General features: G+C 72.5%; 45 protein-coding genes and 1 pseudogene (1 of these 46 only partly in view). 34 read left to right on the top strand and 12 right to left on the bottom strand.

The window, feature by feature from the left end; translation table 11 throughout:
* Positions 1–132: 132 nt before the first annotated feature.
* From MUY22_RS43635 to MUY22_RS43625, 3 genes are all read left to right on the top strand, one after another.
* The gene (locus tag MUY22_RS43635; protein ID WP_247053466.1) at positions 133–768 is read left to right on the top strand and encodes a response regulator transcription factor; all 636 of its coding nucleotides are present in this window, start codon (positions 133–135) and stop codon (positions 766–768) included.
* A gap of 110 nt (positions 769–878) precedes the next feature.
* Positions 879–2,069 (top strand): lytic murein transglycosylase, encoded by a 1,191-nt coding sequence (locus tag MUY22_RS43630; protein WP_247053464.1) that lies wholly within the window; start codon positions 879–881, stop codon positions 2,067–2,069.
* Positions 2,070–2,403: 334 nt separating this feature from the next.
* Positions 2,404–4,698, top strand: a complete 2,295-nt coding sequence (locus tag MUY22_RS43625; RefSeq protein WP_247053462.1) for a LuxR C-terminal-related transcriptional regulator — start codon at positions 2,404–2,406, stop codon at positions 4,696–4,698.
* Between the two features lie 200 nt (positions 4,699–4,898).
* On the opposite strand, the gene MUY22_RS43620 is transcribed toward MUY22_RS43625, so the two are convergent.
* The 4 genes from MUY22_RS43620 to MUY22_RS43605 are packed head-to-tail and all read right to left on the bottom strand — an operon-like array spanning position 4,899 to position 12,855.
* Entirely contained in the window at positions 4,899–7,970 is a 3,072-nt protein-coding gene (locus tag MUY22_RS43620; protein ID WP_247053461.1) for a hypothetical protein, read from the bottom strand.
* A gap of 25 nt (positions 7,971–7,995) precedes the next feature.
* Positions 7,996–9,498, bottom strand: a complete 1,503-nt coding sequence (locus MUY22_RS43615; protein WP_247053459.1) for a hypothetical protein — start codon at positions 9,496–9,498, stop codon at positions 7,996–7,998.
* 25 nt (positions 9,499–9,523) lie between these two features.
* A complete protein-coding gene (locus tag MUY22_RS43610; RefSeq protein WP_247053456.1) occupies positions 9,524–12,217 on the bottom strand; it encodes a hypothetical protein in 2,694 nt (897 codons plus the stop codon).
* Complete coding sequence (locus MUY22_RS43605) at positions 12,214–12,855, bottom strand: DUF4255 domain-containing protein (protein ID WP_247053454.1); 642 nt, start codon at positions 12,853–12,855, stop codon at positions 12,214–12,216. Before MUY22_RS43605 ends, MUY22_RS43610 begins: the two co-directional genes overlap by 4 nt.
* A gap of 185 nt (positions 12,856–13,040) precedes the next feature.
* Between MUY22_RS43605 and MUY22_RS43600 the strand changes: the two genes are divergently transcribed.
* The 16 genes and pseudogenes from MUY22_RS43600 to MUY22_RS43525 all read left to right on the top strand — a co-directional run bounded on the left by MUY22_RS43600 (position 13,041) and on the right by MUY22_RS43525 (position 32,969).
* Positions 13,041–14,573: a phage tail sheath subtilisin-like domain-containing protein gene (locus MUY22_RS43600; protein ID WP_247053452.1), complete on the top strand. Its 1,533-nt coding sequence runs from the start codon at positions 13,041–13,043 to the stop codon at positions 14,571–14,573.
* Between the two features lie 28 nt (positions 14,574–14,601).
* Positions 14,602–15,093, top strand: a complete 492-nt coding sequence (locus MUY22_RS43595) for a phage tail protein (protein ID WP_247053449.1) — start codon at positions 14,602–14,604, stop codon at positions 15,091–15,093.
* Positions 15,090–15,497: a phage tail assembly protein gene (locus MUY22_RS43590; RefSeq protein WP_247053447.1), complete on the top strand. Its 408-nt coding sequence runs from the start codon at positions 15,090–15,092 to the stop codon at positions 15,495–15,497. Before MUY22_RS43595 ends, MUY22_RS43590 begins: the two co-directional genes overlap by 4 nt.
* Positions 15,494–15,685, top strand: a complete 192-nt coding sequence (locus tag MUY22_RS43585) for a DUF6760 family protein (protein WP_247053445.1) — start codon at positions 15,494–15,496, stop codon at positions 15,683–15,685. The genes MUY22_RS43590 and MUY22_RS43585 overlap by 4 nt, the downstream gene beginning before the upstream one ends.
* Positions 15,686–16,656: 971 nt before the next feature.
* Positions 16,657–20,679: a DUF4157 domain-containing protein gene (locus MUY22_RS43580; protein WP_247053443.1), complete on the top strand. Its 4,023-nt coding sequence runs from the start codon at positions 16,657–16,659 to the stop codon at positions 20,677–20,679.
* Between the two features lie 10 nt (positions 20,680–20,689).
* On the top strand, positions 20,690–21,187 hold the full coding sequence (locus MUY22_RS43575; protein WP_247053441.1) for a phage tail protein: 498 nt from the start codon (positions 20,690–20,692) through the stop codon (positions 21,185–21,187).
* A 43-nt stretch (positions 21,188–21,230) separates the two neighbouring features.
* Positions 21,231–21,764: a phage tail protein gene (locus MUY22_RS43570; protein WP_247053439.1), complete on the top strand. Its 534-nt coding sequence runs from the start codon at positions 21,231–21,233 to the stop codon at positions 21,762–21,764.
* A gap of 1 nt (position 21,765) precedes the next feature.
* Positions 21,766–22,602, top strand: a complete 837-nt coding sequence (locus tag MUY22_RS43565) for a LysM peptidoglycan-binding domain-containing protein (RefSeq protein ID WP_247053437.1) — start codon at positions 21,766–21,768, stop codon at positions 22,600–22,602.
* Positions 22,599–24,914, top strand: a complete 2,316-nt coding sequence (locus tag MUY22_RS43560; RefSeq protein ID WP_247053435.1) for a phage baseplate assembly protein V — start codon at positions 22,599–22,601, stop codon at positions 24,912–24,914. Before MUY22_RS43565 ends, MUY22_RS43560 begins: the two co-directional genes overlap by 4 nt.
* 12 nt (positions 24,915–24,926) lie before the next feature.
* The gene (locus MUY22_RS43555) at positions 24,927–25,331 is read left to right on the top strand and encodes a GPW/gp25 family protein (protein WP_247053433.1); all 405 of its coding nucleotides are present in this window, start codon (positions 24,927–24,929) and stop codon (positions 25,329–25,331) included.
* 2 nt (positions 25,332–25,333) lie between these two features.
* On the top strand, positions 25,334–27,286 hold the full coding sequence (locus MUY22_RS43550; RefSeq protein WP_247053431.1) for a putative baseplate assembly protein: 1,953 nt from the start codon (positions 25,334–25,336) through the stop codon (positions 27,284–27,286).
* Positions 27,286–27,825 carry a phage tail protein gene (locus MUY22_RS43545; protein WP_247053429.1) on the top strand — a complete coding sequence of 180 codons (540 nt, stop codon included), beginning with the start codon at positions 27,286–27,288 and terminating at the stop codon, positions 27,823–27,825. The genes MUY22_RS43550 and MUY22_RS43545 overlap by 1 nt, the downstream gene beginning before the upstream one ends.
* Positions 27,826–28,805: 980 nt before the next feature.
* Entirely contained in the window at positions 28,806–29,858 is a 1,053-nt protein-coding gene (locus tag MUY22_RS43540) for a discoidin domain-containing protein (protein WP_247053427.1), read from the top strand.
* A gap of 31 nt (positions 29,859–29,889) precedes the next feature.
* Positions 29,890–31,146: a hypothetical protein gene (locus tag MUY22_RS43535; RefSeq protein WP_247053425.1), complete on the top strand. Its 1,257-nt coding sequence runs from the start codon at positions 29,890–29,892 to the stop codon at positions 31,144–31,146.
* 925 nt (positions 31,147–32,071) lie between these two features.
* Positions 32,072–32,200 (top strand): annotated as a pseudogene (locus MUY22_RS43530) (alcohol dehydrogenase catalytic domain-containing protein); the annotation flags it as partial.
* A 211-nt stretch (positions 32,201–32,411) separates the two neighbouring features.
* Positions 32,412–32,969, top strand: a complete 558-nt coding sequence (locus tag MUY22_RS43525) for a zinc-binding dehydrogenase (protein ID WP_247053423.1) — start codon at positions 32,412–32,414, stop codon at positions 32,967–32,969.
* Between the two features lie 690 nt (positions 32,970–33,659).
* On the opposite strand, the gene MUY22_RS43520 is transcribed toward MUY22_RS43525, so the two are convergent.
* The gene (locus tag MUY22_RS43520) at positions 33,660–34,295 is read right to left on the bottom strand and encodes a TetR/AcrR family transcriptional regulator (RefSeq protein ID WP_247053421.1); all 636 of its coding nucleotides are present in this window, start codon (positions 34,293–34,295) and stop codon (positions 33,660–33,662) included.
* Between the two features lie 83 nt (positions 34,296–34,378).
* Here MUY22_RS43520 and MUY22_RS43515 point away from each other — a divergent pair, with 83 nt between their 5' ends.
* From MUY22_RS43515 to MUY22_RS43500, 4 genes are all read left to right on the top strand, one after another.
* A complete protein-coding gene (locus tag MUY22_RS43515) occupies positions 34,379–35,224 on the top strand; it encodes an NmrA family NAD(P)-binding protein (protein ID WP_247053419.1) in 846 nt (281 codons plus the stop codon).
* A complete protein-coding gene (locus MUY22_RS43510; protein ID WP_247053417.1) occupies positions 35,221–36,090 on the top strand; it encodes an SDR family oxidoreductase in 870 nt (289 codons plus the stop codon). Before MUY22_RS43515 ends, MUY22_RS43510 begins: the two co-directional genes overlap by 4 nt.
* A 28-nt stretch (positions 36,091–36,118) precedes the next feature.
* Entirely contained in the window at positions 36,119–36,640 is a 522-nt protein-coding gene (locus tag MUY22_RS43505) for a cupin domain-containing protein (protein WP_247053415.1), read from the top strand.
* 547 nt (positions 36,641–37,187) lie between these two features.
* Positions 37,188–38,435, top strand: coding sequence for an MFS transporter (locus MUY22_RS43500; RefSeq protein WP_247053413.1), 1,248 nt, complete (start codon positions 37,188–37,190; stop codon positions 38,433–38,435).
* On the opposite strand, the gene MUY22_RS43495 is transcribed toward MUY22_RS43500, so the two are convergent.
* The 3 genes from MUY22_RS43495 to MUY22_RS43485 are packed head-to-tail and all read right to left on the bottom strand — an operon-like array spanning position 38,355 to position 40,869.
* Positions 38,355–39,017 carry a TetR/AcrR family transcriptional regulator gene (locus tag MUY22_RS43495; RefSeq protein WP_247053410.1) on the bottom strand — a complete coding sequence of 221 codons (663 nt, stop codon included), beginning with the start codon at positions 39,015–39,017 and terminating at the stop codon, positions 38,355–38,357. The genes MUY22_RS43500 and MUY22_RS43495 overlap by 81 nt on opposite strands.
* A gap of 14 nt (positions 39,018–39,031) precedes the next feature.
* Positions 39,032–39,790, bottom strand: coding sequence for a DeoR/GlpR family DNA-binding transcription regulator (locus MUY22_RS43490; protein WP_247053408.1), 759 nt, complete (start codon positions 39,788–39,790; stop codon positions 39,032–39,034).
* The gene (locus tag MUY22_RS43485; RefSeq protein WP_247053406.1) at positions 39,787–40,869 is read right to left on the bottom strand and encodes a LacI family DNA-binding transcriptional regulator; all 1,083 of its coding nucleotides are present in this window, start codon (positions 40,867–40,869) and stop codon (positions 39,787–39,789) included. The genes MUY22_RS43490 and MUY22_RS43485 overlap by 4 nt, the downstream gene beginning before the upstream one ends.
* Positions 40,870–40,995: 126 nt before the next feature.
* On the opposite strand from MUY22_RS43485, the gene MUY22_RS43480 reads away from it, so the two are divergent.
* The 7 genes from MUY22_RS43480 (at position 40,996) to MUY22_RS43450 (ending at position 50,116) form a co-directional block, all read left to right on the top strand.
* Entirely contained in the window at positions 40,996–42,021 is a 1,026-nt protein-coding gene (locus MUY22_RS43480; protein ID WP_247053404.1) for a glycoside hydrolase family 3 N-terminal domain-containing protein, read from the top strand.
* Positions 42,006–43,595, top strand: a complete 1,590-nt coding sequence (locus MUY22_RS43475; protein ID WP_247053402.1) for a PucR family transcriptional regulator — start codon at positions 42,006–42,008, stop codon at positions 43,593–43,595. Before MUY22_RS43480 ends, MUY22_RS43475 begins: the two co-directional genes overlap by 16 nt.
* A gap of 126 nt (positions 43,596–43,721) precedes the next feature.
* On the top strand, positions 43,722–45,047 hold the full coding sequence (gene hisD / locus MUY22_RS43470; RefSeq protein WP_247053399.1) for a histidinol dehydrogenase: 1,326 nt from the start codon (positions 43,722–43,724) through the stop codon (positions 45,045–45,047).
* 101 nt (positions 45,048–45,148) lie between these two features.
* Positions 45,149–46,738: an APC family permease gene (locus MUY22_RS43465; protein ID WP_247053397.1), complete on the top strand. Its 1,590-nt coding sequence runs from the start codon at positions 45,149–45,151 to the stop codon at positions 46,736–46,738.
* Positions 46,735–47,403 carry a ThuA domain-containing protein gene (locus MUY22_RS43460; protein ID WP_247053395.1) on the top strand — a complete coding sequence of 223 codons (669 nt, stop codon included), beginning with the start codon at positions 46,735–46,737 and terminating at the stop codon, positions 47,401–47,403. Before MUY22_RS43465 ends, MUY22_RS43460 begins: the two co-directional genes overlap by 4 nt.
* A 22-nt stretch (positions 47,404–47,425) precedes the next feature.
* Positions 47,426–49,213 (top strand): thiamine pyrophosphate-binding protein, encoded by a 1,788-nt coding sequence (locus MUY22_RS43455; RefSeq protein ID WP_247053393.1) that lies wholly within the window; start codon positions 47,426–47,428, stop codon positions 49,211–49,213.
* Positions 49,214–49,225: 12 nt separating this feature from the next.
* Positions 49,226–50,116 carry an LLM class flavin-dependent oxidoreductase gene (locus MUY22_RS43450; protein WP_247053391.1) on the top strand — a complete coding sequence of 297 codons (891 nt, stop codon included), beginning with the start codon at positions 49,226–49,228 and terminating at the stop codon, positions 50,114–50,116.
* 54 nt (positions 50,117–50,170) lie between these two features.
* Here the strand turns inward: MUY22_RS43450 and MUY22_RS43445 are convergent, their stop codons facing one another.
* The 4 genes from MUY22_RS43445 to MUY22_RS43430 form a co-directional block, all read right to left on the bottom strand.
* Positions 50,171–51,715 carry an FAD-dependent oxidoreductase gene (locus MUY22_RS43445; protein ID WP_247053389.1) on the bottom strand — a complete coding sequence of 515 codons (1,545 nt, stop codon included), beginning with the start codon at positions 51,713–51,715 and terminating at the stop codon, positions 50,171–50,173.
* A gap of 27 nt (positions 51,716–51,742) precedes the next feature.
* Positions 51,743–53,332, bottom strand: a complete 1,590-nt coding sequence (locus MUY22_RS43440) for a GMC family oxidoreductase (RefSeq protein ID WP_247053387.1) — start codon at positions 53,330–53,332, stop codon at positions 51,743–51,745.
* Between the two features lie 29 nt (positions 53,333–53,361).
* A complete protein-coding gene (locus MUY22_RS43435; protein WP_247053385.1) occupies positions 53,362–53,763 on the bottom strand; it encodes a hypothetical protein in 402 nt (133 codons plus the stop codon).
* Between the two features lie 207 nt (positions 53,764–53,970).
* Positions 53,971–54,507, bottom strand: coding sequence for an ABATE domain-containing protein (locus tag MUY22_RS43430; RefSeq protein WP_247053383.1), 537 nt, complete (start codon positions 54,505–54,507; stop codon positions 53,971–53,973).
* A gap of 58 nt (positions 54,508–54,565) precedes the next feature.
* Here MUY22_RS43430 and pcp point away from each other — a divergent pair, with 58 nt between their 5' ends.
* The 4 genes in view from pcp to MUY22_RS43410 are tightly spaced (at most 20 nt apart) and all read left to right on the top strand, a layout consistent with a single transcriptional unit that may run on beyond the window.
* Positions 54,566–55,204 (top strand): pyroglutamyl-peptidase I, encoded by a 639-nt coding sequence (gene pcp, locus MUY22_RS43425; RefSeq protein WP_247053381.1) that lies wholly within the window; start codon positions 54,566–54,568, stop codon positions 55,202–55,204.
* A complete protein-coding gene (locus tag MUY22_RS43420) occupies positions 55,201–56,055 on the top strand; it encodes an alpha/beta fold hydrolase (RefSeq protein ID WP_247053379.1) in 855 nt (284 codons plus the stop codon). The genes pcp and MUY22_RS43420 overlap by 4 nt, the downstream gene beginning before the upstream one ends.
* A 20-nt stretch (positions 56,056–56,075) precedes the next feature.
* Positions 56,076–57,119 (top strand): low specificity L-threonine aldolase, encoded by a 1,044-nt coding sequence (locus MUY22_RS43415; protein WP_247053377.1) that lies wholly within the window; start codon positions 56,076–56,078, stop codon positions 57,117–57,119.
* A protein-coding gene (locus MUY22_RS43410; protein WP_247053375.1) for a cytochrome P450 crosses the window boundary here: on the top strand, positions 57,119–57,671 show its 5' portion. The gene runs 638 nt beyond the window's last position; 553 of the gene's 1,191 nt are visible here — the first part of the coding sequence; the start codon lies at positions 57,119–57,121; its stop codon lies off the right edge, out of view. Before MUY22_RS43415 ends, MUY22_RS43410 begins: the two co-directional genes overlap by 1 nt.

The following is a 57,671-nucleotide window of genomic DNA, read 5'->3' as shown; positions in this document are numbered from 1 at the left end:
AGATGTTTCGGGGTTTTCCCCGTGCCGGCCGCGGGGGTGCCGGTGCGAGAGTCGTACCCGTCGTCGGCCACGGCGGTGCGCGGGGGCACTCGGGGGCACTCGGGGGCACTGCCGGCGATCTGAGGGAGCGAGATGTCGGAGCGGATACCGGTGCAGGTCAAGGGGTTCGACCCCATTTTGGTTTCCGGGGTGACCAGCCAGCTGCGGCCCCGCCCGGAGGTGTCGCTGGTGGACCGGGAGGCGGGGGCGCCCGCGGGCACGGTGACGATCGTGGTGGGAGACGCGGTGACCGACGTCCTGCTCGCGGTGGTCCGGGAGACGAGCGGGACGGGCACCGGGCACGGCCGGGTGCTGCTGGTGCTGGCCGAGATCGACGACCCCGGGCTCATCTCGTGCATCGGTGCCGGCGCGGGCGGTGTGGTGTCGCGCGCGGAGGCCACGCCCGAACGGCTCGTCGCGGCCGTGTCGCAGGTCGCCGCGAGTGGCGGGGTGCTCTCGCCGCGCATGGTCGGCCGGTTGTTCGAGCAGGTGGCCCGGTTGCAGAACCAGGTGCTCGCGCCCCGCGGGATGGGACTGACGGGGCTGTCCGACCGGGAGACCGAGGTGCTGCGGCTGGTGGCGCAGGGCCTCGAGGTGAAGGAGATCGCGGAGAAGCTCTCCTATTCCGAGCGGACGATCAAGAAGATCACCCACGACGTGCTCAATCGCTTCCAGCTGCGCAATCGTGCGCACGCCATCGCGTTCGCCCTTCGGGGCGGCCTGATCTGACCCGCGGGGGCCGCCTGCGCGGGCCACGGGTGCACTCCTGCCACCGATCCCGACCACCGGCCGCCGGCCGGTGGTCCACTCGACGTGCCACCTCCTCGGAAGGACCGAAAATGCCCCAGGCGAGCAGGGCGTCACGAGTGCGTTTCCCGGCGGGCAGCACCCACCTGGCCGCCGTGCTGATCCTGGCGGCCACCGCGCTGAGCGCAGGCGCCGACCACACCACGCCGGCCCCGGACGCGCAGGTCGGGCACCACCCGGCGCCGGACGTGGCCACGCCGGAGCCCGGGGACACCGCCGCTCCCTACGGCGTGGACGGTGGCACCGTGCCGCAGTTCCCGCTGCCCGCGTTCGCCGGTGTTCCGCAGCCGCTGCCCGCCGGCCCGCTGCTCCCGGACGCGGCCGGGATGCCCGGCGGTTCCGCGGGCATCCCGGGCGTCGTCCTGGCGGCCTACCAGCGGGCGGCCGCGCGGCTCGCGGGGGACTCGCCGGGGTGCGGGCTGCCCGTCGCGCTCCTCGCCGCGATCGGCAAAGTGGAGTCCGGGCACGCCCGCGGCGGCCGGGTCGACGCCGGGGGCACCGCGCTGGCTCCGATCCTCGGCCCGGTGCTCGACGGCCGGAGCGGCACGGCGGCCATCGCCGACACCGACGGCGGGGCGCTGGACGGCGACGCCGGGTGGGACCGGGCCGTGGGCCCCATGCAGTTCATCCCGTCCACCTGGCGGCGCTGGGCCGCCGATGGCAACGGTGACGGCCGGGCCGACCCGGAGAACGTGTCCGACGCGGCCGAAGCGAGCGGGCGGTACCTCTGCGCGGGCGGGCGCGACCTGCGCACGCCGTCCGGGCTGGACGCGGCCATCCTCGGTTACAACCACTCGGCCGTCTACCTGCGGCAGGTCCGGTCCTGGATGCTGGTCTACCAGGGCGCGGGCTCGGTGATCCCGGACATCCGGTTCGCCGCCGCGGCCGCCGCCCCGCAGGGCGTGCCGGCGGCGCTGCCCCCGGTGGTGGCGCCGGAGACCGTGCCCGCGCCCCCGCCGCCGGGCGGGACACCGGCTCCGCCGTCGTCCGTGCCCACGCCGCCGCTCCCACCGTCGTCCGGCACCCAGCCGGTCCCTCCCGCACCACCCGCGCCCCCGTCGTCCACGGTGCCGTCCCCGGTGCCGGTGCTCGATCCGGTGACCGGACTGCTCACCTGCACCGTCACGACGGTGACCGGAGCCGTCGGCGGCCTGCTCGGGGGCCTGCTGGGCGGGGGAGCCGGCGGCCTGCCGGACGCCTGCCCGCCGGACGCAGGCAACTGACAGCTGAACGGAGTATCGGCGTCACCCGAACGCGTGCCGAACTGGCGTTCGGTCACACAAAGTTTACGCCGAATGGTCCGTCCTTGTTCGTCCTTTCGTCGTTATAACCAGCGTGCACGCAGACAATACGGACCGAGACGGGACCGGCCCCGCGATCCGGCAGGCCGATCACCAGCCCCAGCACGCAGCCCACTTCCACGCCATGAGCCGCGGCGCGCCCCGGGGGTGGGCGCCGGGCACCCGTGACCGGGATCGGCTCTCCCGGCCCGACTCTCCCGCACCCGCCCCGGAACCCGGAACGGGACCGGCGCAGCCCGGGAACCTGCCGACGGAGATGAGCAGCTTCATCGGCCGCCGCACCGAACTGACCGAGGTGGCGGAGCTGCTGTCGCGGACGCGGCTGCTCACCTTGGCCGGCGCCGGCGGAGTGGGCAAGACCCGGCTGGCGCTGCGGGTGGCGTCCTCGGTCCGCGACTTGTTCGCCGACGGCGTGTGGCTGCTCGAACTCGGCGATCTGGGGGTCGCCGAGCCGGTGGAGGACCAGCTCGCCGCTCTGTTCGGCATCGAACTCGACCGGCGTCACGGGCTCGGTCCCGGGCTGCGCCGGTTCCTCGGCGGCCGCAGCGTGCTGCTGGTGCTGGACAACTGCGAACACCTGCTCGACCAGTGCGCCAAGCTGGCCGGAGACCTGTTGCGGCACGGCGCCGGCGTCCGGGTGCTGTGCACCAGCCGGCAACCGTTGGGCATCCTGGGTGAGCACATCCACGAGGTCGCCCCGCTCGGCGTGCCGGCGACGGGGCACCCCGCGGATGTCACCGACCTCGTCCGGTACGACGCGCTCGCCCTGTTCGCGGCCCGGGCCGCCGCGATCCGGCCCGGGTTCGAGGTCACCGACGCCAACTACGAGACGGTCGCCCGGCTGTGCCAGCGCCTCGACGGCATCCCGCTCGCGATCGAACTGGCCGCCGCCCGGCTGGGGGCGCTGTCGGTGGAGCAGATCCTGCACCGCCTCGACGACCGGTTCCGCTTGCTCACCAAGGGAAACCGGCTCGCGCTGCCCCGCCAGCGCACGCTGCGGGCGCTGGTCGACTGGAGCTTCGCGCTGTGCTCGGAGGCCGAGCGGACGGTGTGGGGCCGGCTCTCGGTGTTCGCCGGCGGGTTCGACCTCGACGCCGCGGTGGCGGTGTGCGGCGAAGGGTTCGCCGTGGACGACGTGGACGACCTGGTGACCGGCCTGGTCGAGAAGTCGGTCGTGGTCCGCGCGGACACCGAGGACGGCCAGGTGCGCTACCGGCTGCTGGAGACCATCCGGCACTACGGCCAGGACCGGCTGGCCGAAAGCGGCACGCGGGCCGAAGCGTTGCGGCGGCACCGCGACTGGTTCCTCGCGCTGGCCCAGCGGGCGGGCTCGGAGTGGATGGGCAGCGACCAGAGCCGGATCACCGCCGTGGTCCAGCTGGAGGGCGCGAACCTGCGCGGGGCGCTGGAGTTCAGCCTGGCCGACGACGACGGCGGGCAGGCGGCCCTGGAGATGGTGATCGCGCTGTGCGACCACCGGCGAGCGTGGGCCACGCTCGGGGAGGCGCGGCGCTGGCTCGACCGCGCGCTGGCCGTCGCGCCCGGCCGGACCCCGGTCCGCGCCCGCGCGCTGGCCACGGCGGGCTGGGCGGCACTCGTCCAGGGCGACCGGATCACCGCCGGCCGGCTGCTGCGCGAGTGCCGGGTGCTCGCGGGCGAACTCGGGGACGCCCCGAGCCAGGCCCTCGCCGTCCAGTACAGCGGGCTCGCGCGGGTCTTCGCCGGGCACTTCGCCCACGGCGCCGAGCTGCTGGCCGAAGCCGTGGCGCGGCAACGGGAAATCGGTGACGGCCCCGCCGAGCAGCTCGCCTTCGCACAGCTGGCGATGGCCCGCTGCTTCGGCGGCGACCCGGCCGGGCGGCGCGCGGTCGCGTTCGTGCTGTCACGGACCGAACTGCGCCGGTCCCCGACGTCCCACGCCTGGTGGCTGTGGTGCCAAGGCGTCGAGCGGTGGAAGCGCCGCGACCACGAGACGGCCGCGCGGAGCCTGCACGCGGCGTTGTCCGTGCGCGGCGCCCGCGGGGACAAGGTGCTGACCGCGATGGCGCTGGAGACCTTCGCCTGGACACTGGCCGAGCGCGGCGACGCCGCGGCCGCGGCGGTCGCCTTCGGCGCGGCCGAGGCGACGCGCCGGACGGTGGGGTGCGCGCTGAGCGGGCTACGCCACGTGCACGTCCCCCATCTGCGGTACCTGGCGGCGGTGCGGGCGGAACTCGGCGAGGAGGCCTACGAGCGGCACCACGCCGCGGGCCTGCGGTCGACGGCGGACGAGGTGCTGGCCGGGCAGCTGCCGGCCGAGGTCGAAGTGCCGGCCCCGCGCACCCGCCCGCCGGCCGCGGTCAACCCGCTGACCCCGCGCGAGCTGGAGGTGGCGCTGCTGGTCGCGAAGGGGCTGAGCAACAAGGAAATCGCGGCTTCGCTGGTGATCGCGCTGCGCACCGCGGAGTCCCACGTGGAGCACATCCTGAGCAAGCTCGGGTTCGGCAGGCGCTCGCAGATCGCCGTCTGGGCGAGCACGGCGCTACCCGCCGGCGAAACCCGCCGCGGCTGAGCCACGGGTCCGGGCCCGCCACGTCAGGGGAACTCACTCCCCTCAGCCGGCCGCGACGCCCCGGGAGCGTCCCGGCCCCAAACGCCCCAATGTGGCGTTGGGTGCGTCCAGTGCACCCAATGTGGCGTTCGGTGCATCCAGCGCACCCAACGCCACATTGGGGCGCATTGCCCGGCCCCCGTCAACGAACCTCAGACGCACTAGCGGTTCCGGGACCGGCGGCGGGACAGGCCCAGCAGCACGCCGCCCGTGAGCACCGCGCCGGTGCCCAGGATGATCAGCGGTGCCACGGACACACCCGTGTAGGCCAGCTTGCCCGGGGTGCCGGTGCTGTCCTTGCCCGGGCCGCCGCCGGTGACCGTGCCCGCGCTTTCCGGGCCGGTGACGCCCGTCTGGGTGCCGGACGTCGCCGTCCCCGTGCTCCCCGGTGTCCCCGACGTGCCCGGGGGAGTGGTCGCCGTCCCCGAGCCGTCGGACGACCCGGTGACCGGCACGGTGGCCTGGGCCTGGCCGGTGAGCGGTTCGCCCGTGTCGCGCGCGGCCGCGACCGGGCGCGCCGTGAAGCTCGCCGTGTCGCGCAGGCTGCCCGCCGACGCCGCGCGGACGGTGCACTGCCGGGTGCGGGCCGCGCCCGGGGTGAGGCCGTCGGGCTCGTCGACGGTGAAGTCGCAGGCGCTCGCCAGGTCGTTGGTCACGGCCAGGGTCAGGGCGACGTCGCCGGTGTTGCGGACCGCGACGGTGAACTCGACGTCCGTGCCGGCCGTGGCCTGCGGCGCCGTCGCGGACACCCCGATCATCAGCGCCGGGTTCAGCACGGTCAGCGGCAACGCGTCCGTGGTCACCGTCATCGGCCGGTCCTGCGGGTCCTTCGCCGTCGCGACCGGCGCGCTGTCCACCGACGCGGCCGGGCTCACGGCGCAGTCGAAGGTGGCGGTGGCGCCGGGGGCGAGGGTGCCGATCGGCTGCGGCGGCGCGCAGTCCGGTGCCGCGGGATCGGCGAGGGCCACCGCGGACAGCGTGTCCGTGGTGCTGGTGTTGTGCAGCCGGTAGGTCAGCGTGAGCGGGTTCCCGGCGCGCACGGTGGTCCGGTCCGCCGTGCGCGCCACGGTCAGCGGCGGTTCGAGCACGGTCACGGTCGCCGCCGCGGCGTCGGCGGTGACGGGCGCCGCCGTCTCGTCGGTCCCGGTCACCGTCGCCGCGGTGCTCGCGGTGGCCGGTGGGCGCGTCTCGCAGGCCAGGGTGACGGCCATGCCCGCGTCGAGGACGGGCACCGGCTCGGGTGCGCAGCCGGGCAGCGCCGGATCGGTGACGACGATCCGGGTCAGCCGTTCCTGCGGCTGGGTACCGGTGTTCGTCACGGTGAAGCTCGCGGTCACCGGCGAGCCGCGGTAGACGGTGTCCGGGGTGAGGGTTTCGGTGATGGTCAGCTGCGGGTGGATCAGGACGACGGCCGCCTGCTGCGTGCTGACCGGGGGGAACGCCGTGCCGGTGCCGTCGGTGCCCTGCAGCACGCCGTAGCTGGTGAAGCTCTCGTGCACCGCGGCCACCGTGCAGGTGAAGGTCACCTTCTGCCCGGGCCCGAGGTCCTCGAGCGGCCGGTCCGCGCAGTCGCCGGTCGCCGGGTCCGCGTAGTGCAGGGTCCGCAGCGTGTTGTCGGTGGTGTTGTTCGCGACGGTCACGGTGAAGACCACCGGCTGGCCGTCGCGCACCACGAGCCGGTCGGCCACCCGGGTCACGCCGATGTCGGAGTGCAGCACCGTGGTGTCGGCGGCGGCGGTCGCGCTCACCGAACGCGCGGTGCCCGCCGGCACGGCGCTCAGGTAGTCCGCGGTCGCCGTGACCTCCTCGTGCAGCGGGTCCTGCTGCGCGACCCGGGCGCAGGTCAGCGTGACCGTCCCGCCCGGTGGCAGGACGGCGGAGCCCGGCGGGTCGCAGGACTCCCCGGGCAGCGCGGGGGTGGCGGCGTTGTCGGTGACGCGCAGGCCGCTCAGCCCGACGTCGCCGGTGTTGGTCACCGCGACCGAGAACGGCGCAACGTCACCCTGGCGCACCGGGGTCTGCTGGCCCTGCACGGACACGGCCAGCTGCGGCTGGACGGCCTGGCTGACGACCAGTTCCGTGACCGTGGTGACGTCGGTGCTCGCCGAAACCCGCACCACCGCCGCGGACTGGCCGTCCTGCAGCCCGCCCGGGCTGAAGCTCTTCGCGTCCACGCTGAGGTTGTTCGCCACCGGGCCGCGCCCGGGGTCGACCGGGTCGACGGCGCCCTGCGCGCACGAGCCGAAGAAGTCTGCTGTGGACCGTTGCGCGCAGGGCTCGACGACGTCCACGCCGTTGACCGACAGGCGTTCTTCGCCCAGCCCGCGGTCGCCGTCGAAGGCCGTCACGGCCATCCGCACGCCGCCGGTGGACGCGTGGCCGCCGAGCAGGGCCGCGGTCAGGGTCTCCTCGCGCAGGGGACCGGCACGCAAGTGGTCGTTGTAGACCGCGACCGACCGCGGCGCCGGGTAGTCCGGCCGCGGGCCGGGAAAGCCGAACACGACGGTGAGCGACCAGCCCCCGGCGCAGCCGATCCCGCTGGGCGCCCACACGTTGCCCACCGTCACCGTGGTCGGCCGCCCGGTCGGGACGGACCCGAACAGGGAGGTGACGTCCGAGAAGTCCGAGTACATCTCGGCGTAGTCGAGCACCCCGCTGCTCGCGCGGTAGTGCCCGGCCACCAGTGGCACCGGCGCCGACGGCCGGTCGCCGACCGCCAGGCGCACCTGCTGCTGCCGCGGCCCCGCCGCCGCCGGAGCCGGCGGGAGGGTGGCGCTGCCCAGCAGCGGAACCGAGCAGTTGGGCAGCAGCGAGGAGAAGAACCCGCCGGTGTGCCCGCCCCAGCTCAGCTGCGCGTGGGCGACCGTGGCTCCGGCCGGCACGGTCAGCGTCGCCCGCGTCGAATCGAAGGTGGCCGCGTCGTCGTCGACGTCGGCCAGACGGAGGAGGTAGCCGTTGTTGTAGCCGGCGCTGCCCTGCGTCGTGCCGCCCGCGGTGATCGCGGCGCAGTCCGCCGCGCTCCCGCCGCCCCCGGTGCCCTCGCCCGCCACCGGGCAGCGCAGCACGCTGTTGCCCACGTGCAGGAAGTCACCGTAGACGGCGTCGCGGTAGGACACCGGGGACTCGGCCACCGGCCCGGTCGCCGCCGCGGCCACCGGGGTGGCGGCGGGCACGACCAGGGCGCCCGCCGCCACGAGCGGCAGCACGGCGAGCAGCTTCCAGAGCCGGTTCACGGCCACTCCTTCGTCGACGTGGGACTCAGTACCGGTCGTCTTCGCGGTCCGCCCAGACCGTCTCCGCGTCGCGGATCCGCAGCTGCAGCGTGACGGGGCGGCTGTCGTCGGCCGTGTGCGCACCCAGCTCGGCCAGGTGGTTCTCGCCGTCGAAGCTCTGGTGGACCAGCTCGCAGCCGGGTTCTCCCTCGACCCACCCGTGGACGTCGTAGGCCTTGCCGTTGAGCTCTTCGAGCCGGTTGCCCGCCGAGCGCCAGCGGTCGCGCAGCAGGCCGGCGAGCGCCTCGAACTCCACGCGCGGATCGGCCGGGGCCGCCTCCGGTTCCGGCTCGGGCTCCGCGGCCGCGCCTGCCCCCGCAAGGGCTTCGGCGCGGACGATGCTGATGCCGACGGCGGGGTCGAACCAGGCGTAGGTGTCGTGGGTGGTGCCGTCGGTGGCGGTGGCGTGGGCGGTGAAGCCGACGGTGCCGTCGGGGGTGGTCTGGTCGTGGGTCCAGGTGGTCCAGTCGAGGACGAAGTTGTTGCCGTCGAAGGGAAAGGCCGTTTCGCCGTAGTAGCCGCCGAGGTAGGCGGCGTCGACGGCCGGGGCGGCGGCCTCCCCGGCAGCGGCTTCGCCGGGGAGGGCTTCGGCGCGGACGATGCTGATGCCGACGGCGGGGTCGAACCAGGCGTAGGTGTCGTGGGTGGTGCCGTCGGTGGCGGTGGCGTGGGCGGTGAAGCCGACGGTGCCGTCGGGGGTGGTCTGGTCGTGGGTCCAGGTGGTCCAGTCGAGGACGAAGTTGTTGCCGTCGAAGGGAAAAGCCGTTTCGCCGTAGTAGCCGCCGAGGTAAGCGGCGTCCACGGCCCCAGCGGCGGCTTCCTCCGCTGGGGCGGCCTCCTCGGCGACGGGCGCCTCCGCCACCGGTGTCTCCGCGGCCGTTGCTTCGGCGGCTGCCTCTTCGGCGACCTCGGCGGCCGCCTCGGCCACCGCGGCCTGCATGGCGGCCTCGCTCTCGGCGGCCTGCGTCTCCCGCACCTCGATCGCCTGGTCCAGCGCCGCCTCGAACGCGCCACCGCTGACGAGCTGCTCGGTGCTCACCGCCGGTTGCAGGTCGAGGTCGATCGACAGCTCGACCGCGTGCACGGCGTCGCCCTCGGCCGGGTCGGCCACGGTGTTGGCCGACGCGGTCAGCACGCCGCCCGCTTCGTCGACGATCTGCAGCGTGGTCCAGTCGATCACGCGGTCGCGCTCGCCGCCGGCGACCGGGGTCCCGGCGATCGTGGCGGCCATCCGCTCGGCCAGCAGCAGCCGCACCTGCTCGGGGTCGTCCGGGATGAACCGGCCGGCGCCGGCGTCGAGCACGCCGGCGACGTCCGGCGCGACGATCACGACGTGCCGGCCGGGCCCGTCTTCACCGCCCCACACCGTGTCGGACGGATCCAGCAGCGTCGCGAACGTGGGTTGCTCGCTCAGCGCGAGGGTGGCCGCTTCGGCCAGGTCCTGGGGGATGGCCGCGGCGTCCGCGACGGCCTCTTCGGTGCTGGTCATGATGCCTCCGGGGTCGGTGCGTCGGCTACTTGGTCTGCAGGGTCCTCAGGTCGAAGACCTGCCGGGCCCCGCCCGCGGCCAGGCGGGCCCGCTGCACCGCCTTGCGCTCGTCGGCCGGGCTAGGGGTGGCCGCGGTGATCACCGGTGCGTCGCCCGGCAGGCAGAACAGCGTCACGGTGCCCTTGGCCGAGCTGCCCGCGATGGCCGTCATGTCCAGTTCGATCCCGCCGTCCTTCCGCACGGCCTTCTTGACCGCGTCCAGCGTGTACTGCGCGGTCGCGCCGCCCGCGGTGAACGGGAGGGTGAGGCCGGACAGGCGGTTCTCCAGGCTGTCGGTGCTGAGGGCCTGGTTGGCGTCGGCCGCCAGCGTGTCCAGCGGATCGGCTTCCGGCGTGGCCTCCAGGACGGTGAGCCGGCCGCCGATCTGGAACTGCAGGGCCAGCTGGTAGGGACGCCGGTCGGCGGCCCGCCCGGCGATGCGGAACCGGATGACGCCCGCCGCGGTGTCGCGCTCGGTGCCCGTGATGCCGCCGCTGAGGATGAAGTTCTCGCCGTCGCCGGCCACCGGCGTGCCCGCGGTGAACTTCGCCGCCAGGTCGTCGTCGGTGATCACCGCCATCACGTCGGCCGGGGTGCCACCGGCCAGCGCGTCCTTGGCGTTGGCCAGCTTCGCCTGGATCGGGTCGTCCGGGAAGTTCCCGGTGACGGCGGTGATCGTGGTCAGCGTGCGCACCATGTCGTAGCTGAGCCGCGCGACGCCCGGGTGCGCGATGCGGCCCATCATGAACCGCACCGAGACGGTGAGCTCGTAGCGCGGGTGCGCGTTCGCCGTGATGTCCAGGGTCGCCCAGTCGGGGACGAAGGCGCGGCCGTCGTGGACCAGTTCGCCGCCGGACTCGTCGCGGACGAACTGCCGGATCCGCTGCAGCAGCACGGCCGGATCGGCGTTGACCACCCCCGGGTTGGCGCCCAGCACGATCTTGATCCGGGTGCCCGCGACGGTGCCCATGACGAAGTCCGCGCCGGGTGCCTTCGGGTCCAGCTGCAGTTCACCCGAGGTGAACGCGGAGTGGTAGGGGTTGTGCTCCTTGTCGTCGATCAGCTGCCGGATGGCGGCGACGTCCTCGTCGGTGAAGCCCTTCTTGGTGCGGGCCACCTTGTTCTGGTCGGCCAGGAAGTCGATGATGTCCAGCCCGGTCTCGGCCAGCGCGAGGATCGTGCCGACCGGGCTCGAGTCGCCGGCGGCCTTCGCGATCGCGCCGGTCACCGAGAGGGTCGCTTCGACCCCGCCGAGGCTGAGGATCGTCTCCTTGGAGCTGTCCAGGAAGTCGATGACGCCTTCGGTGCCGGCCTGGAGCTGGTACTGCCGCTCCGGTGACATGTCGGTGACCGTGGCGACGGCGTCCACGGTCATCGTCGCCACCTTCTTGACCGCCTTGGCCGGCAGACCCTCGGTGTAGTCCTTCAGGTTGTCCCACAACAGCTTCTTGCCCTCGGAGAACCCGGAGACGGCCTTGGCCGCGGTGCTCAGCTCCTCCCACGGCGTGACGAACTCCTGGCCCGCGTACTTCTTCTGGATCTCCGGGTCCTGCTTGTCCCGCCAGACGACCAGCTCGGTGAGGCCGAACTCCAGCGCCTGGTCGGCGACCCCGAGCGCGGTGCCGATCGCGTTGAACGGCGGGAAGAAGTCGAGGGTCACCTGGGCGATCGAGATGCCGGTGCGCAGCACGAGCAGCGCGCCGCCCAGCTTGGGGTAGATGGTGTTGAAGTTCTCCTTGAGCAGGTTCTTGGTCGCCCACTTGGCCCAGGCGGCGACCTGCTCGCCCGCGCTGGTCATCGCGCGGCCCTGCACCCCGACCGCCTCGGTGAACCCGATCATCAGGTCGAACAGGCGCGCCTCGGTGGCCGGCTCGGCCCGCTTCTCCGGCGTCATCGCGACGACTTCGCGGCTGAACACCTTGAGCGCGGCGGAGGCGGTGAACACGGCCGAGGTGGCCGCCGACAAGTCCTTGATCGCCTTGTTCTTGAACTTGCCGTCCTCGTCGTCCCACTTGGTCTCTTCGAGTTCCTGCAGGGCCTTGTCGACGAGCATCAGCGTGCCGGCCTGGTACTGCTCGATCTGCACCTGCACCAGCAGCCCGACGTTGACGTCCAGGCCCGCTTCCTTGCCTTCGACCTGCGCGCGGGCCGCGTTGGCCAGCGTGAGCCGCTGGGCCTCCTTGCCGGCCAAGGCCTTGGCCTCCTTGGCCGACAAGGACTTGCCGTCGGCGCCCTTCGTGGCGCGCAGCTGCTCGGTGCGGGCCTTCAGCACGGCCCGGACGGACTCGATGTCGGCGAGGAAGCTGTCGGCGTACCCGCGCTGGAAGCACTCGAACTTGTCCTTGTTGCTGGGCGCTCCCTTGTTGACCTTGGCGAGGGCCTGCTCACCGCGGCTCAGCTTGCTCAGCTCCACGGCCGGGACGGCATCGCTCTGCGCGGCGGACCCGGCCGCGACGAGCTGGGCGAACCAGCGCACCAGCTCGTCCACCCCGATCTGCGCGGAGTCGACGCGGGCGGCGTTGGCCGCGCCGTTAGTCGTTCCCACCAGCCATTCCTGGTAGAGCTGCCGCCACACGTCGTCGGCGCCCAGCAGCTTCGCGAACGAACTCGGCGTGCTGTGCGGGATGGTCGCCGGGTTGCTGCGCAGCCACGCGCAGTCCGACGGGGCGGGTGCGGTCATCGTCGCTCTCCTGGGTCGGGTTCGGGGGCGGTGCGGGACGTACGGGTCCAGCGGGGGCCGGTGCGCGGCGCGGACGCGGCCGGCTCGTCGCGCACGCCCAGCTCGACCGTGTGCACCGGCGGGGCCGGGTCTTCGATCCGCGTGGGCACCACCGGCGCGGTGACGGTCAGGTCCAGCGCGGTGCGCAGCGGCACGCCGAGGGCGTGCCACAGGTCGTGCTCGCCGCCGCCGGCCCGGTGCCGGCCCAGTCGGATCGGCAGCGGTTCGGCCAGCTCGCCCAGCCGTCCGGGCAGCAGTTCCGGGGTGAGTACCGGACGCCCGGCGTGGGCGGCCAGCACCGCGCCGAGCAGGTCGTGTTCGGCGGCCACGGTGGTCGCCCACGCCGTCACGAGGTAGGTCAGGCGGTAACGCCGGACCGGCAGGACGGTGCCGGTGACCCGCCCGTCCGGTCCCCGCAGCCGGATACCGGCCCCGGCCTGGCCGTCGAGCTCCTCGCCGATCTCGTAGAGGAACAGGCCCAGCACCGGACGTCCCGCGGTGACGGTGACCGCGCCGGGACCTTCGAGCGCGATCTCCACGTCCGCGGGCAGTTCCGCGAACAGCCAGGTCCGCAGGGCGGAGTCCACATCGTGCAGCACGCCCCCAGTTTCGGCCGCCGGGTGCGTCCGGGAGGTGCTGTCGCGGGCCGCTCCAGGGGCCGCTCCGCTCGCCCCTGGAGGCACTCCGGCGTGTCCGGGCGAGCGCCCCTCGCCCGCTCTCGATCACCGGCGGCCGCTGCGAAGCTTCAAAGCGCTCACCGGTCCCCACCCAGCAGGGAGATGCGATGCCGACCTATCTGTCACCCGGCGTGTACGTCGAGGAAGTCTCGTCCGGCTCGCGGCCGATCGAAGGCGTCGGCACCTCGGTCGCCGGCTTCGTCGGCTTCGCCGAAAAGGGCCCGGTGTCCGAGCCCACGCTGGTCACCAACTGGACGCAGTACACCCGGATCTTCGGCGGCTTCGTCGAAGGCACCTACCTGGCCCACTCGATCTACGGGTTCTTCCTCAACGGCGGCGGCTCGGCCTTCGTCCTGCGGCTGCCCGAGCCCGACGGCGACCAGGCGCAGGAGACCTACGCCAAGGCCGCGATCCCCGCCGACTCCGACGACTCCGTGCCCGCGCTGGAACTGCGTGCGATCACCGGCGGTGAGGCGACCGGGCTGAGCGTCGCGGTGTCGGAGGCGTCGCAGCCCGGCGAGGACACGTTCAAGCTCGAGGTGCGCAAGGACGGCAAGGTCGAGGAGACCTTCGACAACCTGACGACGCGGCGCGGCGCGGCGAACGTCGCCACCGTGCTGGCCAAGCGGTCCAAGCTCGTCGCGCTGGAGGACCCGCAGCGCCCCGTGGTCGCCGCCCCGAAGAAGGGCGCCACCGTGGAGCTGCGTGGCGGCACCCTGACGGTGCCCGCCCGCGTCGGCTCCGAAAGCTACGTCGGCGACACCGACTCGCGCACCGGCATCAGCAGCTTCGAGGCCATCGACGAGATCACCATGGTCGCGGTACCCGACCTGATGTCGGCCTACCAGCGCGGGCTGCTGTCCGAAGAGGACGTCAAGGGCGTCCAGCTCGCGATGATCGCCCACTGCGAGCTGATGTCGGACCGGGTGGCCATCCTCGACCCGCCCCCGGGCCTCAACGCCCAGCAGCTCATCCGGTGGCGCACCGACTTCGCCGGCTACGACTCCAAGTACGCGACGCTGTACTGGCCGTGGGTGCAGACCATGGACCCCACCCAGGGCGCCAAGGTGACGCTGCCGCCGAGCGGGCACGTCGCCGGCGTGTGGGCGCGCAGCGACCAGGCCCGCGGGGTGCACAAGGCGCCGGCCAACGAGGTGATCCGCGGCGCGATCGCGTTGCAGACCGCGATCACCAAGGGTGAGCAGGAACTGCTCAACCCGCTCGGGGTCAACTGCCTGCGGTCCTTCCCCGCGCAGGGCATCCGGATCTGGGGCGCGCGAACGCTGTCGAGCGACCCGGAGTGGCGTTACCTCAACGTGCGCCGGCTGTTCAACTTCATCGAGGAGTCCATTCTCGCCGGCACCAACTGGGTGGTGTTCGAGCCGAACGACCACTACCTGTGGGAGAGCGTCCAGCGCGTGGTCGGGGCGTTCCTCCAGCAGGTGTGGCGCAGCGGCGCGCTGATGGGCCGGACGCCGGAGGAGGCGTTCTTCGTCAAGTGCGACGCGGAGAACAACCCGCCGGAAAGCCGTGACGAAGGCAACCTCGTCGTCGAGATCGGGGTGGCGCCGGTGAAGCCGGCCGAGTTCGTGATCTTCCGCATCTCGCAGTTCTCGCAGGGCGCAGCACTCGACGAATGATCCCCGACACCCCTGAAAGAGGTCACCCATGGCTCCCGAGCCCCTCAGCACCGTCCCGGACGTCATCAGCGCCAGCCGGTTCGTCATCGACGTCACGGCCTTCGGCAGCAGCGGCAGCATCATGTTCTCCGAGCTGGCCGGCATCAGTTCGGAAGTGGAACCCGCCGAGTACATGAGCGCCGGCCGCAACGGCGTGCTGCTGTCGAAGCAGTTCGGCAAGACCAAGCCCGCGACCGTCACCCTCAAGCGCGGCGTCGACCAGGACGCCACCCTGTGGGTCTGGCACCAGAAGGCGATCGCGGCGGACCCGCAGGCGCGGCAGAGCTGCTCGCTGATCCTGCAGGACGCCGCCGGGCAGACCAAGGCGACCTACCGGCTGCTCAACGCCTGGCCGTCCAAACTGGACGTCCAGGGCCTGAAGGCGGGCGCGACGGAGATCGTGATGGCCACCTGCACCCTGGTCTGCGACGAGATCACGTTCGTGCCCGGCCTGGGCGGCAAGAACACCAACGGCGCATGACGGCGTCGACGGTGGACGGGCCCGGGCTGCGCACGGAGTACCCGTTCACCCTGCCCCGCGGGTACGTCGACGAGCGGGGCCAGGTGCACCGCAGCGGCGCGATGCGCCTGGCGACCGCGAAGGACGAGCTCACCGCGCACGCCGACCCGCAGGTGCGGCAGAACCCGGCGTACCTGTCGGTGCACCTGATCTGCCGGACGCTGACCTCGCTCGGCACGGTCGCCCCGGTGGACCGGTTCGTCATCGAGCACCTGTTCGCCTCGGACCTGGCGTTCCTGCAGGACCTGTACCGGCGCATCAACCAGCACGGCCACACCGAAGCCGACGTCCGCTGCCCGGGCTGCGGCCACCGCTTCGTGGTCGACATCGCCGCCGGCGACGAGTCCGAGGAGCCCGGCGGGTGAGCGCACCGGACGACCGGCTGTGGCAGGAGATCGTCTACATCGCCTACTACCTGCACTGGTCGTTCGACTCGATCCTGGAACTCGACCACCGCAGCCGCATCCGGGTCATCGAGGAGATAGGCCGCATCAACACCGCACTCGGCGGTGACCAAGAGCTGTCCGGCGCGTTCGCCGGCTGGGAGGGATGACGATGCCGAGCTGGCCGTTCCGCCGACGCCGTGCCCGAGCCACGGCGGATGAGTCCACTGTGGATTCGTCCGATGTGGACTCACCGGCGGTCGTGGCCGGTCCGGTGGTCGCGCCCGGCCCGGTGGCCGAAGCAGTGCGCCCGGCCAGAGCGACCGGCACGGCGTGGCGACGCGTCCCGCCCTTGCGGCCGGTGATCCCGCCGCACCCCCCGTTGACGGTGGACATGACCACCTCCTGGGCGGCGGTCGAGCCCAACCTGACGGACCGGGCCGGGTTCGCGGCCGGCCCGGCGCCGGCGGGACAGGTCACCGGCCTGCTCCGGGTGGTCCCCGAGGAGACCCGGCTCCCGTTGCCGGGGGTGCGGGCATCCGAACCGGGATCGCCCGCTGCGCTCGGCCCCGGACAGCCGGCGGCCGACTCCGGATGGTCGGCGACCGGGGCCGGATGGTCGGCGACCGGGGCCGGACGGCCGGCGACCGGGGCCGGACGGCCGGCGGCCGACTCCGGACGGCCGGCGACCGACCCCGGATGGTCGGCGACCGGCCCGGGTGGCCGGGCCGGTGCCGGGTGGCCTGCCGCCAAGACCGGTGGAGCCGGGACCGCTGCGGGGCGGGGACGGTCGGTCACGGGAGCCCGCGAGGGCTTACCCCTTGCCGGGGCCGGTGGATCGCGCGTGGGCAACGCACCGGCAGCCGGGTTGCCCGGTGCCGGAGTTCCGGCTCACGGGACCGGGTCGTCTTCCGGTGGGGCGGAGCCGGAGCTGCTCGTGGCCGAGCGGCCGGCTGCCGAGCCGGGGACGGGGATGCCTGCCGGGTCATCGGCCGGAGAGGTGATGCCGTCGCCCGGAGATGCCGGCGGGGGATCGCCGGCCGCCGGATCCGTTGTGCGGGTACCGGTTGCCGGTTCGCCGGCCGACGTGACCGCTCTCGGACTCCCGTTCGTCCAGCCCGGTTCGGGTTCGCTCTTCGGCGTGACCGATCCCGGACTGCCGGCCGCCGGGCCTGAACCGCGGTTGCCGCTCGCTCCGGCCGGCGGCCAGGGCCGCGCCGGAACCGAGTCCGCGCTCACGCACACGGCCGATTCCGCACCCGGGGCCGGTGCGGGAGGGCCGGCCGGGACCCGAGCCGCCGAGTCCGGCACCACCGGCCCGGCCGAGACAAGAACCGATGCCAGGACCGGGTCCGAAACCCCAGCCGGGACCACCGCCGAAGCCGGTGGGAGAGCTACGTCCGAGGCCGGCACCGGCACCGAGGCCGGCACCGGCACCGAGGCCGGGAGCGGCACCGAGGCCGGGAGCGGCACCGAGGCCGGAACCGAGACCGGGAGCGGCACCGAAGCCGGAGCCGAGACCGGCACTGGTCCCGAGGCCGGCACCCGCACCGAAACCGACCTTGGCTCCGGCTCTGCCGAGGTCAGGACCGGGACCGGCACCGCCGAGGCCGGGACCGGCATCGGCGCCGGTGCGGGTCCCGACGCCGCGGTCCGGGTCACGAGCACGTCAGGCGCCGGGACCCGGATCACCGCCGGCCTCGAACCGATCGCGATGGGGATCGATGCCGGGCAGCCCGTCTCCGGGACCGAACTGCGGCACCCAGCCGCGAAGGCCCGGCCCCGGCTGCCCGCGACCGCTCGGCGGCTGCCTGTCCGGGATGTTCCCCCCGCGTCGCGGCCGACGGCGCCCTTGACCGCCGCGGCACCGGCGTATGTGGCTGAACCGCGCGTGCCCGAGGTTCCGCACCGCACGCCCGCACTGTTGCGGGAGATGACTCTGGAACGGGACCGGTTGCTCGGCGTGACCTCCACGCCGGAGCAGAACGTGCTCGCTTCGTGGACCCCGCCGGCGACGCGTCCGTTGCCCGGCAGCGAAATCCCCGACGTCCCGCTGCCTCCGCGCCGCCGGGCGAGCCTGGCCGAAAGCCGGCGGCGCGGGCTGCGCGCGGCCCGGGAGGACGACGCGGACTCCGACGAATCACCACCACCCGACGTCACCCCGGTCGAAGAAGAGACCGCCGTGCCGGACCAGGAAACGCACCCCGCCCCGGGTCGCGGCGAACTTCCCGTCGACGGTTCCCTCGTTGCGAAGACCGCGCCGGCCACGCTCGAGACCCGCCTGCCGGAAGCGGCCCCCACCCCGGAAGCACCGGCGCGGCCGCAAAACCTCGACGAGCCGGCGACCACGAAGCTGCGGCACCGGCCGGCAACCACCCAGCCCGAGCCCGGCGGCATGCCGCAGACGCCTGCAGTCGCCGACGCACCGTCCGCCTCCTCGCGCGACGGAGCGACGGAGCGTCCGGGGCCGCGTCGCCCGACCGGCCGACCGACGCCGGCCGAGAGCGCGGTTCCGCAGGCGGACACCGCTGCGTTCGCCGCCCGGTTGCACCAGGGCGACCTCCCTGCCCGCGTGGTCACGGCTGCCTCCGGCACGGGAGAGCCGGACACCAGCCGGCCTGTCCCGCCGCAACAGAGCGGATCGGTACCGGTGGCGGACACCGGCGAGCACGCGCAGCCGGTACCGACGATGGCTGACAGCGCGGTGGCAACGGACACCACCGAGCACGCACCCGCGACCCTGTTTCACCAGGGTGACCTGCTCGACGGGCCGATCACGGTGACCGCCGACGGCACGGCAGCGCCGGACACCGGCGAGTACGCACCCGCGACCCTGTTGCACCGGGGTGACCTGCCCGGCGGGCGGATCACGGTGATGGCTGACGGAACGGGAGCGCCGGACATCGGCGAGTACGCACCCGCGACTCTGTTGCACGAGGGTGACCTGCCCGGACGGCCGACAGGGGTGGCGTCTGACGGAACGGGAGCCCCGGACGCCGGCGACAACGCGGCCACCGCTCTGCCGCACTCCGGCAAGCTGTCCGACCGGCCGGGGACGGCTGCCGAAACCGCCGCACCGGCGTCCACGGGATATGTGGACGCCGGCGAGCACGTCCCGGTGGTGCTGACCACCCGGGCGCCCCGGGGCAGCCTGCCCGGGCGGGCGGTGCCGTCCGGGAACACGGCATCACCGTTGCCGGCGGGAGAAACGGATTCCGGCGGATGGGTGCCGGGCACGCCGGTCGGCCGGTCGCGTCGGGACGGGTTGCCCGACTCGCCGGTGCCGGCCGAGGACGCAGTACCTGCCGGGAGCCTGGGCACCTTCGATCAGGTGCCGGCTTCGCCGGCGGCCCGGGCGGTCTTGCCGGAGCCGCCGGCAGACGCCGGAAACGCAGGGCTGCCGGAGTCCGCCGGAAATGCAGGGCTGCCGGAGTCCGCAGGAAACGTGGGGCTGCCGGAGTCCGCCGGAAATGCAGGGATGCCGGAGTCCGCAGGAAACGTGGGGCTGCCGGAGTCCGCCGGAAATGCAGGGCTGCCGGAGTCCGCAGGAAACGTGGGGCTGCCGGAGTCCGCCGGAAATGCAGGGCTGCCGGAGTCCGCAGGAAACGTGGGGCTGCCGGAGTCCGCCGGAAATGCAGGGCTGCCGGAGTCCGCAGGAAACGTGGGGCTGCCGGAGTCCGCCGGAAATGCAGGGCTGCCGGAGTCCGCAGGAAACGTGGGGCTGCCGGAGTCCGAGAGAAGCGCAGGGCTGCCGGAGTCGGCTGGAGGGGCGGGGCTGCCGGCGGACTCCGTCGAGCGCGTACCTGTGGCGCTCGACGCCCTGGTGAGCCGGCCCAGCCTGCTGGGCCGGCGCGTACTGCCCGACACGGTGGCGTCCGCCGGAACGCTGGGACCGCCGGCACCTGCCGGCGGCGCCGGACTGCCGTCGGCCGCCGGGAACCCAGGCTCGTCGACGGGAAGTGCGGGACCTTCGGTACCCGCCGGATCGACGGGACCCTCGGCCGGGAACCCGCGGTCGTCGGCTCCGGTCGAAAGCGCCACCCGGCAGACGCCTGCCGGAAGCACGGGACCATCGGCGTCTGCGAGGTTCCCCGGGCTGCCGGCGCCTGCAGGACCGTCGGCCGGAAATCCGGGGCCAGGGGCACCGGCCGGAACTGCGGGGCTGCCGGCACCCGCCGGACCCTTGCCGCCGGCTGTGGGCGCGAGACCGCGGGCGCCGCTCGCCGGAAATCCGGGGCCGTGGGCGCCGGACGGAAGTGCGGGGCCGCCGGCACCCGCCGGCAGCACCCCGCTCCCGGCCCCCGCCGGCTTCCCGGCCTTCCCGGCGCCCGCCGGAAGCCCGGAACCGCCGTCCCCCGGCTCCGGGACACCGCTCGGCTCCGTCGAAGTCGAACGCGTGCCCGTCGCGCTCGCCGCGAGACTGCACCAAGCCGGGCTGCCCGACCTGGGTGACCTTCAGGTGCGCCGTGGTGCCGGTGTCTCGGCCTCCGCCGGGCTGCTGCACGCCCGGGCCTACACCACGGCCGGGGTGGTGCACGTGCCCGCCGAATGGGGGCCGCTCGACCGGATGCCCGCCTCGGCCACCCTTGCCCACGAGCTGGCCCACGTCGTCCAGCAGCGGGTGCTCGACGGGCGCGTGCCGGAGGAGACCAGCCCGGGTGGGCGGGCGCTGGAAGCGGAAGCCCTGGCCATCGAACAGTGGGTCGCCGGTGGGTCCGGCGTTCCGCTGCGGCACCTCCGGCCGCCCGCGCCCGCGTCACCGGAACCGGCCACGGCGGAAGCGCCGGCGGCCGCGGCCACCCAGCGGGCCGCGGAGACGCCGGGCGCCGGCGTGGCCGAGCTGGTCGCCGCCGAACGCGACGGTGGGCGGCGGGTCGACTTCACCTCCGCGGAAAGCCTCGCGCGGTTCCTGTCCGATGTGGAGCCACCGGCGGGCGCACCCGCGCCGGGGACACCCGCACCGGCCGTCGACACCCAGGACGAGCACGACCGGCTGCTGACCGAACGCATCGGAGAGCAGCCACCACGCCGGTGGCTGGACCTCGACGAGAGCGACGACATCGAAGAACTGAGCGGGAAGCTCTACGAACGGCTGCACCGCAGGCTGCGCTGGGACGTGCTGGTGCAGCGGGAACGATCCGGCCGCCTGATGGACCAACGCTGAGGAGCGCCGCATGGGTTTCAAGGACATCGCCAAGAACGCGGCCTACCACGAAGCCGCCAGCCTGCTGGGCCTGTCCCCGGGCATCTCGCACCACTTCGTGGTCAACGTCATGAACGGGCCCTACGACTTCGGCACGTGGTCCAAGGTCTCGGGCCTGAGCGTGAACTGGGACGTCTGCGAGTACCGCACCGGCAGCACCGGCAACGGCTGCTGGGTGTTCCCCGGCAACACCAAGTACGAACGCGTGAAGCTCAGCCGGGCGGCCTGCTTCGACTCCCAGACCGTGCAGGAGTGGCTGGCCGAGACCTCGCGCAGCGTGACCCCGCTCAGCGGCGCGATCGTCATGTGCGACTCGCGCAACCTGCCGATCCTGTCCTGGGACCTCAAGCAGTTCTTCCCGTGCGGCTGGGCGATCACCGACTTCGAAGCGGGCTCGGCCTCCCACGTGGCGATCGAGACCCTGACGATCGCGCACACCGGGTTCCTCGGCGACGAGGTCATGGCATGACCGTCCACTCAGGACGTCCACACCGGACAGGAGGAGGTGCGCCGTGCTGAACCCGTTGCAGCCGGTCAAGCAGACCATCCCGTACATCCCGTACTTCAACGAGGGCCCGGCCAACGCCAAGGTCACCATCGGCCTGGCCATGCGCTTCAAGGTGCTGGTGGACGGCCTCGCCGGCGGCACGCTGGACCTGGGGCAGTGGTCCTCCTGCAAGGGCCTGCGCGCGGACTACAACCCCCGCCGGTTCCGTGCGCACGGCAACGCCGGCTACGAGCACATCCTGCCCGGCGGGCTGTCGTACCCGGTGATCCAGCTGGAACGGGCCATGGACCCGGTCAGCTCCGCCGCCCTGCAGAAGTGGCTCAAGGCGCAGGCCGCGCAGCTCTACGGCGAGCCGGGCTCGGTCACGCCCGCCGGCACCACCGCGCACATCGTCCTGATGGACCGCGCCGGAGCGCCGGTGGCGTCGTGGGACCTGCGCGCCGCGCGGCCCTCGGCGTGGGTGGGTCCGACGCTCAACGCCTTCGACAGCAAGGTCGCGATCGAGACCCTCGAGCTCGTCCACGAAGGGTTCCTGTGACATGACCCCGGTTCCCCTGCCGATCACCGGCTCCTCCGGCAGCACCCTGCAGCAGGTCACCCGGCTCACCCTGGGCTCCTCCGGCGACTTCGTGACCTTCCCGTTCAACCCGGGCAAGGTCTCGGTCGACCGGTCGGCCTCCACGCAGAGCGCGGCGAACCTGGCCGGCACCTCCGAGGACACCGTGCGCCAGAGCGTCAAGCTGACCATCCAGCTCTCGGAGATCAAGCTCTACGGCAAGGACTGCCAGACGACCGTGCAGAAGCTGCTGTCCTGGACCGTGCCCTACGCCGATTCGACGCCGCGGCTGGACAGCCTGAACATCAACCAGCTGGCCAGGGACTTCGTCGGGCCGCTGACCCAGGACCTGTCGAGCCTGGTGACGCGGGGCGGGGCGGGCAACAGCGACAGCGCGTCGAAGTCCACCGGCGGCACGGGCTCCGGCGAGGCGAAGGTCGACTTCCGGCTGCCGGTGCTGGACCTGCTCTGGGGCGAGGCGCTCAACCACCAGGTCACCCTGGAGAAGGTCGGCGTGGTCTACGACCAGATCTCCCCGGCCGGCACGCCGGTCGTGGCGACGGTGGACCTGAAGCTGCGGGAGTACAGCCCGACGATGCCGCTGACCAACCCGACCTCCGGCGGGCTGCCCGGCCGGGGCCGGCACACCGTGGTCGCGGGGGACGACCTGGTCCGCCTCGCCCACCGGACGTACGGCTCGCCCAAGGCCTGGCGGGCCGTCGCGCTGGCCAACGGCCTCGACGACCCGCTGCGCCTCGGCCCCGGCCGACGGCTGTTCCTGCCCAGCACCGCCGAACTGGACCACGTGGAGACGCCATGACCGACCCGATGTCCGTGCCGGAGGAACCGCCGCCCACCCGCAACCGCCCGACCGTGCGCCCGATCGTGACGGTGGACTCCACCCCGCTGACCGCGCTCGCGGCGTCGCGGCTGGCGCGCGTGGTCGTCGACTGCGACCTGACGCTGCCGGGGATGTTCGAACTCACCTTCCTCGACAACGACGGCCGGACGCTCGACGACGCCGGCATCGTCGTGGGCAGCGTGGTCGCGGTGACCGGTTCGGGCACCGACGACGGCGTGCACAACATCGGCAGGCTCGTCGTCGGCGAGGTGACCGCGATCGAAGCGCAGCTGCGGGAGCTGACCGCCCACACCGTCGTCCGCGGCTACACCGCCGAGCACCGGCTGCAGCGCGCCACCCGCAGCCGCACCTTCCTCAACAGCACCGATTCCGACGTCGCGACGCAGCTGGCGGCGGAGGCCGGGCTGCCGGCCGGCGGGGTCGTCGCGACCACGACCACCCACCCCTACCTGGCGCAGGTGAACCAGACCGACTGGGACTTCCTGCTCGACCGCGCCGCCGAGATCGGCTACGAGGCCGGGATGAGCGACGGGGTCTTCCACTTCCGGCCGGCCACGTCGGTGAGCCGCCCGGTCGCCGCGGCGCCCGAGCCGGTGACCTTCCCCGACGACCTGCTGGACTTCCGTCCCCGGGTCACCGCGGGCAACCTGACCCCGGACGTCGAGGTCCGCGCGTGGGACCCGCTGCGGATGGTCGCGATCGCCCAGCAGGCCACCACGCCCGGCGGCAGCGGTGACACGCCGAACTCGCTGGGCACCAAGTTCTCCCCGGCCGGCAGCGGTCCCGCCGGCAAGCTCGGCGGCGTCGTGTCGAAAGTGCTCGGCCAGGTCGCGGAGCAGGCCGACAACCCGGCCACCCTCGCGAAGGCGGTCGGCGACCCGGCCGGCAGCGCGAAGAACCTGCTCGGCGGGATGGGCGCGGCCGTGCTCGGCGGGCTGAACATGGCTTCGCTGGGCCCGGCGCCGAGCCCGACCGCGCGGATCACCGTCGACCGGCCCTTCGGCACCGGCGAGCAGGAGTTCACCGCGGCCCCGGGCATGGCCGCCGCGCTGGGAACCGAGGCCGGGTCCACCTTCGCCGAGGCCGAGGGCGAGGCCGTCGGCGATCCGATGATCCAGCCCGGCGTGCTGCTGGAGGTCCGCGGGGTGCCGCGGCCGTTCGGCGGGAACTGGCTGGTGTCGCGGGCCCAGCACATCTTCGACGACCGCGACCGCGGCTACCGCACGGTGTTCTCCGCCCACGGCAGGCAGGACCGGTCCATGCTGGGCCTGACCTCGCTCGGGCGGGCCGTGCGGCAGCGGCCGCGGCTCGACGGCGTGGTCTGCGGCGTCGTCAGCAACACCCTCGACCCGCTGGGCAAGGCGCGGATCAAGGTGGCCCTGCCGTGGCTGGCGCCGGACTTCGAGACCGACTGGGCACCCGCGGTGCAGTTCGTCGCGGGCCAGCGCGGCGGCGCGCTGTTCCTGCCCGAGGTCGGCGACGAGGTGATGCTGGCCTTCGAGCTCGGCGACCCCCGGCGGCCGTACGTGCTCGGCGGGCTGGTCAACAACCTGACCACGTGGAAACTGAGCACCCCGCCGGCCCAGACGCTGAGCCTGTCCGCCGGTGGCGGCATGGGCGGCGGCATGGGCAACCCGATGATGGGTGGCGGCGGGATGGCGCTCGGGGCCGCGGTCGGCGCCGCCGAAGGCGCGATGGCCGCCGACGGGCAGGACGGCATGGGCGGCTCGGTGCAGACCCCGGGCATGGTCGGCGAGGTGATCCAGCGCGGGTTCGTCTCCAGCACCGGCAACTGCCTGATGTTCACCGACCAGCCGCTGCCCGGGGTGACCATGGCGGAGGAAGCCCTGCAGTCGGAGCCGGGCGCCGCCGAAGCGGTCGGTGCGGCCAGTGGCGCGCTTTCGGGCGCGCTCGGCTCGTCGGGTGGCGGAGGTGGCGGCGGTGCGGGCGCTCCCGTCATGGGCACCGGTAGCGCGCTCGGGGCGTTGTCGTCGTCGGTCACCGTGGGCACCCAGAACGGCGCCGTCGCGCTCACCATGGACCAGGTCAACTCCGCGGTCAGCCTGACCTGCACCCCGGTCCTCGGCGTGAGCAAGTCGCCGCTGCCGCAGATGACGCTGGCCGCGACGGACGGCGTGGTCATCGTCTCCGCCGGTCCGGCCGGGACCGTCGAGATCGACGGCGGCACGATGCTCACCCTCAAGGCCACCACCGCGCTGAACATCGCCGCGCCGGTGGTCACCGTCAACGGCATCCCCCTCCCGATCTGAGAGGCACCTTCGATGCGCACCGATTTCGTCGGCCGGGGCTGGTCGTTCCCGCTCGACGTCGACACCGGCGGCCGGATCGCCATGGCGGGCGGGGCCGCCAAGCTGGAGCAGGCCATGCGGATCGTGCTCGGCACCCACCCCGGCGAACGCCCGTTCCGTCCGGAGTTCGGCTGCCCGCTGCGCGACTACGTCTTCAGCGGCGCCGGCCCGGACGTGCTGGCCGCCATCGCCGGCGAGGTGCGGCGTTCGCTGCGGCGCTGGGAGCCGCGGGTGGTGCCCGCCGACATCCAGGTCTTTCCGCACCCCGACGACGAAAGCGTGCTGCTCATCGACATCGCCTACGTCGTCAAGGGCGAGAACGACCCCCGCAACCTGGTGTTCCCCTTCTACACCATCCCCGAGAACGGGAGTGACTAGCGATGGCCCTGCCCGCACCGAATCTCGACGACCGCCGCTTCCAGGACCTGGTGGACGAGGCGAAGCGGTTCGTGCAGCGCCGCTGTCCGGAGTGGACGGACCACAACGTCTCCGACCCCGGCGTGACGCTCATCGAGACCTTCGCCTTCATGACCGAGCAGCTGACCTACCGGCTCAACCGGGTGCCCGACCGGCTCTACGTGAAGTTCCTCGAGCTGCTCGGGCTGCGCATGCTGCCGCCCACCCCGGCGACGGTCCCGGTCACCTTCTGGCTGACCGCCCCCGCGCGCAGCCGGATGGTGCTGCGCACCGGCACGAAGGTCTCCACCACCCGCACCGAAACCGAGGAACCGACGGTCTTCGCGACCCTGCGCGACCTGACCGTGGTGCCCGCCCGGCTCGGCGCGGTGCGGCGGCTGCGCACGGGCAAGGTGTCCACGGAGGACTTGACGCCGTCGGTCGAGCTGGGCCAGGAGTTCGCCGCTTTCTCCGACCCGCCCGTGCTCGGCGACGCGCTGCTGGTCGGGTTCGCCGAACCGGTGCCGGGCTGCGCCGTGCGGCTGGACTTCGACGGGCGGACCGAGGGCATCGGCGTCAACCCGAAGCACCCGCCACTGGTGTGGGAGGCGTGGTCGGCGCAGGACTGGCGGGAGTGCCGGGTCAGCACCGACGAGACGGGCGGGCTCAACCGGCCCGGGCGGATCGTCGTGCACGTGCCCGACGGGCACGAGACCAGCGCCATCGGCGAGCAGCGCGCCGCCTGGCTGCGGGTGCGGGTGATCGAGCCGCTGCCCGGCCAGGCCGCCTACAGCTCCTCGCCGGTGATCCGCACCCTGGTGGCCAGCACCGTCGGGGCGACCGTGCCGGCGATGCACGGCGAGATCATCGAAGGCGAGGAACTGGGGCTCGCCGAAGGCGTTCCCGGGCAACGGTTTTCGCTCAGCCGGGTGCCGGTGCTCGCCGGGCGGAACCCGTCGTCGCTCGAAGTGGGCGAGGACGGCGCCTGGCGCGAGTGGACGCCGGTGGAGCACTTCGCGGCCAGCACCGCCGACGACCGGCACTACCTGCTGGACCCGGTGTCCGGGGAGGTCGAGTTCGGCCCGGCCGTGCGGCAGGAGGACGGGACCCTGCGCCAGTACGGGGCCGTCCCGCAACGCGGCGCGCCGGTGCGGATGCGCCGCTACCACAGCGGCGGCGGTGGCCAGGGCAACGTCGCCGTGCGGGCCGTCAACACGCTGCGCGCGTCGATCCCGTTCATCGCCGGGGTGGAGAACCTCGAACCCGCCCAGGGCGGGGTGGACGGGGAGACGCTGGAGCAGGCCAAGCGGCGCGGGCCGATCATGCTGCGCACGCGCAGCCGCGCCGTCACCGCCGAGGACTACGAGGCCATCGCCCGCGAAGCCGCGCCGGAGGTCGCGCGGATCCACTGCCTGACCGCCGGCGAGGACGACGTCCCGCACGGCGCGGTGAAGGTGATGGTGGTGCCCGCGGCGTCGGCCACCGGCCACCGGCTCGAGTTCGCCGACCTCGTGCCCGCCGAGGACACCCTGCGGCGCGTCGCCGACCGGCTGGAGGAGATGCGCCTGGTCGGCACGCGGGTGCTCGTGGAGCCCCCGCGCTACCGCGGCATCACCGTCGTCGCCCGGCTGGTGGCCCGGACCCGGCTCGACACCGAGGAGATCCGCCGTCGCGCGCTGGACGAGCTCTACGCGTTCCTCAACCCGCTGACCGGCGGGCCCGAGCGCACCGGCTGGCCGTTCAGCAGGCGCGTCGTCCGCGGTGAGCTGTTCGCGCTGCTGCAGTCGGTGCAGGGCGTCGACGTCGTCGAGGACGTGCGGGTCTACGGCGCCAACCCGGTCACCGGCGAGCGCGGCTCGGAAGCCGATCGCGTCCCGGTCGGCGCGGGCGGGCTGGTGTTCTCGTTCGACCACCAGGTCCGGGTGGAGAAGTCCTGATGCGCGCCGGAATCGCCGAGCTGGCCACCCCGCACCCGCTGATCGGCCTGCTGCCGTCGATCTTCGCCGACGACCCGTTCGCGGTGCGCTGGACCGAGGGCTTCGACCAGGTGCTCGCGCCGGTGATCGGCACGGTGGACTGCCTGGGCGCGTACGTGGACCCGTTGCTGGCACCGGAGGACTTCACCCGCTGGCTGGCCGGCTGGTTCGGCGTGCTGCTGGACGAGAACTGGTCGATGGCCGCGCAGCGGGCGGTGATCGCCGAGGCGGTCGCGCTGTACCGGATGCGCGGCACGATGGCCGGGCTGCGCCGGCACCTGGAGCTGGTGGTGGACGGCGAGGTGCGCATCGAGGAGAGCGGCGGCGTGTCGTGGTCGGTGCGGCCCCGGCCCGAGCCGCCCACCGACGTCGAGCACTGGGTGCGGGTGATCGTGACTCCCGCGCCGGGGTCCCCGACCTCGAAAGCCGCCGTCGAGGCGGTCATCCGGGCCGCGAAACCCGTGGGAGTACTGCACAGCGTGGAGGTGATCGAGCCGTGATCGTCTGCCGGATGTGCGGCAACCACAACGATGACGAGTCCGCCTTCTGCGGCGACTGCGGGAAGTTCCTGGAGTGGAACGGTGACCGGATCACGGTGGCGGAGCCGGAGATCGTGATCGTCGAGGAGCCCCCGCCACCGCCGGAGGCGAGGCCGTCGTGGTGGCGCCGGGTCAAGACGAGGCTGCGCCGGCTGGTGCCGACGTACCGGCTGGAACCCCGCCCGGCCGCGGTGGCGGCCGGAGTGGAGACGTTCGACTCGGAACCGGCGCCGGCTTCCGGCGCGGGCACCCCACCGCCTCCTGGAAAGGCGGCCGCACCGCCACCGCCACCGCCACCGCCGCCGCCACCGCCGCCGGGAAAGGCAGCGGCGGCGCCGCCGCCACCGCCGCCGGGGAAGGCGGCCGCACCGCCTCCACCCCCGGGTCGTGCGGCGGCTCCTCCGCCACCGGGAGCGTCAGCGGTACCCCCGCCATCGCCGGGCAAGGCCGCGGCACCCCCGCCGCCTCCCGGTAAGGCCGCGGCACCGCCCCCGCCGCCCGGTGCGGCCGCGCCGCCTCCACCCCCAGAGAAGGCTGCCGCGCCGTCGCCTGCGCCGGGAACGGCGGGAGAGTCCTCGCCGTCGGCACCTCCGCCGCCGGGCAAGGCGGCTGCTCCGCCGCCTCCGCCGGGAGCGTCAGCGGCACCGCCGCCTGCTCCTGGGAAAGCGGCCACTCCGCCGCCACCGCCCGGCAAGGCTGCGGCTGGCGCGGTGGCTTCGCCTCCGCCGCCACCCCCCGGCGCTGCCGCACCGGTCGCGGCGTCGGCCGGTGCTGGTGCCGCGCCGGGCGCGGTGTCGGTCGGTGTTAGTGCCGCGTCAGGCGCTGGTGCCGTGCCGCCGCCACCGCCCGGCAGGGCTGCGGTCGGCGCGGCGTCGGCCGGTGCCGGCGCCGCGTCGGGCACTGGTGCCGCGCCACCGCCACCGCCCGGTGCTGCCGCGCCGGTGCCCGCTGCCGCCGCCGCGTCGTCCGGTGCGTCCGGCCCGGCCGCGCCTCCCGCTCCGCCGCGTTCCGCCGCGGCGGCAGCGACACCGCCGCCCGCGACGGGGGCGCCGGTCGCCGTTGTCGTGTCGGCGGAGGGGGCCGAGCGGGCCGCTCTGGTCGCCGCGCTGGCACAGCCCGTGGTGGGTCGGGCGCTGGCCGCCGAGCAGGAACCGCCCGAGCTGCTGCCGCAGCCCGTGCAGATCAAGACCCGGGCCATCGTCAAGTCCAAACCGACACGACGGCTGGAACTCGGGGACCTGGTCTGCGGGGTCTGCGGCGAGGGCAACGTGCCGAGCCGGCACTTCTGCAGCAGGTGCGGCGAGTCCCTGGACCGGGCCGCGGTGGTCCGGCCCGTCTGGTGGCGGCGGCTGCTCGCGAAGCTGAAGCGGCGTCCGAAGGCTTACCAGATCGGCACCCGGCCCGGGCAGAAGGGCACCGGTGGACATCGCAAGTGGCTGACGTACTCGGCGTTCCGCAAGGTGCGCGTGGTGTTCGGCATCGCGTTGCTGCTGCTCGGGCTGGGGTACGCGTTCTACCCGCCGATGCGCAACACCGTGGTGGACAACATCTCCGCGCTCTACCGCAAGGTGACTCCGCAGCTGGAACCGGTGCACCCGGTGACCGTGACCTCGACGACGATGATCACCGGGCACCCGCCCGGGGCGGCCGCCGACACCTACACCGACACCTACTGGGCCACGCCGTGGGACTCGCGCAAGCACCCGCGGATCACCTTCACCTTCGGGGAGACCCGGTTGCTGCGCAACATCATCCTCTACTCCGGGGCCCACGACGCCTTCGTGGCGGACGCGCGGCCGTCGATCCTCAAGGTGACGCTGTCCAACGGCGTCACGGAAAACCTGCTGCCGCAGGACGTGGCGGGCCAGCAGACGCTGTCGATGAAGAACACCACGCTGGTCAACTCGGCGACGATCGAGGTGGCGGAGATCTTCGACGGGCAGAGCAGCCAGAACGTCGCGATGTCGGAGATCGAGTTCTTCGCGCTGCAGTGAGCGCGGCAACCACGGACGGGAGGAGGCGGGCATGGGAGTCGGCGCGGTGCTGCGGGTCGCGGCGGTGACCGTCGATCCGGGCAGTGACGCGCGGTGCCACGTGCTGATCCGCAACAACGGCGCGGTGGTGGACCAGTTCCGCTTCGCCGTGCTCGGCGAGGCGCACGACTGGACGGCGGTGAAGCCCGAGCGGGCCAACCTGATGCCCGCCCAGGAGGTCACCGTCGAGCTGACGTTCTCGCCGCCGCGCGGGCACGAGGTGCTGACGGGTGAGTACCCGTTCGCGGTGCAGGTCGCTTCCCGCGAGGACCCCGGCGGCTCGGTGGTCCAGGAGGGCCTGGTCACCGTCACCGAGTACGCCGAGCTCAGCGCGGAGCTCGTGCCGGTCAACTCCTCGGGCGCCCGCAAGGGAAAGCACACACTGGCGGTGGACAACCTCGGCAACGTCGAGCACTCCATCGACGTGCGCGCCGCCGACCCCGACGACAAGCTCACCTTCACCGGCCGGCCGAAGGTGCCGGTGCTGCGGCCGGGCACGACCACGTTCGTGAAGCTGCGTGCCCGTCCGCGCAAGTACTTCTGGCGCGGCGCGGACCGGGCGTGGCCGTTCACCGTGACCGTGCTGTCCGAGCTGACCGACCCGATCGACCTGAACGCGACGTTCCAGCAGCGGCCGATGCTGCCACGCCGGACGTTCCTCATCTTCTCGCTGCTGATCATGGCGCTCATGGTGATCGCGCTGCTGCTGTCCACGCTGCTGCGCGCGGCCCCCAAGACGATGGCCGGCCCATCGCCGTCGATTCCGCCGACGTCGTCCTCGGCGTCCACGTCGGTTTCGTCCACCGGCGCGACGAGTTCCGCCTCGTCGTCGGCGCCGTCGATCACGCCGGCGGCCCCGACCCCGACGGCCGCGGGCGTGGGAGGCCAGCCGCCACCGGTGCGGCTGACCCCCGCCGCCACGAGCACGCGGCTCACCGTCACCGGCACGGCCTACCCGGGGGTGTCCGGGCCGCAGCTGTTCTCCTACGTCGTCCCGAACGGCCGGACCTACCGCCTGATCACCTTGGAGCTGGCCAACCCCGGTGGCGACCAGGGTTCGGCGCGGATCAGCCTCGACAGCACGCAGCTCGCCGCCTACGACCTGGCGACGGTCCGCCAGACCTCACGCGCGCTGACGGGTCCGGTGACGGCGACCGGCGGACAGGTGATCACGATGGCGGTGACGTGCACGAACGCGGACCGGCCCTGCACCCCGACCACGACGATCACGGCCCAGCCGATCACCTGAACCGGCGAAGCTGCCCGTCAGCCGTTCTTCGCTGTTTCGGACAGGTCCCTCGGGCTTTCCGTCGGGCGTGGTCCGGCATTCCGCATCGCTGTCCCGCCGATCCGGGGTCAGCGCGCGGTAAGTTCGGCCCACACCGTTTTGCCGACGTCGTGCGGCTGTTGTCCCCAGACGACAGCGCACGAGGCGACCAGTGCCAGTCCCCGTCCGCCGGCTTCCGACGGGGTACGCGGGAAAGCTCGCTCCGGGCATGAATCGTCGACCTCGATCCGTAAGACGACCTCCGCCGGCGCGTTCCGCAGAACCATCCGGGCCCACCGGTGGACCAGGGTCAGCTCGGCCCGGTTGTGGGCACCGCGTACGGCGTCATTCGTAGACGATGTAGGAGGGAGCTGGGGCGAGAGCCAGCACCTCTGACGGTGTCATCAGGGTGGAACCGTTGTGGGTGTCTTCGTCGAGGAAGAGCTTGAACCGGGTGCGTACCTGATCGGGCAGCCTGCTGGTCAGCGTGCGTCACGTCGCGCGCTTGGTCGCGGCCGAGCCGATGCCGTCGACCACCTTGATCGCCGAGACTCCGCGGGGAGTGTGAGGTCCTGTTCGATGCGGATGACCGAGGTTGTCACCCTGCCCACTCGGGGTTGAGGGCCACGCATTTCCCGTACGCGCGCGCTTCCGTCAGGAAGTCGGCCCGGCCGGGCTGGATGTTGAGCAGCAGGCAGCCGGCGGGCGGTCTCGAGGTAGGCGCGTACTGTTTCGTCCGCGCACCGGCTGCGGTACGTGCCGTCGGCACCGGGTGATCGGCGCGCGGTCGTGGCGATCACCTCGACCACCGGGACCACCGGTCGCTCCAGTGGATAGCCGCTGATCGTTTCGCGGAGTCGAGCGCGACATTCCCGAGCCCTGTCCGGGCGAAGTTCAGGTCCGCCTGATGCGTTCCGGAGTCAATCCCACCGATTGGCGATTCCGAATCCGGCCGCTGCCGTTCGATGAGGTGACGCCGGGGCAAGACGGTGCCGGAGTCGTCGACGCGGTGGGCCCGGACGTGGCCGAATTTTCGGTCGGCGAGCGGGTCTGGCTGATTCTCGCCCAGCACGGGGAAGCCTTTCGGCACGGCAGCCGAGTATGTGGTGCAACCGATCAGCCACGTCGTTCCTCTACCCGATGGAGTGAGTTTCGACGTCGGTGCCTCCATCGGGGTCCCGGCCCTGACTGCGCATCGTGCTCTGACGGTGCACGATCGCGGCCCTTCGCGTCTGGGGCCTGGCGCGATGACCGGACTGACGGTCCTGGTGCAGGGCGGTGCGGGCGCGGTCGGCAACGCCGCAGTCCAGTTGGCGCGCTGGTCGGGCGCAACCGTCGTCACAACAGTGAGTTCCGCAACGAAGGAGTCGTTGGCAAAGGCCGCTGGTGCTCACCACGTGATCGACTATCGGCAAGGCGACGCCGAGAGCGCGGTACGCGCGGCCGCGCCCGACGGCGTGGACTTGGTGGTGGAGGTCGCGCCAGCCCAGAACAACGCACTGGACCTTGCTGTCGTGAAAACCGGCGGAACCGTATCGATCTACGCCAAGCACGGGGGCGACGAATACACGGTGCCCATTTTGGACACCTATTTCAAGAACCTCCGATATCAGTACCTCGTCTTGTGCTCCCTGCACGCCGAGGCGGTGGCGCGGGCGGCGAGTGACGTGACGGCGGCCATCGCCACTGGTGGCTTCCGCATCGGTGAGTCTGGGCTTCCGATCCACCACTTTCCTCTCGTAGAAGCTGCGGTGGCGCAGGACGCGGTCGAACGGGGAGCGGTTGGCAAAGTCCTTTGGACATAGCGGAGAAATAGTTGCGACGCGCGGGAGAACCCGCCGGTGAATTGCAGCATGATGGTGAGCTTTTCGGCGTGAGGGACGTGGCCGGCGGTGTGCAGGGCGACGCAGTCGCTCGTGGCCGGACATCACCATGACCCCGGCCCGTGCGGCTTCATCGCTTTTGGACTTCGCCGGCACGAAGGTGGCGAACTCGGCGGTCGTGTCGAGGCACCGCGTTTCGAACCACGACGTCAGTTCGCCGGCGACCCGGCCCGCTCACCATCTCGTGAGGAAGCTGGGCGTTGCGCAAGCGCGGTACGAGGTCCTCAACGAGACCGATGGGGCAGAGGTCGCCGCGGCGGTGGTCGCCTGGATGCGTGGGCACGAGCCGCCGCGCTCATGACGACGTCGTCGTTCGGGGCTGCCGCACCGCCCGGCGGAAACGGCGTCGGTGGTGGCGAGCCTGTTCGACGGGTTTCTTGGCCTCGACCGGGCAGTGGCCGGCGTTGTCGCGTGCTCGTGAGGTGAGGTTCGCAGTGGCGGACGCGCTGTCGCCGGGCTGAACACGGAAGTCGGGACGTTGGAGGTGGTCTTCGGCGCTTGACCACGCGAGCAGTTCGAAGCCATCGGGTGGTGCGGCTGCGGCATCGTGGCCGAAGCCGATCCGGGCGGTGGCCGGGATCCTTGGCCGGACCGGCGCGGGCCGGTCTCCCGTCACGTTGTCGCCGGTGGCCGCGGCGTGGTGAACCAGTGGTCGAGTTCGTCGAGGACGTTTTCGATCATCGGGTACAGCGCGTCGGCGATCGCCTCCTGGCACTGCCCTTCGACGGTGCGCCGGCCGGCCTCGACGATGATGATCCGGAACACCCCGGCCAGCGCGATCCCCTGCAGCTCGGCGACTTCCGATGAGGCGGTACCGGTGTCGGTGATGGCTTCGGCGAGCGCGGCGGCCTGGCGGTCGGTCAGTTCCAGGGCCAGCCGGTGGACGGCCGGGCTGATGGCCGCGAGGTGACCGAGCTCTCCCCGCCAGAGCTCCGCCGGGATGCGCCGGATCCCGGCGACGGACTCGAGGACGAAGCCGCGGACGGCGGCCGCCGGGCTCGTGCCGGCCGGCCGGTCGCGGACGAGGTCGCACAGCCGCTGCCGGATCTGCTCCTCCCGGTCGGTGACCAGCTGTTCCTTGGTCCGGAAGTAGTTGTAGACGGTCTGCTCGGCGACTTCGGCTTCGCGCGCCACGTCGCTGACCGACACGTGCTCGTAACCGTGCTCGGCGAACAGCCGGGCCGCCGTGTCGGCGATGAGCCTGCGGGTACGCGCTTTCTTGCGCTCGCGAAGTCCGGGACTCGTCATCGCCACAGCCTAGCAGCGGCGCTCCAAGATTAGAGCGAGTACTATCTTTGGGGTTAACTCCAAAATTAAACCAAGGAGACAGTGTGACGGTATTGATCACGACCGCGGGCAAGGTGGGCTCGGAAGCGGCGCGGCTGCTGGCCGAGCGGGGAGAACGGGTCCGGGTCCTGGTCCGCGACCCCGGGAAGGCTGCCGCACTGGCAGACGCAGGCGTGGAGGTGGTCGCCGGTGACCTCGGCGTTCCGGAGACAGTCGATGCGGCGATGCGCGGGGTCTCGTCGGTGGTGCTGGTCAGCCCGGCGGTCCCCGAGCAGGAGCTGGGCGTGATCAGGAGCGCGGTCCGGGCGGGCGCCGGGCACGTGGTGAAGGTGACCAGCAAGGCGTCGGCGGATTCGCCGATCGCCCGGCGACGCGGTCAAGCGGAGATCGAGGACGGGCTGATCGCGTCCGGACTGAGCTACACCCTGCTGCGCAACAACGCCTACATGCAGAACTTCTTCATGTCGGCTCCGTCGATCGTGAAGGAGAGCAGCTTCGGGTCGGCGGCCGGCGAGGGCCGTCTCGGGATGATCGACGCGCGGGATGTCGCCGCCGTCGCCGCGGAGATCGCGGTCACTCCGGCTGGGCACGCGGGCAAGACGTACTGGCCGACCGGGCCCGAGTCGATCTCGTTCGCCGACGCCGCGGTGGTCCTCTCGAAGGTGCTCGGGCGGCCGATCGCGTTCGAGCCGCTGACGGTCGAGGAACAGACACGGGCGCTGGTCGAGGTCGGCTTGCCGGCGGGACTGGCGGCGATGAACGCGCAAGCGGTGGGGTTGTTCGCCGAGGGCGACTGCGACTACCTCACCGACGACGTGCCGTCGATCCTCGGCCGGCCGGCGCGCGGCTTCGAGAAGTTCGTCACCGATCACATCGAGGTGTTCTCGTGAAGCTCCCTGTCCGGACCTACGCGGTCACCGGCGCTTCGGGGCAGCTGGGCCGCCTCGCCGTCCTGGAACTGGTGCACCGCGGGGTGCCCGCCTCTGACCTCGTCGCGGTCGTGCGCACGCCGGGCAAGGCCGCCGACCTCGCCGAGCGCGGGGTGCAGGTGCGCGAAGCGGACTACTCTTGCCCGCGGTCCCTGGCCGTCGCGCTGGCCGGCGTCGACCGGCTGCTGCTCGTCTCCAGCAGCGAGCCGGGCCGGCGGGTCGCCCACCACACCAACGTCATCGACGCGGCCAGGTCGGCGGGGACTTCACGCATCGTCTACACGAGCATGCTCAACGCCGACGACACGACCAACCCGCTGGCGGGAGAGCACCAGGACACCGAGCGAGTGCTGCGCGAGGCTGGCGTCCCGTTCACGCTCCTGCGCAACGGCTGGTACACCGAGAACTACACCGGTCAGCTGGACGAGTACCTGCGGCGCGGCGAGATCCTCGGCGCGGCAGGCGCCGGCCGGATCTCCGCGGCGACACGTCAGGACTACGCCGCCGCCGCGGTGACGGCGTTGCTGCAGGACGAGCCGGGCGACCGGAGCTACGAACTCGGTGGGTCGGCCTTCGACCTCGCCGAGTTGGCCCGGGTCACCAGCCAGGTCACCGGCACCTCGGTGGTCTACCGCGACCTGCCGGTCGAGGAGTACACGTCCTCGCTGCGCCAAGCGGGCCTGAACCAGGGGAGCGCCGAGTTCGTCGCGGCCCTGGACGCCTCCGTCGCGCACGGCGACCTGGCAACCGGCAGTCAGGATCTCGCGCGACTGCTGGGCCGTCCTGCGACGCCACTGGCCGAGGCCGTCCGCGCCGCAGTCCGCTGATACCCCACTTCACCTTCGAGGAGCCACGATGCCATCGCCCAACCCCGTCACCACGTTCCCGGCCCGGGACGCTTTTGTTGCCAGCAAGGACGATGCGCCCGCGTACTGGTTCTACGACACGCTGTGGGTGATCCTGGCCGACGTCCACCGGACCGGTGGCTCGTTCTCGGTCATCGAACAGTGGATGCGGGCCGGGGTCGGGCCGCCGCTGCACGTCCACAACGTCGACGAATGGTTCTTCGTGTTCAGCGGCTCGATGGACATGCAGGTCGGCGCGCGCAAGCTCACCGCCACGGCGGGAGACTCGATCTGGATCCCGCGCGGCACCGACCACGGGTTCACCACTACCCGGGAAACGCATGTACTCAACGGTTACGCGCCCGGTGGCGTCGAGCAGATCATCGCTGGGATCGGGAAGCCCGCGGAGCGCCGGGAGCTGCCGCCGAAGGATCTGGAGCTGCCCAACCCGGACGCGTTCGGCCGGTTGCTCGACAACTACTGGTCTTCGCTGAGCACCAACACCTGGGCGCGGACCGCGCCCCAACGCTGAGACCGTGCGAGCTTCGGCGAGGTGAGAGCTTTGTCGAGCAGGCGGCGCAGGGTCAGGCCGAAGCGGGTCTGGGGGTAGGCGAAGGGCGCGATCCACAGTTCACCGCAGCCGCGAGAGCGCCGATCGCGGGCGGTGACCCTCCGACCGCTGCCGCCGCGGCGGCCAGTCAGCGCCTCGGCCACACGAGGCAGCGCTGAGCGAAGCGGAAGTGTTGCGGTGGCCGGCCGGTCGGGGGGCGTGTCGCCCGGCCACCGCAACATCAAGCAAGAGGTGCCGGGCGCCGGGAATGACGTCTGGCGGCGGAGACCACTGGACCGGGTGAACGGCACCGTTGCCGCCGGGGCGCCGTCCGGCGGTGAGGCACCAGCGCGTGTGCCATGAGCTGCTGGGCAGCCCGCCCGGCAACCTGCCGGGGGTTCCGCCAGTGGCACGGTTGTTCTGCGACGACGCGTTCGAGAACCGGCTTCTTCGGCGCGGGCGGCCCGCTGATGGGTCCGGCTGGCCCAAGATTCTTCCATTGGAAGAATCTTGAGGGTAGGTTCGCGGAATGAGCGGACAACCTCCCGGTGCGCGGAGCGGAGCGGGTCTCGATCCCGGAACCGGACAGCCCGGGCAGACGGCGTTGCGGCTGGTGTGGTCCACCCCGCTGTACCTCCGGTCGACGGTGGCGTTGTTCCTGTCCGGGCTGGGGTTCTCCGCCGCGGCCCCGCAGATCGCGTCGTTCCTGGTCGGCGAGCTGCACGCGTCGCTGACGGTCGCGGGTCTCTACTACCTGACCAACCTCACCGCGCCGGTGGCGGGTTATCTGGTGGGGGCCCGCTCCGACCGCACCGGTTCGCGGCTGGGGTTGTTCCGGCTGTGCGCGGTCGTCGGGTTCGCCGGGTGGACGGCGATCGCTCTCGCGCCGCGGTTGTGGGTGCCGTTCGTGGTGAGCGCGGTCGTGCTCGGCTTCGCCGGTGCCGCGACGTCGCAGCTGTTCGCGGCCATCCACGACCAGGCGGCGCTGCGTCCGAGCCCGGCCAACGACGGGGTCGTGGCGATCGTGCGGATGGCGCTCACCGCGGGCTGGGTCGTGGGGCCGGTGGCGGGGTCGTTCCTGGCGGCCGTGGCCGGCTCCCGTGTGATGCTGTTCGCGACGGCGGTCGCGACCCTGGCGCAGCTGGTGCCGTTGGGCGCGCTGCGCGATCCGGGCGTACTCAACGCCGCCGCGGCAGCGGGTAAGCCGCGCTCGGTCAGGCCCGGCGTCCGCGCGATGCTGCCGTTGCTCGCCTTCACGGCGCTCTACATCTGCGTCTACGCCGGTGAGTCGGTCAAATACGCGTTCCTGCCGATCTACATGAACGACCGGCTGGGGTTCAGCCCGGCGCTCAGCGGCGCGATCATCGGTATCCAGCCGTTGGTGGAGCTGGTGCTCATGCCCGTCGCGGTGGTCGTCGCCCGTCGGACGGGTGAGGTGCGGCTGATGGTGCTGGCCGCCGGGTTCGGGGTCGGTGCGAACCTCTGCTTCGCGTTGACCGGTACCGCGGCCGGGTTGTTCGCCGGGCAGGTCCTGATGGGCGGGGTCTGGGGGGTGTTCGCGACCTTGGGGATCATCGTCGCGCAGCGGCTGTTGCCGCGGGCGGTGGCGACGGCCTCGGCGATCTTCCTGAGTTCGACCGCGCTCAGCTCCGCGCTGGGCGGGCTGGCCGGCGGGCTGGGCGCGGCCTGGATCGGGCTACCGCTGGTGTTCCTGGTTCCCGCCGGGTTCGCGCTGGCCGCCGTGCTCGGTCTCGCCGTCCTGGCGCGGGCGCGCTGAGCCGAGCACCAGCCGTTCCAGCAGGCTCAGCACGCGGTGCACGTCGACCGCCTCCGGGTCGAGCAGCCACTGCACCTGCAGCCCGTCGGAGGCGGCGACCAGCAGGGCCGCCGCGTCGTCGGCGTCCACGTCGGTGCTCTGTCCCTCGCGCACCATGTCGGCGAGTTCTGCTCGTACCCGCCGGAACCGCTGCCAGACGAAGTCCCGTACCGCCGGGTGGCGGTCGGGTTGCAGGGCGTCGGTCGTCAAGGTCGCGTACAGCTCGACCAGGCCCGGGACTTCGCGGTTGCGCAACGCGCTGCGTTTCAGCACCGCGGTCGCCGAGTCGCCGTCTTCCTCGTCCTCGGCGGCCTCGTGGGCCTGGTAGACGGCGATCAGCAGGTCGTCGCGGGACGGGAAGTAGTACCGCAGCGCGGCGTGGGAAACCCCGATCGCTTCACCGATCGAGCGCAGCGAGGTGTCGACGCCGTGCTGGGCGAACAGCTCGATCGCCTTCGCCAGGACCTGCTCACGCCGCTCTTCGGCCTTGCGGTAGGACCGTGCTCGCCCAGGCTGGTCTCCGGCACCGTCCTCGTCGCCCATGCCCGCCATGGTAGTTAGGGGCACTGCTCCACGTGGACGCCGGCGGCGAGCAGGGCGTCTCGCTCGGCTTGCGGCGCCGAGGTGTCGGTGACGACGGCGTCGAGCGCGTCCGGCGGGCAGACCCGGACCAGGGCGGTGCGGCCCCACTTGGTGCCGTCGACGGCGAGGATCGCGCGGCCCGCGACCGCCAGCGCCTGCCGCTTCATCTCGCCGTCGGCGAGGTCGGGCGTGGTGATCCCGGTGCCGGTGCTGAACGCGGGCGCGCCGAGCACCGCCACGTCGAACCGGAGTGACCGCACGGAAACCAGGGCGAGCGGCCCGGCCAGCGCGAGCTCCTGACGCGACGGCTGCCCGCCGGGCAGGAGCACCTCGGCCTGGGTGCCGTCCAGGAGCGCGAGCGCCGCGTGCAGGGAAAGCGGCATCACCGTGACCGGGCGGTCGCGCAGGTGCCGGGCGACCGCCAGGGCTGTCGTGCCGCGGTCGAGGACGACGGTCTCGCCGTCGGCGATCATCGAGGCGACCGTGGCGCCGATGGCCTCCTTGGCTTCGGCGGCCGTGGTGAGCCGGGCGTCGAACGACTCCGCCTCGGCCCGGCGGAGCAGGACCGCGCCACCGTGGACGCGGCGCAGCACCCCCTGCGCGGCCAGGACGTCCAGATCGCGGCGGATGGTCATCTCGGACACCGTGGTCACGGCGACCAGTTCGGCGACCGTGACCGTGCCGGTGCCGCGTAGCTGTTCGACGATGGTTTTCCGGCGGTCGTCGTTTCTCATCGCGTCACCCTCGGTGCGCCGGACGTGCGGCGGCGCACGAGTTCGGTCGGCAGGTACACGTCGTCCGGCTTCGGATCGCCACGCAGCAACCCGAAGAGGAGCTCGGCGGCGATCCGTCCCTTGTGGACCATCGGCTGCCGGATGGTGGTCAGGCCGCGGGGAGCGGCTTCGGGAGCGTCGTCGAACCCGACGACCGACAGGTCTTCGGGCACCCGCAGCCCGCGGTCGCGCGCCGCTTCCAGCACGGCGATCGCCATCGTGTCCGAAGTGGCCACGACCGCGGTCACCTCGGTGCCGGTGAGGAGATCGTGTGCCGCCGGGACACCCGCGGCGAGGTCGAACCCGCCGGCCTCCACCACGGGGACCTGCTCGAAGTCCAGGCCGGCGGCCTCGCAGGCCTCCTGGTAGCCGGCGATCCGCTCCCGCACGACGCGTTCGGCGCACCGGGCGCGCCGCCGCGCGTCGACGAGCCCGTGGAAACCGTCCGGCAGCAGACGTTCCGCGATGATCCCGAAGCGCCGGTGTCCCAGCCCGAGCAGGTGCTCGACCTGCTCGCGCGCGGCCTCCCGGTCGGCGATGCCGACGAGCGGCACGCCCGGCAGGTGCGGGGCGTCGATGATGATCATCGGGATACCCCGCGACTGGAGGGTCAGCAACGCCGAGTGGTCGTCGGGCAGGCAGTGCACGATCACGCCGTCGACCAGGCCCCGCAGCGCGGCCTGGTCACCGCTTCGTGGTTCGCCGACGGCCGCCGGCACGCCGCGGTGGGGGAGCGGCAGCAGGGTGAGGGCCAGGTCGTCGAAGCGCCGCGTCTGCACGATCCCCTCGAGCAGGCACCGGGTGGACGGGTCGGTGAAGGCGTATTCGAGGGTGTCCATCAGCATCACGCCGATCGCACCGCTGCGGCCGGAGCGGAGGCTGGCGCCGACGGCGTTCGGCCCGGCGTAGCCGAGCTGGGCGGCGATCTCCATGATGGCCTGCCGCTGGGCCGCGGAGAGCTTCTCCGGCCGGTTGTAGGCGTAGGACACCGCGGCCTGCGACACCCCGGCGGCCCGGGCGACGTCCTTCATCGTGACCATCGGCGAAGTCTCCTCGATCGGGTCCGCCGTGGCGACGACGGCTTGACAGCGTCGATCGGACGCGTACCCTCTGTGCAAAGTTAATCGTATCACTAACTACGCTGCGGAGTCGATAGGAGGTCGAATGTGACCGAGTTCGAGCGTGACGCGTACGCCGTCCTGCTGCCGGTCGCCGGCGAACTGAAGGTGGATCCGTGGCTTCGTGACCTGGTGCGACGGGGCACGCAGGCGGTCCTGATCGGGGAGACCCGCGCCGAGTACGTCGCCCGGGCGATGTCCCCGGAACGGCGGGCCGGGGAGTCGGCCGGGGATTTCACGGCGTTCGTCGCCGAACTGGCCGACACCGCCGCCGCCCCGCTCCTGTTCGCGGTGGACCAGGAGCCGTGGGGGATCGCCCGGCTGCACGACCTGGTGCCCGCCTTCCCGGACGCCGGCTCGCTGCGGGGACTGCCCGCCGAGGAGATCGCCGCGGCCGCGGCGGCCGTCGCGACCGCCGCCCGCGCGCTGGGGGTGACCGTGTTCCTCTCGCCGGTGCTCGACGTGCTGTCGGGGGAGAACCCGTGGCTCGCCGGCCGGACGCTGCCCTTCGACCACGAAGAGGTCGGTCGCGTCGGCGCCGCGTTCGTCACGGGAGTCCAGAGCGCCGGGGTGCTCGCGGTGGCGAAGCACTTCCCCGGCCACCCGGAACTCGCCCTCGATCCCGCGGTGCACGACACCGCGCTGGACGTGTCCCGCCCGGCCGACCTGGAGCCCTTCCGCCGGGTGGTGTCGGCCGGGGTGCGCGCGGTGATGACCGGGCCGGTGGTGGTGCCGGCGATCGATCCCGCCGAGCCCGCGTCGACCTCGGCCGAGATCATGCGGCTGCTGCGCCACGACCTCGGGTTCGACGGGCTCGTCGTCAGCGACGACCTGGACACGCCCAGCACGACCAGGGGGCGTTCGCTGCCCGAGACCGTCATGGCGGCGCTCGACGCGGGAGTGGATCTGCTCCTGCTCCCCGGCGGCCCGGAACTCGCCGGGCTGGCCGGCCGCATCGCCGGCCGGGCGAGCACCGATGAGCCGTTCGCGACCCGCTTGGCCGAGGCCGCGGCCCGGGTCCGGCACGCGGCCACGACGTTCGACCGGGGAAGTGCCGGATGGGCGATGTCCTGACCGTCCGCGCGGCCCTCGACCTCGAGGTGTTCCGCCGGACCGAGGTGTCGGTCCTCGCCGGCGAAGACCGGCTCGACCGGCCCGTGCGCTGGGTCCACACCGGCGAGATCCCGGACATCCACCGGTTCCTCTCCGGCCAGGAGATGCTGCTGACGGCCGGGCTCGGCATGGGCGGCACCGCCGACCTCCAGCGGGCGTTCGTCCGGAGGCTCGCCGACGCGCACGCGGCCGTCCTCGTCGTCGAACTGGCCGGCCGGATGTTCGCCACCATGCCGGAAGCCGTGATCGACGAGGCCAGGGCCGTCGGGCTGCCCCTCGTCGGGTTGCGCGACGAGATCCCGTTCGCCGAGGCCTCGGCGCAGATCCACGAAGTGCTGGTGGAGCTCCGGGTGAGCCGGCTCATCGCCGAGGAGGCGACCGGGCAGGCCTTTATGGACCTGCTGCTGGCCGACGAAGACTACGTCGCGATGGTCAAGGAAGTCGCCCGCCGCACCGGCCACCCGGTCGTGCTCGAGGACGTGTCCCACCGGATGCTCGCCTACGCGGGCGCCACCGGCGAGGCGGACTACGTCGTCGCGGACTGGGGTGTGCATTCGCGGGCGATCCACGAGCGGCACCAGCCCGTCCTGCGCGAAGGACGCGGGGGGCCGACGGCCCGGGCCGGCTCGTTCCGCCACGTCGCCGCGTGCGCCCGGCGCCCGGTCGTCCTGCGCGGGGAGTCCTGGGGCTGGCTGCACCTGCTGCACGGCCCGGACCAGCCGCGCCCGGCTGACCTCGCGGCGCTGGAGCGGGCCGCGGCGGCCGTGGCGATCACCCTGCTGAGCGAACGGGAGAGCGGAGCGCGCGCGGCCCAGCGGCACGGCGCCCTGCTCAACCGGCTGCAGCTCGGCGACATCCCGGGCGAGAAGTTCGTCGAGCGCGCCCTGGCGCTGGGCCAGGACCTCCGGCACCGCGACCTGATCGTCGTGGTCGCCGGGCGGACGACCGAGGCCGACCTCGGGTTCGTCCTGCGGGAGCAGGGATACCCCGCGGTCGTCGGCGATCTCGGGGACCTCGACCTGGCGGTGGCCGGGCTGCCCCGCGGCGCGGGTGACGCCGAGCTGCTCGCGCGGCTGACGAAACACGGCTTGCCGGGCGGGGTCAGCCGGATCGTCGCCCCGGCCGCACTGCCCAGCGCGATCCGCCAGAGCCGCAGCGCCGCGTCGGCGGCCACCGCCGGACGCGCCGGGCGGCTGCTGCGGTTCGACGACCTCGGTGCCCTCCGGCTCCTGGTGGCGCTGGCGGAAGGCCCGGAACTGGCGCGGTACGTCGAGGACGAGCTCGGCCCGTTGCTGGAGCACGACGCGCTCACCTCGAACCCGTTGCTGCCCACGCTGCGTGTCTTCCTCCGGTGCGGGGGCAACAAGGCACGCGCGGCGGAGGCGCTCTTCGTGCAGCGCCGGACCCTCTACCACCGGCTGGACCGGCTCTCGGCCGTGCTCGGGTTCGATCTCGCGGACGTCGAGGTGCAGCAACGCCTCCAGCTCGCCGTCCGCGGCCACGACCTGCTCGACCGGCCGGTCCACCGGCGCTGAACCCGGCGCGGTGTGTGCAAGCCGGGGCGCCTCCGTTGCACGGCTTGTGTCTGCCGGCCGGAGCACGCCTTCCCCAGAATTCACGGTCAAGCCCACCGGGATTCTCGTATCGGCAAGGAGTGCGGAGTGTCCACATCGTCCATGATCGTGAAGAAGCCCGTGGCGCCCGCGGCGACGCGCACCAGCAGCCCGGAGATCGTCGACACGGTCGCCGGCATCATCGCGGACGTCCGGGCGAACGGGGACGCCGCGGTGCGGCGCTGGTCGGAGAAGTTCGACGCGTGGAGCCCGGAGTCCTTCCGGCTCGGCCCGGACGAGATCGCCGCCATCGTGGCCTCGGTGCCGGAGACCGTGCTCGACGACCTGCGGTTCGTGCAGCGCCAGGTGCGCGGGTTCGCCCAGGCCCAGCGGGACTCGCTCACCGACTTCGAGGTCGAGACCCTGCCCGGGGTTTTCCTGGGGCAGCGCAACATCCCGATCAGCGCCGCCGGGGCGTACGTCCCGGGTGGACGGTACCCGCTGACCGCGTCGGCGCACATGACCGTGGTGACCGCCAAGGTCGCCGGGGTCGGCCGGGTCGCCGCCACCACGCCGCCGGACCGCGGCACGCCGCCGCCCGTCAGCGTGGCGGCCATGCACCTGGCCGGCGCGGACGAGATCTTCGTCCTGGGCGGGGTGCAGGCGGTCGCCGCGCTGGCGCTGGGCACCGAGAGCGTCGCCGCGGTCGACATGCTCGCCGGGCCGGGCAACGCCTACGTCGCCGAAGCCAAGCGGCAGCTCTTCGGCGAGGTCGGCATCGACCTGTTCGCCGGCCCCACCGAGGTCCTCATCGTCGCCGACGACACCGCCGACCCGTTCACCGTGGCCACGGACCTGCTGTCGCAGGCCGAGCACGGACCCGATTCCCCGGCGGTGCTGATCACGACGTCGGCGGAGGTGGCGCGCCGCACGATCTCCTACGTCGAGGAGCTGCTCGTCGAGCTGCCGACCCGCGACGTGGCCGGCCGCGCCTGGCGCGACCGGGGCGAGGTGCTCGTCGTCCCGGACATCACCGCGGCCTACGAGCTCGCCGACGAGTACGCGAGCGAGCACGTCCAGGTGCTCACCGCCGAGCCGCGGCTCGCCCTGGACCGCATGCGCAACTACGGCGCCCTCTTCCTGGGCGAGAAGACCTGCGTCGCCTACGGGGACAAGGTGATCGGGACGAACCACGTGCTGCCCACCCTGGGCGCGGCCCGCTACACCGGCGGGCTCTGGGTCGGCAAGTACCTCAAGACCGTCACCTACCAGGAGATCCAGGACGCCCGCTCCAGCGTGGAGCTGGGCGAGATCTGCGGCCGGGCCTCGCGCCTGGAGAACTTCGAGGGACACGCCCGCTCCGGCGACGTCCGCACCGCCCGCTTCGGCACGGCCCGGCTCGGCTGGACCGACCACACCTTCGGTCGCGCCTGATCGTCACGGCCTCGGGGCCCGCCCGCTCCCACCGGCGAACCCGGTCCGGGCGCCCCGGAATCCCCCCCCGAGCAGTACCGCCTCGACCACTGGAGGTCGTCATGGCAGCACCAGAGAAAGCGAGAGGTGCCACGGCCCGGCCGCCGGCACCCACCACCGGTCCCGCCTCGTCCGCGGAGGACGCGGAGCTCCTCGCCGCGCTGGGTTACGAGCAGCGCTTCGACCGCAAAGTCAGCCTGTGGGGCAACTTCGCCCTGGGCTTCGTCTACCTTTCGCCGCTCGTCGGCGTGGTTTCCCTGTTCGCGATCGGCCTGTCGTCGGCGGGACCGCCCTCCATCTTCTGGATCCTGATCATCGGCGTCGGCCAGCTGCTCGTCGCCCTGGTCTTCGGTGAGGTGGTCTCGCAGTTCCCGCTCGCGGGCGGGCTCTACCAGTGGTCGCGCCGGCTGTGGAACGGCCGCTACGCCTGGTTCACCGCTTGGACCTACATCTCCTGCATCACCATCGGCATCACGAGCACCGCGCTGTTCAGCTCGGACTTCGTGGCCAGCCTCTTCGGCGGCACCGCGGCCCACCCGGGCGTCAGCTCGACGCCCGGGGAGCGCCTGGTCATCGCGCTCGCCGTGACGGTGGTGTGCTTGGTGTGCAACAGTTTCGGCACCCGGGTCCTGGCCCTGATCTCGAAGATCGGCCTGGCCGCCGAGCTCGTCGGCATCGTCCTGGTCGGCATCTACCTGCTGGTGTTCCAGCGCCACAACCCCGTCTCCGTCTTCTTCGACGGGATGGGCACCAGCCACGCCGGCGGTTACTTCGGGGCGTTCATGGCCGCCTCGCTCGTCGGCCTGTTCCTCTACTACGGGTTCGAGGCGTGCGGCGAGGTCGCCGAAGAGGTTCCGAACCCGGCGCGCAGCATCCCGCGTGCCATGCAGCTGACCGTGGTCGTCGGCGGGCTCGCCGCGATCCTGGCCTTCGCCGGCTACGCGCTCGCCGCTCCCGACCTGACCGCCATCGTGTCCGGTTCGGACACCAACCCGATCCCGGCCATCCTGCAGGCCTCGATCGGCACCGTGGGCACGAAGCTCATCCTGGTGGTCACCCTGACGTCGTTCATCGCCGGGGTGATGAGCCAGCAGGCCGCGGCGAGCCGGATCGTCTTCTCCTTCGCCCGCGACGACATGTTCCCCGGCTCCCGGGTGTTCTCCCAGGTCTCCCCGCGCCACCGGGTCCCGGTCAACGCCCTGCTCGCCGTGAACATCGTGCCGGTGCTCATCTTCGTGTTCGTCTACTTCTCCCCGGACTCGCTGGTGCGGATCGCCGCGTTCCAGGTGCTCGCGGGCTACGCGGCCTTCCAGCTGGTCGTGCTGGCCGCGTTGCGGATGCGCCTGCGCGGCTGGCGGCCGGCCGGGGCCTGGTCGCTCGGCCGTTCCGGGCTGGTCGTCAACGTCGCGGCCCTGGTCTACGGCGTGCTCGCGATGGTGCTGCTCGCCGCCCCCACCGGCGACGCCGGCACGCCGTTCGTCGACCGGTGGATCGCGCTGATCGGGTTTCTCGTGGTCTCGGCGGTCGGGCTGGTCTACCTGCTGGTCGCCAAGCCGGAGCGCAAGTCCACCGCGCCCGAGGGCGACGCGCTCGAAGTCGCCGCCCGGCTGCGGGCGCGCGCCGCCACCGCAACGGAAGGAATCGGCTCATGACTCGCGTGCTCTACCTCTACGGCGGCTGGCCCGGCCACAAGCCCTACCAGGTCGCCCGTGAGTGGGCCCGGCCGCTCTTCGCGGACCTCGGGTTCGACGTCGACGAGACCAACGACGTCTTCGCCCTCGACGCCGACCTCACCGGCTACGACCTGATCGCGCTCAACTGGAACAACGCCCTGCTGTCGGAAGGGTTGTCGGCGGCCCAGGAGGACAGCCTGCTCGGCGCGGCGGAGGCCGGCACCGGGATCGCCGCGTGGCACGGCGCGGCCGCCGCGTTCCGCACGAGCATCAAGTACCACTGGCTGCTCGGCGGCAGCTTCCTCGAACACCCGGCGGGGGAGGGCGTGAAGCACCCCTACGAGGTGTCCATAGTGGACCGTCAGCACGAGATCACCGCCGGGGTGGCGGATTTCCGCGTCGCCTCCGAGCAGTACTACATGTCCGTCGACCCGAACAACCACGTGCTGGCCGAGACCACCTTCTCCGCCCAGCACGTGCCCTGGATCGAGGGGAACCGGATCCCGCAGGCGTGGACCAGGACGTGGGGCCGGGGCCGGGTGTTCTACAGCGCCGTCGGCCACGACCTCGACGACCTGCACCACCCCGACGTCACCCGGCTGTGCGCCCAGGGCTTCGCCTGGGCCGCCCGGGACGCGAAATAACCAGCAGCAGAGCGGAGAAACCATGCCTGTCCTCACCGGCGGCCAGATCGTCGCGCGCACCCTGCGCAACTACGGCGTCGACTACGTGGCCGGCATCCCCGGCCACGGGATCTGGTCCCTGACCGACGCCTTCCTCGACGCCGAGTCCGACATCCCCTTCATCCAGACCTTCCACGAGCAGAGCGCCGTCCACCTCGCGGACGGCTTCTACCGCGCCACCGGCCGCCCGATGGCCGCGGTGACGTCGATCGGCGCCGGCGCCAGCAACACCGTCATCGGCATGGGCACGGCGTTCACGGACTCGACCAGCGTGCTGGTCATCACCGGCGGCCCGCCCACGCACATGCGCGGACACGGCCTGCTCCAGGAGCTCGATCGCTACACGGCCAACGACTTCCCCAAGGTCGCCGAGGCGGTCAGCAAGCGGCACTGGGTCGTCACCCGGGTCGAGGAGCTGCCGTTCGTGCTGCACCGCTGCTTCAATTCGATGCTGACCGGCCGGCCCGGCCCGGTGCACCTCGAGGTGCCGATGGACGTCCAGGCCGAGGCCGCCGACGTCGACCTGCACGACCTCGCCCGCCGGCTGCCGGTCGGGCGCCAGCACCCGGACCCCGAAGCGGTCGACCGGGCCGTCGAGGTGCTGCGGGCGGCCCGCCGCCCGGTGATCGTCGCCGGCGGCGGCGCGATCACCTCCGACGCGTCCGACGCCCTGCTCGCGCTCGCCGAGCACTGGAAGATCCCCGTCGTGACGACGTGGAACGGCAAGAGCGCGTTCCCCGAGGACCACGAGCTGTTCGCCGGGAGCGTCGGGCAGACCGGCACGATGACCGGGAACGCGATCGCCAGCTCGGCCGACGTCGTCGTGTCGGTCGGTTGCCGGTTCACCGACTGGTCGGCCTCCAGCTACGCCAAGGGGATCAGCTTCTCGATCCCGCCCGCAAAGCTGATCCACATCGACATCGACCCGCACGAGATCGGCAAGAACTACCCGGCCGAGGTCGGGATCGTCGCGGACGCGCAGCGCACGGTCGACGCGATCGTGGCCTCGCTGCCGACCGCGGCCGCCGACCGCCCGGAATACCTCGCCGAGCTGGTCTCGCTCAAGCGCGACTGGGAGGAGAAACTCGCCGGCCGCCGGGACAGCGACCGCTTCCCGTTCACCTCGCAGCGGCCGCTGGGCGCGCTGCGGTCGGTGCTGCCGCGGGACGCGATCATCGTCGCCGGCTCGGGCAACACCCAGGGCGCGGTGAAGCAGACCTTCCCGGTCTACGGCCCGCGTACCCACCTGACCTCCGGCGGGTTCTCCTCGATGGGCTGGGCGATCCCGGCCGCCGTCGGCGCCAAGCTGGGGCAGCCGGACCGCACGGTCGTGTGCGTCGTCGGCGACGGCGACTTCCTGATGACCGCGCAGGAAATCGCCCTCAGCGTCACCACGGGCGCGCCGGTGGTGTTCGTCGTGCAGAACAACGCGGGCTACATGTCGATCCGCGGGGGCCAGCGCAAGCAGACGTCCCGGCACATCGGCACCGAGTTCTCCCGCCCGGACGGCACGCCCTACAGCCCCGACTTCGCCGCGCTCGGCGCGTCGTTCGGCATCGAGTCGTGGAAGGTCTCCGACACGGATTCGCTGGAGCCGACGCTGCGCAAGGCCGTCCAGTCCGGTGCCCCGGCGCTCGTCGAGGTCCCCACCGACCGCGACGCCGCCGGGCCGTGGGTGCCGGGCTGGTGGGACTTCCCGGTCCCGGCCTACGTCACCGACGAACGCCAGGAGGAGTACCACCGCACCCGGGCCACCGAACAGCACCTCTGAGGGACGGCGGACATGGACTACGGGATCAAGCTGGACGGCCTGCCGGCCGAGCGGGTGCGGGGCCTGGCCACACCGATCGACCGCTCCGGGCTCGACGAGCTGTGGGTCGTCGAGGACTTGGGGCTGGCCGGCGGGTTCGCCCAGGCGGCCACCCTGCTGGCGGACACCTCGGCCGTGCGGGTCGGGCTCGGCATCAGCCCCGCGGCCGTGCGCAACCCGGCCTACCTGGCGATGGAGATCGCCACCTTGGGGCGGATGCACCCCGGCCGGTTCCGGTCCGGCATCGGGCACGGCATGCCCGGCTGGCTCCGGCAGGTCGGCGCTCACCCGGCCGGCCTGATGACCGCGCTCGACGAGGTGACGGCCGCCGTCCGGCGGCTGCTCGCCGGGGAAACGGTGTCGCTGGACGGCGGCCACGTCCACCTCGACGGGGTCGCGCTGACCCACCCGCCGCGGGTCCCGCCCACGCTGCACCTCGGCGTGCGGGGCCCGAAGGGGATGGCGCTGGCGGCCCGCGCGGCCGACGGCGTCATCCTGGCCGAGGGGTCCGGTCCGGGCTACGTCCGCTCGGTCCGCGACGCCGTCGGCCCCGGCCGGCGGATCACCGTGTTCGCCTGGCTGTGCCTGCGGCCGGACGGCGAAGCGGCCCGGGCCGCGTTGCGGCCGGTCGTCGAACGCGCGCTCGGCCAGGACTTCATGCGGTTCCAGCTGGGTGCCGCGAGCACCGTCGACGACGCACTGGACCAGGTGACGGTCGCGGGTGACCTCGCCGGCTGCCTGCGGCAGCTCGAGAACCTGGCGGAGGCGGGGGCGGACGCCGTCGTCTTCGCACCGTTGCCGGGTGAGGAGCGGGACCAGATCGACGCCCTCCGCGACACGCTCCTGCCGGCGATCCGGCGCTGAACCGCGAAAGGCCGCCCTTCCCGATCCGGGAAGGGCGGCCTTTCCGTGTGCCGGTCAGGCGGTCAGGCCGGCCACGACCGACGGCGCGATGCGCAGGGCGTTGGCGGCGATCGTCAGCGCCGGGTTGAGCGCGGCCGACGACGGGAAGAACGACGCGTCCGCCAGCCACAGGTTCTCGACGTCGTGGCTGCGGCAGGACGCGTCGAGCACGCTGCCGGTGGGGTCGTGCCCGGCCACCGCGGTGCCGCACATGTGCGAGTTCGTCTCGATCCCCATGCGCTGGGTGAAGATCAGCGGGTAGCCGGCCTTGCGGACCAGCTTCGTCACGCGCCGCACGAGCTCGCGGTGCGGGGCGACGTTCGTGGGCGTCCAGTCGATCAGGATCCGATCGCCGTCGACGCGCACCCGGTTGTCCCGCGACGGCAGGTCCTCGGTCGTCAGGTAGATGTCGAGGCTGCGCGCGGACATGAAGTCCAGCGCCCACATCGGCGCCCACGCCCGCGCGGGTTTGAGCATCGGGGCGCGGAGCTTGCCGAGCATCTGCAGGTTGCCCAGCGGGAACGGGGTGCCCTCGCCCGCTTCGTAGAAGTCGTTGATCCCCAGCGTCTTCTGCCACTGCGTCGGGTTGGTCCGCAGCGGGTTCACGCCGACGAAGAACGTGCTGTTGTGCACCATGTAGTTGCGGCCCAGCAGGCCCGAGGAGTTGGCGAGCCCGGCCGGGTGGGCGGGGGTCGCCGAGCGCAGCAGCAGGGCGGCGGAGTTCACCGCGCCGGCGGCCAGGGCCACCCGTTTCGCGGTGATCCTGATCGTGCGGCCGTCGCTGCGCGCTTCGGCGGCCACGATCCGCCGTCCGTCCTCGGAGGTGATCAGCTTGGTGACTTCGGTGCGCACCAGGATCTTCACCCCGGCCGCCAGCGCGGGACGCACGACCTTGTTCTCGGCTTCGGCCTTGCGCCCGGTGCCGTCCGGGCAGCCGTCCGCGGTGGTGACGGCCGCCCGGTCCGCCTGGGATTCGACGTTGAGCGCGTTCGGGGTGCGGAACGGGTGCAGGCCCTGCGCCTTCAGTGAGTCCGCGAACCGCTGGATCGTGGGCTCGTGCTCGAGCGGCGGGAACGGGTACGACGTCGAGTGCGGTGGTTCGGTCGGGTCCTCGCCGACCTGGCCGTGGGCGTCGAAGAGCCGCTCCGCCTGGCCGTAGAAGGGTTCCAGGTCGTCGTAGGAGAACGGCCACGCTCGCGACCGGCCCTCCTGGTGCTCGACTTCGGTGAAGTCGCTGCGCCGGAACCGGGGGAGCGAGGCGCCGTAGAACTTCGTGTTCCCGCCGACCCAGTAGTAGACGCCGGGGGCGAAGGGTTCGCCCGTGCGGCCGTCGTACCAGTGGCCGGCGTTCTTGTAGCGGCCCTTGAGGTACATCTGTTCGGGCTGGGCGTTTTCCGGCTCGCGGGGCAGGAAGTCCCCGCGCTCCACGATCAGGACGCGGGCGCCGGACTCGCGCAGGGCCCAGGCGAGCGTGCCACCGCCCATGCCCGAGCCGATGATCAGGACGTCGGTGTCGATTTCACCGGTGGCGCCGGGGGTGACGACGGACAGGTCAGCCATGAACGAGGTCTTTCTTTCGTGGGTGGGTCAGGACGACGTGCCCCGGATGAACCCGGCCGCTCGTTCGCCGATCATGATGGCCGGTGCGTTGGTGTTGCCGGTGACGAGCGTCGGCATGATCGAGGTGTCGGCGACGCGGACGTTGGCCAGCCCGTGCACGCGCAGTTCGTGGTCGACGACCTTGCCCATCATGCAGGTGCCGGACGGGTGGTAGAACGAGAACGACTGGGTGCGGATGTAGTCGTCGAGGTCGTGGTCGAGGTCGGACTTCGGGGCGAGCCCGGCGTCGGCCGCGGTCCGCAGGTCGCCGTCGAGCAGCGCGGTGAGCCGGGCCTCCCGGGCGATCCGCATGCACATCCGCACGCCTTCGCGCAGCCGGGCGCGGTCGTCGGCGTCGTCGAGGTAGTTGTGGACGATCCTGGGTTTGGCGTACGGGTGCGAGTGCCGCAGCCGCACGCTGCCGCGGCTCGCGGGCCGGGCCACGTAGGGGCCGAACGACATGCCGGGCTCCAGCGGCGCGGCCAGCCCCTGGTCGCGGACGATGCCCAGCGCCGCGTGCACCTGGATGTCGGGTGCCGGGACGTCGTCGGAGGACCGGAGGAACCCGCCGACCTCGGTCCAGGCCATCGGGCTGGTTCCGGTGCTGCGCAGCTGCTGTTCTTCGGCGGAGGTGTCGGGCCCGAGGACCGGCGGCGTGCTGCTGAAGAAGCTGAGGAAGCAGCCGGCGTGGTCCTGCATGTTCCGCCCGACGTCCGGCAGGTCGTGCACCGGGGTGACGCCGGCGGCGGTCAGTTCGTCCGCCGGGCCGACGCCGGACTGCAGCAGCAGGTGCGGCGAGTTGTACGCGCCCAGCGAGAGGACGATTTCCCGCGTCACGCCGAGCGTGCGGACCTCGCCGAGGTGGTCCACCTCCAGGCCGGTGGCCCGGGTGCCGTCGAAGAGCAGGCGGAGGGCGAGCGTCGAGGGCAGGACGGTCAGGTTCGCCTGGCCGGCAGCCGGGCCGAGGAACGCGACCGCGCTGCTGCAGCGCAGCCCGTTGCGCTGGGTGACCTGGTAGCAGCCGACGCCGTCCTGCTCGGCGCCGTTGAAGTCGGGGTTCGGCCGGTGCCCGGCGTCCTGCGCCGCCTCGACCCAAGTCCGCAGCAGCGGGTGCACGGAGACCGGGTCGCTCACCGTGAGCGGCCCGCCGACGCCGTGGAAGCCGTCCGCGCCGCGCTGGTTGTCCTCGGACCGCTTGAAGAACGGCAGGACGTAGTCGTAGCTCCAGCCCTTGTTGCCCAGTTCGGCCCACGTGTCGTAGTCGTGGCGGTGGCCGCGGACGTAGAGCATCGTGTTCATCGAGCTGGTGCCGCCGATCGCGCGGCCGCGTGGCAGGTAGGCGCGCCGGCCGCCGAGCTGCGGCTCGGGTTCGGTCTCGAAGTCCCAGTCGTAGACCGTCTTGAGCTGCTGCGAGAACAGCGCGGGGATCTCGAAGAGCCGGCCCCGGGCCGGCGGGCCGGCCTCGACGAGCGCGACCGTGACGTCCGGGTCTTCGGACAACCGGCCGGCGAGTGCGCAGCCCGCCGATCCTGCCCCCACCACGACGTAGTCGTAGTGCTCGGTCCGGCTGTCTGACATGGGTCCTCCCGGGCGACTGTCCTCTGTGGTCATGACGTGTGGCCTGCCGCACACGCTAGACAGACCGGCCCCGGCCGCGGGATGCACGATGTGAGCAACGAAAGCCGGCATCGCCGCACACTGTGCCGGTACCCCGGGGGCCATGGTCTCCTCTCGGTCGGGTCGCCGCCGCCGCGCAGCGCGGCCTGGAACCGCGCGAAGACGACGGCGGGATCGCCGACCGGCCGGGTTCCGTTCTCGACCCGGACGAAGAGCGCACCCGGCTCACAAGCGGCGGTGAGCGCGGCGCGCAGGTCCATGCAGTCCAGCAGGTAGCGGTGGCTCGGCCGGCCGTGGTCCGCGGTCGTCTCCCTCGACGTCGTCCCGCAGGTGACGATCAGCGGGTCGGTGCCGACCACGTCGTCGACCACGGGGTGGAGCAGGTCCGGCAACGAGACCAGCGGACGCCGCGTCATCGCCGGTCGTGCGTTGTTTTGGGACCGGCCTGCGGGTGGAGCGAGAAGGCCGGATCCCCGCGGAATGGAGCGTCGAGTACTCGCCGAGGCCTCGCGCACCTACCCGCCGATCAGGACCGGCCAGGTGAACCGGTGGCCCGTGCTGGATCGCAGGGTGCCCTGGCCGCCGGAGAAGATCGGGAGTCAGCCGTCGTCCGTGGTGCGTTTGACCCGGTGTGACCGAACCCGCGCGCGGGTCGCGCAGCGAGAGCTGCAGTAGCGCTGGCGAACGTCTCCGCGGTCCGAGAACACTTTGCTGCACACGTGCTCCGCGCACGTGAGAAACCGTGAGGCCGGTTGCGCCAGGTCCACAGTGGAGCTGACGACGATCCGGGTGAGCGCGACGCTCCAGGACTCCGGGGCACCGACCGGGTCCGACGCCGCGTGGGCCACCTGTCTCAGCAACGCCGTCGCGGACGCCAGGTCGGGGGACAGGGGTGGCAGTGGGTATCCGAGGCGGGTCAGGATGGTCGTTCGCAGTGCTTCCCTGGCTGCGTGGATCAGCGGCAGGTCGGCCTCTTGCGGCGGTTGTGCCGGGCCGAGCCCGGCCGCGTCGAACCAGTTCCGGGCGGCCTGGGCCGTCGTCAGCCATTCCGAGGGTGCGGGACCGTGCACGTTCGTTCTGGTCGCGAGGAAATCCGCCCAGGTGTGACCCGTGTCGAACACGAACGCGTGACTCATGGGTTTACTGTAACGTCAGCTAGCGTTACAGTAAAGACCTCGACCACAAGGAGGACCCATGCCGACGACCTTGCTCACCGGCTTCGAACCGTTCGGCGGGGAGACGACGAACCCGTCGTGGAACGCGGTGCGCGCGGTGCGGGACAGCTGGACCGGACCGGGGGCCGTGCACGCCGTCGAGCTGCCCGTCGACTTCGCCTCGGTGGGCCGCGTGCTGCACGACGCCGTCGAGCGGTACCAGCCGGACGTGGTGATCTGCACCGGCCAGGCCGGCGGCCAGGAAGACATCGCCGTGGAGCGGGTCGCCGTGAACGTCGAAGATCCCGGCGTTCCGGACAACACCGGCTTCCAACCGGTGGACCGGCCGGTCGACGAAGCGGGACCCGCCGCGTACTTCAGCACCTTGCCGATCAAGGCCATCGTCGAGCGGCTGGTGGCCGACGGCATCCCGGCGCACGTGTCGGACACCGCGGGCACCTACACCTGCAACCACGTCTTCTACCGGCTGATGCGGCTGCTCGAGCAGCGCGGCTCCCGCACCGTCGGCGGATTCGTCCACGTGCCCTACGAACTGTCGCAGGTGGCCGGCCTGCGGCGGCCCAAGCCGTCGATGTCACCCGAGACGATCATCCGCGCCGTCCACCTCGCGAGCGAGGTCGCGCTCGAAGCGCACGACGCGGCGCTGAGCCGAGCGTGAATCCCGGCCGGACGGTGCTCGCGGCCGGTGTGAGCTGGCACGTCGTCGAGCGGGGCCAGGGCCCCGTCGTGGTGCTCGCCGCCGGGTTCCCGCAAAGCTCCTACGCCTGGCGGCACGTCCTGCGCGACCTCGCGGACGACCACCGCGTCATCGCGTTCGACCTGCCGGGGCAAGGGGATTCGAGCCGGCCGCCCGACGGCTACGACACCGACACGACCAGCGACCGCGTCCACGAACTCCTGCGGGTGCTGGGGATCGGGCGGTACCTGTACGTCGGGCACGACATCGGCGCGTGGGTCGGTTTCGCCCACGCCCACCGGTATCCGGACGAGCTCGACGGCGTCGCGCTCATCGACGCCAACATCCCCGGTGTCTCCCTCGACCCGGTCATCGCGATCGGTGAGCAGGACTGGAAGTCGTGGCACTTCCTGTTCAACCGGCTCGCCGACCTGCCCGAGAAGCTGCTGGACGGGCGGGAGCGCGTCCTGCTCGAGTGGTTCTTCGGGCACAAGACCCACGACCCCGCCGCGACGTTCGGCGACGCCGACCTCGACGAGTACGAACGTGTCCTGAGCGGCGGCAAGCTGACCGGTCTGCTCGGGTACTACCGCGCCGTCCTGACCGACATCGAGCAGAACGCCCGGCACGCCGAGCCGATCCGGGTTCCCGTGCTGGCGCTGGGCGGTGCCCAGGGCAGCGCGCCGGACCTGCTGGCCAAGGTCAGGCCCCACGCCGCCGACATCCGTGGCGGGGTCATCGCCGACAGCGGTCACTACGTGCCCGAAGAACAGCCCGCGGCGTTGGCCGCTGCCCTGCGTGGTTTCCACGCCGAGTGCCGAGCTGCCTTCTGATCATCGACAACGGGAATCACATGCACGACAGAGATTTGCGTGAGTTCGCCAGCGACAACTACTCCGGAGCTCATCCGGACGTCCTCGCGGCGATCGCCGCCGCCAACGGCGGGCACCAGGTCAGCTACGGCCACGACGTCTACACCGAACGCCTCCAGGAGGTCTTCCGGCACCACTTCGGGCCCCAGGCCCGCGCGTACCCGGTCCTGACCGGCACCGGCGCGAACGTGATCGCGCTGCAGGCGGCCTGCGACCGGTGGGCGTCGGTGATCTGCGCCGACACGGCGCACCTGCACGTCGACGAGTGCGGCGCACCCGAGAAGGTGGGTGGGATCAAGCTGCTGACGGTGCCGAGCCGGCACGGAAAGCTGACCGTGCCGGCGATCGAGCGGGAGGCACGAGGGTTCGACGACGAACACCGCGCCCAGCCGCAGCTCGTGTCGATCGCCCAGTCCACCGAACTGGGCACGGTGTACTCACCCGCCGAGATCCGCGCCATCACCGAGTTCGCGCACTCGCGCGGCATGTCCGTCCACCTCGACGGGGCCCGGCTGGCCAACGCCGCGGCACACTCCGGGTTGCCGCTGCGGGCGTTCACCACGGACGCCGGGGTCGACATCTTGTCCTTCGGCGGCACCAAGAACGGGATGCTGATCGGCGAGGCGGTGGTCGTGCTGAACCCGGAGCTCGATCACGGCGTCCAGTACCTGCGGAAGCTGACCATGCAACTGGCGTCGAAGATGCGCTTCATCTCCGCACAGTTCGTCGCGCTGCTGGAAACGGACCTGTGGCTGGACAACGCCCGGCACGCCAACAAAATGGCGTTGCTGCTCCACGAGCTGGTGCAGGACGCACCGGGCCTGCACGTGACCAACCCGGTCCAGTCCAACGCCGTCTTCGCATCCCTTCCTCCCCGCGCGCTGGCCGAACTTCACCAGCACTTCCACTTCTACGACTGGGACGAGTCGAGCAACGAGGTCCGGTGGATGACGTCGTTCGACACCCGACCCGAAGACGTCGAGACGATCGCCAAGGCGATCAGGTCGTCAACCGAGGACCGATGATGAGCAACGACACACCCCGGCCGGGGGCCGTGCCGCAGATGCTGCGGTCGGATCTGGGGCCGGTCGACGAGTTACGGCAGGCTCAGGCCGACGGCACCCTGCTGAAAGGGGCCTCTCCCGATGGCTCGCCGGTGCGTCTGGTGACCAGGTTCGAGCAGGCACAGGACGTCCTCGCGGACCCCGGCCGGTTTTCGAGCCGGGCCACGACCCGGTTCCTCGGTGGCGACCGTGGGGATGACCGCGCCGCGAACGCAGGCAACTTGCTGCTGATGGACCCGCCCGAGCACAGTCGGCTCCGGCGCATGTGCGCCGGTGAGTTCACCGTCCGGCACGTTCGAGCGCTGCAGCCACGCGTGGCCACGATCGTCGAGAACTGCCTGGACGCCATCGAGGCCCAGGGTTCTGACTTCGATCTGATCGCCGAATTCACCCGCCCGATCTCGAGCTTGGTGATCTGTGAGCTGCTGGGGGTGCCGGACGCGGACCGCGACGAGTTCCAGGACGTGGCCGCTCGCCGGATCGACGCCGGCCGGTCGCTGCAGGCGCGGACGC

Origin of the sequence: Amycolatopsis sp. WQ 127309 (assembly GCF_023023025.1) — a bacterium.
GTDB lineage: Bacteria > Actinomycetota > Actinomycetes > Mycobacteriales > Pseudonocardiaceae > Amycolatopsis.
This window is presented reverse-complemented; position numbering and strand designations above follow the sequence as displayed.

What these genes read in the sequence shown, in the direction of transcription:
- MUY22_RS43635 (WP_247053466.1), top strand. Translation starts at nt 133, where the DNA reads ATGTCGGAGCGGATACCGGTGCAGGTCAAGGGGTTCGACCCCATTTTG.
- MUY22_RS43630 (WP_247053464.1), top strand. Translation starts at nt 879, where the DNA reads ATGCCCCAGGCGAGCAGGGCGTCACGAGTGCGTTTCCCGGCGGGCAGC.
- MUY22_RS43625 (WP_247053462.1), top strand. Translation starts at nt 2,404, where the DNA reads ATGAGCAGCTTCATCGGCCGCCGCACCGAACTGACCGAGGTGGCGGAG.
- MUY22_RS43615 (WP_247053459.1), bottom strand. Translation starts at nt 9,498, where the DNA reads ATGACCAGCACCGAAGAGGCCGTCGCGGACGCCGCGGCCATCCCCCAG.
- MUY22_RS43610 (WP_247053456.1), bottom strand. Translation starts at nt 12,217, where the DNA reads ATGACCGCACCCGCCCCGTCGGACTGCGCGTGGCTGCGCAGCAACCCG.
- MUY22_RS43600 (WP_247053452.1), top strand. Translation starts at nt 13,041, where the DNA reads ATGCCGACCTATCTGTCACCCGGCGTGTACGTCGAGGAAGTCTCGTCC.
- MUY22_RS43595 (WP_247053449.1), top strand. Translation starts at nt 14,602, where the DNA reads ATGGCTCCCGAGCCCCTCAGCACCGTCCCGGACGTCATCAGCGCCAGC.
- MUY22_RS43590 (WP_247053447.1), top strand. Translation starts at nt 15,090, where the DNA reads ATGACGGCGTCGACGGTGGACGGGCCCGGGCTGCGCACGGAGTACCCG.
- MUY22_RS43575 (WP_247053441.1), top strand. Translation starts at nt 20,690, where the DNA reads ATGGGTTTCAAGGACATCGCCAAGAACGCGGCCTACCACGAAGCCGCC.
- MUY22_RS43565 (WP_247053437.1), top strand. Translation starts at nt 21,766, where the DNA reads ATGACCCCGGTTCCCCTGCCGATCACCGGCTCCTCCGGCAGCACCCTG.
- MUY22_RS43560 (WP_247053435.1), top strand. Translation starts at nt 22,599, where the DNA reads ATGACCGACCCGATGTCCGTGCCGGAGGAACCGCCGCCCACCCGCAAC.
- MUY22_RS43555 (WP_247053433.1), top strand. Translation starts at nt 24,927, where the DNA reads ATGCGCACCGATTTCGTCGGCCGGGGCTGGTCGTTCCCGCTCGACGTC.
- MUY22_RS43550 (WP_247053431.1), top strand. Translation starts at nt 25,334, where the DNA reads ATGGCCCTGCCCGCACCGAATCTCGACGACCGCCGCTTCCAGGACCTG.
- MUY22_RS43545 (WP_247053429.1), top strand. Translation starts at nt 27,286, where the DNA reads ATGCGCGCCGGAATCGCCGAGCTGGCCACCCCGCACCCGCTGATCGGC.
- MUY22_RS43535 (WP_247053425.1), top strand. Translation starts at nt 29,890, where the DNA reads ATGGGAGTCGGCGCGGTGCTGCGGGTCGCGGCGGTGACCGTCGATCCG.
- MUY22_RS43525 (WP_247053423.1), top strand. Translation starts at nt 32,412, where the DNA reads ATGACCGGACTGACGGTCCTGGTGCAGGGCGGTGCGGGCGCGGTCGGC.
- MUY22_RS43520 (WP_247053421.1), bottom strand. Translation starts at nt 34,295, where the DNA reads ATGACGAGTCCCGGACTTCGCGAGCGCAAGAAAGCGCGTACCCGCAGG.
- MUY22_RS43505 (WP_247053415.1), top strand. Translation starts at nt 36,119, where the DNA reads ATGCCATCGCCCAACCCCGTCACCACGTTCCCGGCCCGGGACGCTTTT.
- MUY22_RS43500 (WP_247053413.1), top strand. Translation starts at nt 37,188, where the DNA reads ATGAGCGGACAACCTCCCGGTGCGCGGAGCGGAGCGGGTCTCGATCCC.
- MUY22_RS43495 (WP_247053410.1), bottom strand. Translation starts at nt 39,017, where the DNA reads ATGGGCGACGAGGACGGTGCCGGAGACCAGCCTGGGCGAGCACGGTCC.
- MUY22_RS43490 (WP_247053408.1), bottom strand. Translation starts at nt 39,790, where the DNA reads ATGAGAAACGACGACCGCCGGAAAACCATCGTCGAACAGCTACGCGGC.
- MUY22_RS43485 (WP_247053406.1), bottom strand. Translation starts at nt 40,869, where the DNA reads ATGGTCACGATGAAGGACGTCGCCCGGGCCGCCGGGGTGTCGCAGGCC.
- MUY22_RS43475 (WP_247053402.1), top strand. Translation starts at nt 42,006, where the DNA reads ATGGGCGATGTCCTGACCGTCCGCGCGGCCCTCGACCTCGAGGTGTTC.
- MUY22_RS43465 (WP_247053397.1), top strand. Translation starts at nt 45,149, where the DNA reads ATGGCAGCACCAGAGAAAGCGAGAGGTGCCACGGCCCGGCCGCCGGCA.
- MUY22_RS43460 (WP_247053395.1), top strand. Translation starts at nt 46,735, where the DNA reads ATGACTCGCGTGCTCTACCTCTACGGCGGCTGGCCCGGCCACAAGCCC.
- MUY22_RS43455 (WP_247053393.1), top strand. Translation starts at nt 47,426, where the DNA reads ATGCCTGTCCTCACCGGCGGCCAGATCGTCGCGCGCACCCTGCGCAAC.
- MUY22_RS43450 (WP_247053391.1), top strand. Translation starts at nt 49,226, where the DNA reads ATGGACTACGGGATCAAGCTGGACGGCCTGCCGGCCGAGCGGGTGCGG.
- MUY22_RS43445 (WP_247053389.1), bottom strand. Translation starts at nt 51,715, where the DNA reads ATGGCTGACCTGTCCGTCGTCACCCCCGGCGCCACCGGTGAAATCGAC.
- MUY22_RS43440 (WP_247053387.1), bottom strand. Translation starts at nt 53,332, where the DNA reads ATGTCAGACAGCCGGACCGAGCACTACGACTACGTCGTGGTGGGGGCA.
- MUY22_RS43430 (WP_247053383.1), bottom strand. Translation starts at nt 54,507, where the DNA reads ATGAGTCACGCGTTCGTGTTCGACACGGGTCACACCTGGGCGGATTTC.
- pcp (WP_247053381.1), top strand. Translation starts at nt 54,566, where the DNA reads ATGCCGACGACCTTGCTCACCGGCTTCGAACCGTTCGGCGGGGAGACG.
- MUY22_RS43415 (WP_247053377.1), top strand. Translation starts at nt 56,076, where the DNA reads ATGCACGACAGAGATTTGCGTGAGTTCGCCAGCGACAACTACTCCGGA.